Here is a 57,671-nt window from a genome sequence, read left to right as displayed (position 1 = left end):
GTAAACCCGGAGCATTATCACCTGAAGAATTGCAAACAAAGCTTAAAGAATATGTAATAGTTGCAGCACTTAGCCGCAATAATACTTTAAAAGCCGATACAAACTCATTAAAAACTTTGATTCATGGATTAAATGATGCTACTACTCCGGATAAAATAAAAGAAGATTTTATAAAATTACTTGCTATCGATAAAAATAAAGATGCAAGATTTGATAAAAATAAATCCTATAATGAAAATATCGCTAAATTTAAATTTAATAGTAAAGATTTTGAATTATTTCTTAATGTAAATAAAAGTGAAGCTTTAAAATTTCAAAATAAAACTGATAGAAGGATATGATAGGTATGGTGTCATACCGTGGTTTGCCCCAGAAGTGTACGAACGTTCCCGATGTCATTCCCGCGAAGGCGGGAATCCAAGCTAAAAAGCCTTAACTTGCAAGGCTTTTTTCTATATAATTGTAAATTATCGTTACATCTTTAGTTTAATTTTTCTGGATTCCCGCCTACGCGGGAATGACACCGAGAGCGTTTTTAACCATCCATGCAACAACGCCTCCTCGCAATGACGAGGTCACGCAACAATGCCCGCTCGCAATGACGTTTGGGGTATCCACGCAGCAATAATAACATCAAATTATAACTCTTCAAATGAATCTCTAAATCATATGCAAAGACTAGCCAAAGCAATTAGTAATTCCGGAGTGTGTTCTCGGCGCGATGCAGAAGGATTAATCATTGCAGGTAAGGTAAAAGTTGACGGTTCTATAATTGTATATCCTGCAACAAATGTTAACGATGACAATCAAATTGAAGTATCAGGAACACTAATAAATCAGCAGCAAGGAACAAGGCTTTGGATATATTATAAGCCTGTAGGTTTAATTACCACTCATAAAGACCCGTTAGCTCGAAAAACAGTATTTGAAGAATTGGTCGGTTTGCCTCGTGTAATTTCAGTAGGTAGATTAGATTTAAATAGTGAAGGATTGTTATTGCTCACTAATAGCGGTGATTTAGCAAGGCAATTTGAATTGCCTGCAAATAAAATAAAGCGTATATATAAGGTAAGAGCTTACGGAAACCCTCAGTCTTTATTAAATGGTAATTACCGCAATATAAAAATTAACGGTATATATTATAATCCGGAATCAATAAAGCTAATTCAGGAAAGCACAACTAATTCATGGTTTGAAGTAGTTTTAACTGAAGGAAAAAATCGTGAAATTAGAAAAATATTTGAATATTTCGGTTTAAAAGTTAATCGTTTAATCCGAACTCAATATGGGAATTTTACACTGGATAATCTTAAAGCCGGGGAGTATAAGGAAGTAAAATATATAAAAAGTTTACAAGTTATGTAATATTTTATACTTTTTATTGAAGGCTATTTAATTAAGTAAATTTTTAGGTAAATTATGCCCAATTCTCTACTGCTTACTTCTCACTCATGCAATACTCAAGATTTAAAAGACTATATCGATTACTTAAAAGAAAATAATAGTATTCCTTTTAATGATTTTATAAAAGATAAATATTATAAAGAAGATAATAATAAAATTATTGTCGCCAATTTAGCTAACCAAGAAATAAATGATTTAAATCTTACAAATGCCGATTTACAAGGAGTAATATTAAAGGAAGCTATATTTACTAACTGTAATTTTACTGATGCAGTTTTATGCGATACTGATTTAATGAACACAAAATTTAATGAGTGTCAGTTTATTAATACCGATTTAAGAGGCGCAAATCTTCATTATACAGATTTCAATTATACGGATATTAATGAAGAAACTTTAGAAATCAATAATTTATCTGAAAAAATTAACGGCATAAAAGTAGCTTTTTCTGATATTGAAAAATTAAATAAATATATAGATAAAGATATAAAAAATGAAAAGGATTTAACTGCAAAACAAAAAGAGTTAGAAGAAAAAAAAGACGACTTAAAAGCGTTACGACAAAATTTAGACAATCCGGGTATTTTGACGGCATTTGCTAATAGATTTTGGAATAGTGAAGAAAATATTAAGGAAGCTCGTCAAAAGAATTTATTAGCAATAGAAAAATTACAAAAAGAAGCAAATATATTAGAAACTGAAATATTTGCCTCCGATAATCTTAGAATGTTTTGCGGCAATAATATTGATACAATTTTTAAGCAATTATTAGATGAAAATATACCCGTTCAAACAGACCACTCTTACGGTATAGGCTCAAATGCACAAGAGAGAAGCGCTTTAAAAACTTCGATAAAATTAACAGAAGAAGAGTTTGAAACATATTTAAAAGAAGCTGCAAAGCATGAAGATAAATTATCTCTGATAGAATTTATTAGAAAGGAAAAAAAATTATCGGCGGACTTAAATATAATTCCCGATCTTTCAGACATAAATTTAGCCGGCAGAGAGCTTAAAAATCTTGACCTTAGGAAAGCTTTATTTGTCGGTGCTAACTTAGAAAATACTAAAATCATTAATTGCGATATGAGAGCGGCAAATTTTGAAGGAGCAAATTTGCAAGAAGCATTATTTGAAAAAGTTTTAGCTAGCGATACTAAATTTCTTTTTGCCGATTTAAAAGGAAGTATCATTAAAGATAGTGATATGTCTCGTGCTTATATGCCGAAAGTGGATTTATCGCAGTCAGAGATTAGTAATAGTAATTTTAATGCGACTATAATGATTAATGCCGATGCCCAAAAAGTAACTGTTAAAGATACAGAATGGAATCAATCTAACCTTACAGGGATATCTCTTGCTTATGCCGATATGCAAGATGTAAAAATGCGAGAAACAACCTTAACTAAAGGATTGTTAGATCAAGCTACTATAATTTCTTCAAATTTTGAAAAAGCTTTTATAGATAATGCACACGCTTTAGGAGTAAAATTTACTGACTGTAACATGAAAGGCGTTGTTGCAAGGGAATCTTACTTTAGCGATGCAGAGTTTAATGAGATGTTATCTTTAGAGGAAGCAGATTTTAGAAAGGCTGTTATGGAGAGGGTTAAATTGGTTAACGCTCCTATGGAAAAAGCTTTACTTGATCAAGCAAATCTTGCATTTGCCGATCTTACCGGAGCAACTCTTGAAAACGCAAGCGCACAATTTAGTAACCTAAGTAATGCTATTTTGACTAAGGCGAATGCAGAAGGTTTAAATATTTCGGATGCAATTGCCGCAAATATACAAGCTCGAGAAGCTAATTTGAAAAATCTTATTGCGGAAAGAGCAGTTATATCAAAAGGTGATTTTACTAAGGCAGTATTAGAAAACGCAAATCTACAGTGCGCAGACGCTACAGAATCTATATTTAAAGAAGCTAATCTTCGACGAGCTAATCTTAAAGGAACAAATTTAGGCGGAATTAATAAAGAAGCGGCAGACTTTGATAGAGCGCAAATAGATGACGGGACGCAACTACATGATACTAAGGGAGTTGCAAAAGGTCAGGTAGAATATCATAATGCAAACGGCACTAAAAATTTAGCAGAAATTAATGAAATAAGCGCATTGAAAGATAAAATTCATGCTCGAGAACAAAGCGGTTGGTTTTTAAAATCTACTATCGGACAATTTTGTACTAAAATCGGTAAAGGAGCTACGGAAGGAATTAGTAGCATTACAAATCTCCTGGCAAGTAAAAAAGCATTGGTAGCAGTTGCGGTGGTAGTGGGGCTCGCAGTAGCAGCTGCTCCATTTGCCGTATTGCCTATACTTGCCGTAACAGGAATTGGAACCACAGCTGCAATTGCTTTAGCAGCAGGAGGTGCTATAGTTGGCACGGGAGCTGCAATTGCTACATATAAAATCACTCAAAAACCTTTACTTAAATTAAAAGAAGCTTCTAAAAATTTAAGTGCAACTATAGATAAATATATCTCGCCGCCGCCTGAAGATATTGATGAAAAAGTAAAAGAAGCACAGCAAGCACGACAGAATTATGCTAAAGAAAATGAAAAAGCAAAAGCAAATAATCTAAACAAGGTTGAGAATAATATTGATAACTCTAAACAAGCAGCAATATTACGGCAACATAATGTTTTGCCTCCTAAGGTGAAGAATAAGAAAGAAGATATTAAAATAGATAAAAGAGCAGTTGTTGGAGAACATACGCAAAAAGTTATTAGTAACAGTAAAAATCCCGGAAAAGTCAAGGCAAAATAAGTGTTAAAAATTATAGCCGGTAAGTATAAAAATCTAGTAATACCTACTTTAGAAAAAGCGAAATACAGACCCTCTACCGGCAAGTTTCGTGAAGCATTATTTAGTATCTTAAGCTCCGGAGAATTTATTGACTATAAATTATTTGAAAATAACATTAATGTTTTAGACCTATTTTCCGGTAGCGGTAGCCTCGCTTTTGAAGCTTTATCGAGAGGCGTCGGAACTATTACCTTGATCGATGCAAATCTTGAATGTCTGAAAGCGGCGAAAGAATTTGCTAAAACGTTAGGAGAGTCGGATAAAGCTTATTTTGTTAATATAAATGCTTTAATTCTACCCAAAGCTAATAAAGTTTTTGACCTCGTTTTTATTGATCCTCCATATTACAATAATATAGTGCCTAAAGTAATGAAGGAACTCATAAAAAATAACTGGTTAAAAAACGGCTCTATTATAGTTATTGAAATGTCTAAAACCGATAATTACCTATTAGATAAAGATGTAGAAATAATTAAAGATAAGGTATATGGTAAGAGTAAGTTACTTGTTTTAAGGTATACTTATGTTACGGTTGCGTGAAATGAGAAATGTCTAAAAGATGATGTCATTCCCGTGAAAACGGGAATCCGGAAAAATTATAGAGTCATGCTGAATTTATTTCAGGATATCCTTAATTAGATGCTGAATCAAGTTCAGCATGACAAAAGAAAGCCTGGATTCCCGTTTTCACGGGAATGACATTGAACACGCTTAACCTATCCACCTAACAACGCCTCGCAGTAATGACACTAACATAAGAATACATATATAAAGTATGAGCAAAGAAAAAAAACACTATACCTGCTCAAATTGCGGTAATGTTAGCCTTAAATGGTCAGGTCAGTGTTTTGATTGCGGAGTATGGGGAACAATTCTCGAAGAAATAGTAAGCTCAAATAAAGCGCTTGTAAAAGCCGGTAGTAAACAAAATATAGAAAAACTCTCAAGCGTTGCGATCGAGCAATTACGTATCCCGACACCTATCCACGAATTAAATAGAGTTCTCGGCGGCGGGCTTGTTACCGGTTCCGCTATTTTAATCGGCGGTGATCCCGGAATCGGTAAATCAACTTTGTTATTGCAGTTGGTCGCCAGCTCATTTCCTATAAATATCAATTGCTTATATATCACAGGTGAGGAATCGCTTGATCAAATAAAACTCCGGGCTTTAAGGCTAGAGCTAGTAAATAAAGAAACAAATATTTTAGCTGCTACTAATTTAGAAGATATTATTTCAACCATTGAGGCAAATAAAGAAAATATTGATTTAGTAGTTATCGATTCTATCCAAACCATTTCAACAAAAGAATTATCTTCCCCGCCCGGTACTGTTTCTCAAATTCGTGCTTGCGCTTACGAACTAGTAAATTATGCTAAGCAAAATAATATTATTCTGCTGCTTAGTTGTCACGTAACGAAAGACGGGCAACTTGCGGGTCCTAAAATATTAGAGCATTTGGTAGATACGGTATTATATTTTGAAGGAGATCATAATAACCATTTTCGTATTTTACGCTCCTATAAAAATCGTTTCGGCGGAGTAGGGGAGATCGGTGTTTTTGAGATGAGTAGCACGGGCTTGACGGAAGTATCTAACCCGTCTGAATTATTTTTAATGAAACGCGATAAAAACGTAACCGGCATTGCAATTTTTGCGGGTCTTGAAGGATCAAGACCGCTACTTACGGAAGTTCAAGCGTTAATCGTGCCTTCAAATATGGTTACTCCTAGGCGTTCCGCCGTTGGATGGGATTTAAACCGGTTATCGATGATTTTAGCGGTGCTTAGTAGTAGAATAGGGCTTAATTTATCTGCTCATGAAGTGTATTTAAGCGTTGCGGGAGGTCTTAAAATTACTGAGCCGGCTTCGGATTTAGCGGTAGCTGCCGCATTAATTTCAGCCGCAACGAATATAGCGGTACCTGAACAAAGCGTATTTTTCGGGGAAATAGGTTTATCCGGAGAAATAAGAAAAACATCCCAAGCCAATGCTAGAATAAAAGAAGCCGTCAAGCTTGGATTTAATAAAATTATTTGCTCTAAGTTAGAAAATTTACAATATGATTTTATTTCTTCTGTTACTCATTTAAGAGAGTTAAAAGAGATAATAAAATAATATATACTGCTCGTCTTTCAAGAATTGTTGTTGCGTGGATAGGTTAAAGCATGTTCTATATCATTCCCACGCAGGCGGGAATCTAGAAAATTAATAGTCATCCTGAATTTATTTCAGGATATTTTTCAATAGATGCTGAAACAAGTTCAGCATGACCATTATTTTTCTGGATTCCTGCCTTCGCAGGAATGACATAAAGGGCAGCAGTATGTCATTCTAGCTAAAAGCGGGAATCCAGAAAATAATAATTCCCATAGCATTCCTGGCTATTTTTTTCCTAGATTGCCACGTCGGGACTTTGTCCCTCCTCGCAATGACGATTCCGGTAGCCATGCAACAATGCCAATGCTGTACGAGAATGACATAAGGGCTTATTATGAATACACAACAGCCGGTAGTTTATGAAATAGAAAATCTAGAGGATGCTAGGAATTTTTTATTGTCTTGTGATGCTCCAATTATATTAACAAATAAGGCCGGTAGCACGAAATATTATGGGATGTTAGTTGTTGATTATATGTTTAAGCAATTAACTAAAGAATTTTTAGAGAAAATTGTAAAAATCATTGTAAATGTAGAAGATAATCATCCGGCATTATTTACGGCAATTAAGCTTAACTATAAAGATATAACATATACCGGTAATTCAGCTGAAGCAATAAAAATATATGAACTTCAAAGACATAGGAATAATAATTGCTAAAAAACCTTTAAAAGAAAATTCTTTTATTCTTACGGTTTTTACTGAAAATCATGGGTTATATTCAGGATTCACTAAAGAATCGTCTAAAAAAACTAAAGCGATATATCAAGAAGGAAATATTATAGACTTTTTTTGGCAGGCAAGGTTACATGAGCATATAGGGCTAGCAAGGGGCGAGCTTATTAAAGCTTATAGCGGTTTATTATTAAGTAATAAAGCTAAGCTTTATGCTTTCAATTCTGTTATCTCTTTAATTAAATTTGCCTTTCATGAGCGAGAAAGCCATCCTAATTTTTTTACTTTTCTGGTAGAATATTTGGGGAAATTAACAGAAAATTTTTGTTTCCGGAATTATATTAATTTTGAGCTTGCGATGCTAGCCGAAGCGGGTTATGAACTAGTGCTTGATAAGTGCGCAGTTACCAAGGTAACAAGCAATTTAAGTTACGTTTCTCCCAAATCAGGGCGAGCGTTATGTGAGGAAATAGGATTACCTTATCACGATAAGCTATTGATTTTACCAAGATTTCTAACTTTAAGCAATCATGAAATTACTTTAGCCGAAAAAAAACAAGCCCTAACTTTAACCACTTATTTTTTTAATAGATATTTCTTTTATAATAATCAGCAGCCTTATGCACGGCAGGCTTTTATTGATTACATAATCAACTGATCCCCACTCGCCTACATCGTTGCTCGTCGGCTCGCCTATTAATTTATAGGCTTCGCTCCTCGCGCCTATTACGGGTCTAGTGGAAGAACACCCATTTTTGCGGTTTTATTTTTTTATCTCTACAATATCCCCGTATTTCAAAAGATTAATTAATGTCACTCTTTACCTTAATCACTATTAAAACTACCTATGCTTACATTTCTTATTCGTAAATATTTATATAATGTTGTTTTGGAAATATTTAGTTGAGAAGCAATTTGATCGGACGTAAGTTCATTCTGTTTATATAATGCTTCAGCAATACCTGCATTTCGTTTAGCTTTTTCTGATAATCCCTTCGGTCGTCCTCCCATTCGCCCTCTATCTCTTGCAGACTTAAGACCTGCCATGGTACGTTCACGAATTAAATCTTTTTCAAATTCAGCAAGTGAAGCAAAAATATTAAACATTAACCGACCTTGAGCTGTTATTATATTGATTGGATCTTTTAAGCTAATTATATCAATATTATTAGATATTAGTTCATTAACTGTTTTAATTAAATGCTGAAGAGATCTTCCAATACGGTCTAATTTCCATACTACTAATGTATCACCTGATTTAATTGCACTTAGAAGTTTTATCCACTCAGGGCGATCTGCTTTGATCCCCTTGGCTACTTCTAGAAATACTTTATCACAACCGGCTTTTTTTAGTGCGTCAATTTGCAAGTCTAAAACCTGATCTTTTGTTGAGACACGTGCATATCCATATTTCATAGTAATTTAGTACATATATGTTATTGTTTATAGCTTACTTGAACCTTGATAAAGTGGACAGCAATAATTAACTCTTTTGCTCTGATTTTTGTATCTTTTTCATTATATAAAACCGGTTAATAATAATCCTCGTTTAAATGAACCATGAATAAAAAAACTAGAATTATTTTACTCTCAAATGCTGAAATTGAGGAATTATATAGCCTTCCAGTCTTTACCGAAAAGGATAGAGAGACTTTTTTTGCTTTATCCAATAGTGATCATACACTATTGCTTGAATATCGAACTTTGAAGCTAAAAATATATTTTATATTGCAATTAGGTTACTTCAGAGCAACTCAACAATTCTATAATTTTAATTTTGAAGAGATTTTAGATGATGTAACCTATTTGATTAATAGATATTTTACTCAATCTCAAAATACTTTGACTGATAAACCTTACCGAGAAAAAATTAAAGCTCAGCAAAATACTATTTTAAAATTACATCGTTATACTGATTGGACACCTAGTCTTACAGTTGTGATTATGACCCATTTATTGGAATTAATACGGTATTACCCCAAAGCCCAAAGCAGCTTAAGAGAGCTATTTAAATATTTTGAAAATGAACGTATTGTTATACCAAAATATCGAACATTACAAGACATATTTTCTAAAGCATTCAGCACTGAAGAAGCTCGATTAAACAATATTATATCTTTTATTCCGGATAATATTAAACAGCAACTTACAGAAGTTGTAAATAATGATGGAAGTATTAGACAGCTCAATAGTATGCGATGCGATCAAAAGAATTTTCAGTATACCGCCGTAAAACTGGAAATTAAGAAAGTACAAAAGATTGAGGAACTGTACCAATTTTGTAAATCTTTTATTCCTCAATTAGGTATTTCTAAAAATGGTATCAAGTATTATGGGGAGCTAGCAGAAAATTATTATGCTTCGAGACTCAGAAAAATGGGAGAAACACAACAATGGCTATACTTAGTATGTTTTCTTTATAACCGTTACCGGCAATTTATGGATAACCTAATTATTACATTTCAACACCACATGGCTTCTATTATAGAAGCAGCAAAAAATCATGCTAACGTTGCTTCTATACACCATAGTGCTGAAATTGTATTGGAGTTTCCAAAGCTAGCAAAATTTCTTAAATGGTTTCCATCTAAAGAAAAAAATGATACAGGGTGCAGTTACGATGAATTGATCCAAGAGGCATATACTATTTTGCCAAAAGCTCAATTTGAATTACTTGCAGCTTTTATTGAGGGCAAAACCTTTGATAAAACCTTGGCTAAATGGGAATTTTATACAAAATCTTCTGCGTCATTTTCTCGTTATTTACGTCCGATAATGCTAGCAGTTGGGTTTGAATTAGCGAACCAGAATAGCTATTTGATAAAACTTATTGAGTTCCTGAAAACTCATTATTCAAAGGGGAGATATCCAGCCGCTCTAAAAGTAAAAACTTCAGATAATATTGGGCTAGTAATTGCTAAATGGATACTTCCTTACCTTAAGAGTGATTATGATTCAGAGTACCTTGATCCTTACCGCTTCGAATTTTATGTCTATTGGAAAATGAACTGTTATATTACTAAGGGAAGGTTAGTTTGTAATGATAGTTTGTCCTATAGTGATCTAGATTATGATCTCGTACCTGAGAATTTAGTTGATAATGTTGAAGAAATAGCTACCAAATTTGGGTATCATAAGATACCTATTTATTGCAATAAGCACCTTGATAAAACATTACAAAACCTAGATTTAGCATGGAATGAAACTAATGCAAATATTGATAATGGTACTAATGAAGGTTTAGAAATAACTAAGGATGAAGAAGGTACTATATCTTGGAAATTACTTTATGAAGCTAAAGAAAAATTAGATGATTCATTTTTTAGTAACTTACCAAAGATTGAGATCACTGATTTACTTAAATTTATTGGTGACCGTATGCATTTATGGAATGGATTTACTCATATCAAACATAGATATATTAAACGTAAGAAACCAGTAGTATCGGCAGTAAGTGCCTGTCTATTGTCAGAAGCCTTCGGGTTTAATATCCCTCAAATGGCTGAGATATGCGATATTAATCTTAATATTCTACGTTCTACAAGACAAGACTTTATTCGAGTGGAAAGCCTGTCAGAAGCTAATGATATTACTAGTAACTATATTAATGGGTTATCAATATTTAAGGAATGGAATCTTCTTGATAGAGAATTGCTTGCAGATGCTGATGGCAAGAAACACTCAACAAGCAATAATACTATTCAATCTAGATATTCTAAAAAGTACTTTGGTAAAGGAAAGGGAATATCTATTTACTCCTTGGTAGCCAATCACGTTGTAGTTAACGCTAGATGTATAGGACTGAATGAGTATGAGGGGCATGGGTTATACGATATTGTTTGTGGAAATAAATCTAATATTGCAATTAATTATGTTACTGGTGATAATCATTCCATTAATCCAGTTAACTTTGTAGTACTTGATTCAGTAGATATTGGATATTTGCCAAGCATTAAAAATATTAAAGATGAGGCAAAAAAACTTTACTCTCACATGTACCACTCTACATGTAAAGGAGCAGTAAAGCCTAAAGGTCAAATTGATGTTGCACTGATTAAATCTAAGGAAAAGTGGATTCTTAGGGTGCTTCTATCTCTTGTCCTGCAGGAAAATACACAAACTACTATTATTCGTAAGCTGTCATCGCATGATCGGTACTCCCAATTAAACTCTGCTCTATTTGAATACAATAAAATATTCAAAAGTATACATGTGCTTAATATGATAAACGACATAAAACTTAGAAAAGCTATAAAAACTGCACGCAACCGTACCGAAAATTATCATCAGCTACAAGGTATAATTCGTAAAGTTTATAACGGTGTTTTTAAAGGTAAAAAAATTATTGATAACCGTGTAAGTGCTCAGGCAGCAAAGTTTGTAGCCAATTGCATTATTGCTTACAGCAGCACTATGTTAGATATATTATATCAAAAAATAATTGAAGAAAATGCTTCACAGGCTGTAATTGATCAATTCGTTAGAATTTCACCAATAGCATGGGGTTATATTATCTTTACCGGCCATTATAATTTTAAAAAGAATATCGGTAAAATAGACTTAGAAAAAATGATTGATACGTTGGAAGAAAAATTACGCAAAACCTTATGGAAACAGGGATAAAAAAATAAAGCCGCAAAAATGGGTGTTCTTCCGCTAGACCCCTTGTATGCAAATGGGGCTGAGTTGATTATGTTATACTACACAATTTAAATATAAAATAATGAAAATTTTAGCATTTGATACGGCAAATAATAGCGCTTCCGTGGCACTTTCGGACAATGAAACTATCTTAGCTTATCAAGAAGAGCTTTCGCCTTCTAGACAAGCAGAAACTATCTTACCGATGATAGAAGACGTTCTTAAAAGCGGTAAATGCACCTATGATGATATTGATTATTTAGCCGTAACTAACGGACCGGGAAGCTTCACGGGTATTAGAATCGGTTTGGCAGTGGCTAAAGGTATTTTATTCGGTACAAAAATCAATAGGGTGGCGGTAAGTAATTTTGAATTTGCTTATTTTAGGGCAATAGAGCAGGTTAAAGATTATGATAAGATATACATATTCTTAAATGCTTATCGGGGGCAATTATATAGCCAAGTTTTTAACAAAATCGGTGAGGCAAGTAAGCCGGTGCTAATAGATTATGATTTTGCTATTAATCTGTTAGCACAAGAAAAAGGTAATATAGTTTGCGCCGGTAGCGGTGCAGAATTTATTTATTCTAAAATTAAGCATTTACCGAATTTAATAATCCTACCGCGTTTTGCCGGAGTCAAGGCATCAATTATTTGTAAATATGTAGCTGCCAAGCTCAATACGGGGCAAGATATAAACGATTCTATAGAACCTCTTTATATCCGCCCCCCTGATGCTAAGGTTAAAGTAACGCGAATTATAGATAATTCTTATCCATAGTTGGGGTTAAAAGTCAACTCTAAAAAGATAAGAATTTGCTATACCATGCTACGTTTTCTCCTATAGTTTGTATACTATCCCAGGTATTTTCAAATATATTTTGACAATAAGAATAATAGTTAGCGTCATTATTACTTGAGTCTATCTTATCTGTCTCCTTGATATAAATAAATTTATTAAGTGCATCTTCATAACTCTCAGAATCTGAAGAAAGTTTCTTGATAAGGTGTTTTTCGCTATGCTGATTTTTACTTATCAACTTATTAATCACTACCGAATCATTATTAACATCTAATATTTTTATTAAGTTCTTTGAAGATTTTTTACTTAACGGTATATCATCTCCTGCAATTGATGATTTTAACTCCTCTTTCATTTTATTAATAAATGGATTTATTAACTGAGCTTCATTATGTTTTTTACTACTCATATAAAACTTGCTAAGATTATCAGTCATTTTACGTGTAGAGTGAACCATCATGTTTATATTATTCTGATCTTTTGCCTTTGTGAAGTTATAATAAGCGGTAAGTGCCTTCTCCTCTAAAGGGGTTATTTCAGAGTGATGCTCCTTGAATATTTTTGAGATTAACGGTTTAACTAAATGATAATTATCTGTATTCTTAACGCTATCTTCTAAAGATGTTTTTCCTATATCTTTTTGAATCTCTAAAAACTTTTCTAGTAATTTTGAATCCCCATTTTTTACTAATTTATCAAGAATAGTTTTATTAATCGCGTTATCTTTGGAACATATTTTTAATATATCTTTTTGTAGTTGATATATGTCTTTAGCTTTTAAATGAGAGTTACTTTTTAAATTTAAAACATAATCAAGATATTTTTCAGGAGTAAGAGCTAGCATATCTTTATAAATACTAGAATCTAATTTGTCATGTTTTAGTTGTTCGTAGGCATAATGTTCATAAGGACTTATTTCATTAGAATTTAATATTTTTGAAGCTAACAACTTAATTGCGGTAGAATTATCTGTATTTATTAGTGCTTCATATAAATCACTTTTATTATCAATTTTGTCTAAAACTTTTTTTAGTAATGATACAGAACAATCAGTTTTTACTAATTGTTTAATAATAGATGATCCTTCTAGGTTTTTTTGCTTCCAATCAAATGTTGTATCTCCTAAGCACCGTTCTAATATAGGAGGTAATATATGGTACTGATCGAAACTATCGGATAATATCGCTAAAATATCAGAAAGTACCGTATAAGTGTTAGGATGAGGTGAATAAAGAGGGTTGTAAGAGGGAGCAGAAGGATAGGGAGAAGTATTTTCTTCTTTTAAGCTAGGGGATATAGGTTTATTTATGTATTTTTCTTTATTTGTAATGACCATAGTTATTTTTCCTTTTTAACTTATCTAAATATATTTTTCTAATTTATAAATCTCATTGGCGTTGTTGCATGACTCGAATTTTCGATGTCATTCCCGCGCAGGCGGGAATCCAGAAAATTAATAGTCATCCTAAATTTATTTCAGGATCTTTTTCAATAGATACTGAAACAAGTTCAGCATGACAAAAAAAAGCCTAAATTCCCGCTTTTAGCTAGAATGACATACGACACTTTTTTAGAGCCATGCGACAACGCCAATCTCATTAGAAAAATTGGATGATAATATAATACTATTTTTAAAAGAAACAAGGTAAAAGTTAATCTAGATTAACTTTTACCTTAATTGAAATTAATTATGTTTAATTTTTGCTTGTGCAGCAGCTATTCGTGCGATGGGGATACGGTAAGGGGAGCAGGAAATATAATCTAATTTCATTCGATGAAAAAAATCTATGGACGCCGGGTTGCCTGCATGCTCTCCGCAAGCACCGAGTTTTAAACTAGCTTTACTAGCTTTTCCACGTTTTATAGAAATCCCGATTAGTTCTCCGACTCCTTCTTCGTCTAAAATAGTGAAAGGATCAAAATCAAAAATCTTTTCTTCTAGATAATACGGAAAAAATGAAGCTACGTCATCGCGTGAAATACCATAAGTAGTTTGAGTTAAATCGTTAGTACCAAAACTAAAATAATCGACTTCCTTGGCTATTTCTCTGCTATTTAAAGCGGCTCTCGGTAGTTCAATCATGGTACCGATTATGAAAGAAAATTTATATTTATAGCGATTTTGTAGGTCATTCACTATTTCGTAGATATAAGATTTTAATTTTTTTATCTCATTAACATTGCTAATTAAGGGAATCATTAATTCTAAAATGCAATCTATATTTTCTGCGCGGTGTAATTCATACATAGCCGTAAAAATTGCTTCTATTTGCATCTGATAAATCTCCGGCGATGAGATACCTAAACGGCAGCCACGATGCCCAAGCATAGGGTTTGTTTCATGCATCGCATGCAAACGTTGATGAATTAAAGATAACGGTAAATTTAAATTATCCGCTAAATTTTGTTTGTCAAATTCGGTTGTCGGTAAAAATTCATGTAAAGGCGGATCGAGTAACCTAATATTTATCGGTTTACCTTGCATAATACGAAATAATGCCTTAAAATCCTCAATCTGCAAAGGTAATAGCTTATCTATTGCGTGTTTTCTTCTTTCTATGTCAGGGGCAATAATCATTTCCCTAACTAATGGAATCTTATTTTTATCAAAAAACATATGTTCGGTGCGGCATAACCCTATTCCTCTAGCGCCGAATTTTAGAGATACTGCCGCATCCAGGACGGTTTCGGCATTAGCTCGAACTTTTAAATGACTTATCTCATCAGCCCAAGTTAAAATTAATTCCGATTCTTCGGTAAAAACCGGCTGAATTAACGGCACTGCCCCTAAAAAAACTTTGCCGGTTCCACCGTCTATTGTTATCATTTCACCTTGTTTAATAGTTATACCGCCTGCTTTTAATAATTGATTTTTCTCGTCTATTATTAAATTATTCGTACCGCAAACACAGGGTTTCCCCATACCTCTTGCAACCACCGCCGCGTGTGAGGTCATGCCGCCTCTAACGGTTAAAATTCCGCTTGAGACATGCATGCCGTTGATATCTTCGGGGCTAGTATCATGCCGAACTAAAATTACTTTATGGTGATGAGACATTTTTTCGGCGTCATAAGGAGAAAAAACCACAATACCCGTTGCAGCTCCGGGGGAAGCCGGTAAGCCCTCGGTTATAGCAGTAAGATTTTGACTATAATCAATTCTTGTATGCAGCAGCTGGTTTAGTGATTCAGGATCGATGCGCATTATAGCTTGATCTTTAGAAATTAATTTTTCTTGAACCATCTGCACGGCAATTTTAATACTTGCAAGCGCAGTTCTTTTGGCACTGCGAGTTTGTAAAATATACAACTTATTATTTTCTATAGTAAATTCTATATCTTGCATATCAAGATAATGTAATTCTAGTTTTTTACAAATTTCTTCTAATTCGGCAAATATTTCCGGCTTTACTATCTGCATCGAAGGAGTTGAACCTATACCCTTTGAAACGATAGGGAAGGGGGTACGTGTACCGGATACGATATCTTCGCCTTGCGCATTTATTAAAAATTCTCCGAAGATTCCTTTTTCACCGGTAGAAGGGGAGCGAGTAAACGCTACGCCCGTTGCCGAATTATCACCTAAATTACCGAAAACCATAGATTGGATATTGATAGCGGTACCGAATGTTTCGCTGATATTATGAATTCTTCTATATATTACCGCTCTATTGCTCATCCATGATTGCAAGACCGCTTTAATTGCTGCTTCTAGCTGGCTGTAAGGATCGCTAATTAATTGACCGGTATATTTTATAATTATCTTTTTAAAATCTTCGATTATTTTTTCTAAAATTTCTATCGTAACATCGTTATCTCTATAAATATTGGCTTGAATCTTATGCGCTTCGTATATTTGATCAAATAAATCAGCTTGTATAAATAACACGGTCGAGCCGTACATTTCCAAAAACCGTTTATAACTATCAAGGGCAAAACGTTTATCATTGCTAGAAATAGCAAGTGCGGTGCAAACTTCATCGTTCATACCAAGGTTGAGAATGGTATCCATCATACCGGGCATAGAAATTGTTGAGCCTGAGCGTACCGATAATAATAAGGGATTCTTACTATCGCCGAAAATTTTACCGGTAGTTATCTCAAGCTTTTTAATAGCCTTTTTTAATTCACTGCTGAAATTTTTAGGAAAACTATGATTATGGTTATAAAAATAATTACAAAGTTCGGTAGTAATAGTAAAGCCATCGGGAATAGGAAGATTTAAATTAGACATCTCGGCAAGCCCTGCGCCTTTATTACCGAGTATATTTTTCATGCCGGCATTACCGTCGCTGCCGCTAGTCCCGAAATAGTAAATTAATTTATTCATATAGCAAAAATAATTATAACTATTTTATAATATAGTATGAGGGAAATAGCCGCAATAATAAATTAAGAATATATGAATTTACTGAATAAAATTTTTTTTTAAATATCATTGACTAAAAGGGGAAAATTTAGCATAATTAACACGGTCGTGCAGTTGCGTGTTTAAATTCTTCCGAATTTCACGAGGAAAGTCCGGACTCTATAGAGATATGGTGCTGGGTAACGCCCAGCGAGGTAGAACACCTAAGGGATAGTGCCACAGAAAATAAACCGCCGATTTTTTCGGTAAGGGTGAAAAGGTGCGGTAAGAGCGCACCGGTAGATTGGTAACAAACTACGCATGGAAAACCCCGCCAGGAGCAAAATCAAATAGGCGTTACAGAACTTCATGTTCCCGGGCATCTCTAACCGGTTGTAACGCGGGTGGATTGCTTGAGGTAAATGGTAACATTTATCCCAGATAAATAACTGCAATGGATGAAATAGCTTAACCGCTCTATAGTCCTTACAGAATCCGGCTTATAGACCATATGTACAGTGTCATACCGTGGCTTGACCCACTACTGTACGAACGTTGAAAAAAGGCTGTGTCATGCCGTGACTTGATCACGGCATCCAGGAAAATAAAGCCATATTAGACTTATTTTAGAATCTTTTTATGATATTATAAGCTGGATTCCGTGGTCGTAGCCACGGAATGACAGAATTTTTACCTCTTTATTTAAACGTTCGTACACTAGTGGGGCAAGCCACGGTATGACACCGCACTTTTTGCTATATACTCCTATGAAATGAAAAGTAAGATGCCGACTAAGACTGAATAGTCATAAAATAATGAAAAAATTATACCATTATCCTATCTGCCCTTTATCAAGACAAGCAAGAGTATTTTTAAGAGAACTGGATATTCAGTTTACAATGATTAAAGAAGATTATTGGCAATTCAATAAAGAATTTTTAAAAATAAATCCTGCCGGCACTTTACCGGTTTTAGAAGAATCTTATGAATTATTTATAATCGGAATTTATCCTTTTATTGAGTATATCCATGAAAAATATCCAAATTTTAATTTTTTAGATGAAGACGTAAATATACGTTGTGAAACTCGTCGATTATTTTCTTGGTTTAACGATAAATTCTATCGTGAAGTAACAAAAATTATTATCGATGAAAAAGTAATAAGATCAATTTCAAATATGGGTAGCCCAAGAACGGAATTTTTGCGTGCTGCTAAAAATAATTTAAACCGTCATTTAGAATATATGACAAATCTATTTGAGCAAAGAAGCTTTATCGCTTCGGATTCTCTTAGTGCCGCCGATATTGCCGGTGCTTGTCATTTATCGGTTCTTGATTATTTTGGCGAAATTTATTGGGAAAAATGGCCTCATATTAAACACTGGTATTCGTTAATAAAGTCACGCCCGTCTTTCAGATTGCTATTACAAGATAGGATCCCCGGCTTCTCTCCCCCTATTTGCTATGCAGATTTAGATTTTTGACTTGAGTATCCATTTCTAACAAATAATATTCACGATCTTCTTCGGTACGTAAATAATTTTCTTCGGTTCTTTTCCTTCTAAAAATTTTTGGATTTTCGGTAAAGAGGTAACAGTTTTTTTTATTTCTTCCTCATCAGCAAAAATAGTAAATTCATAGGTATCTCGAAGCTTACCGTTAACTTGAATTGCCATAATATAAGCCGCCGGCGTAAGCAAAGACTCATCAAAATCCGGAAATGTTCCCTTATATAGAGGAGTTTGATTGCCTAGCGTTCGCCAAGTTTCTTCAGTAGTATGCGGAATAAACGGATTTAATAGCTGAGTTAAAATAGTAAAACCTCTTTCAAAAGTTCTTGTATCTGCAAATTCTTCTTTTTTTAGTTCTTCCTCCAAGCCGTTAAATAGTTCACGCATTCTAGCAATAGCTTTATTTAAGCGAAAATATTTTATATCCTCGCCGACATGTTTTATTGTAGAGTGAATTAACCTATTGAGTTCCTTATTATACGTAGTACTAGGGGCAATTTTTATTACTGACGCTAATATTCCCATACTTTCAAATTTAATAATAAAGCGTGTGCAGCCTTCAATGCCGCTTGTCAACCATTCTAAATCCTTTTCCGGCGGGCTATCGGATAACACGAATAGCCTGATTGCATCGGCTCCGTAATTAGCTAGCATGGTCTCAAGATCAATAAGATTCTTTTTAGATTTACTCATCTTCTCGATGCGCCCTTGCTTTACTTTCTCACCGGTGTCTTTATGAACAAAATTATCTCCTTGTTTTATAACTTCATCAGGATATAACCAATTATTATTAGCATCTTGATAAGTCGCATGTAAGACCATCCCTTGAGTAAATAAGCCGGTAAAAGGTTCTCGAATAGTTAAATAATTTTGTTCATTCATTACTTTGGTAAAAAATCTTGCATATAGTAAATGCATAACGGCATGCTCAATACCGCCGATATATTGATCTACCGGTAGCCAGTAATCGCAAGCGGCTTTATCGGTCATCTTTTCAGCATTAGGTCGGCAATATCTGGTAAAATACCAAGAAGATTCAAAAAACGTATCAAACGTATCCGTCTCACGAATTGCCGGTTGCTGACATTTCGGACAATTAACATGTTTCCAACTAGGATGGTTATCAAGCGGATTACCATGTCCGTCAAATGTTACGTCATCAGGCAATGTAACGGGTAAATTATTGTAAGGTACAGGAACTACCCCACAAGCCCCGCAGTGAATCATCGGAATAGGGCAGCCCCAAAATCTTTGCCGAGATATCCCCCAATCTTTTAGGCGATAATTAGTAACGGACTTACCTATGGAAAGCTTTTCAAACTCCTCGATAACTTTTTGTTTTGCATCCGAAGCAGTTAAGCCGTTTAGGAAATCAGAGTTGATTAGAATATCATCATTATTTATTACCCGTTTGATAGGAAGGCTCATATTAATTGCCAGCTCATGATCGCGTGCGTCGTGAGCAGGGCAGCCGAAAATTGCACCCGTGCCGTAATCCATTAGAACGAAATTGGTAATAATAACCGGCATAACGATATTAGCATCAAACGGGTGAATCGCATAAAGACCGGTAAATATTCCTTCTTTCTCGGCCTTATCAAGCTCAAGGTTACTAACGACATTTGAACATTTAGTAATAAAATCAGTTATTTTCGGTGTTTTTTCTACTAACTGTTCAATTATCGGATGGTTAAAAGCAATTCCGACAAAAGCTGCGCCGTAAATAGTTTCCGGTCTAGTTGAAAATACTTCAATGCTAGTACCTTGATAATCCTTAATTTGAAAATGAAAATTAGCGCCGATTGATTTACCTATCCATTTTTCTTGCATAAAACGAACGGAATCAGGCCAGTCTGTCAAATTTTGTAGCTCGTTTAATAATTCTTCTGCATAATCAGTGGTTTTTAAAAACCACTGATTAAGATAACGTTTTTCAACTAACGCGCCGGAGCGCCAACCGCGTCCGTCTACTACCTGCTCATTAGCAAGCACTGTATTATCAACGGGATCCCAATTAACAAGCGATTCTTTTCTGTAAGCTAAACCCTTTTCATATAATTCTAAAAAGAATTTTTGTTCATGTTTATAATAATCGGGATCGCAACTAGTTATCTCCCTAGACCAATCATAGGAAAAACCCATAAACTTCAATTGCTTACGCATAGTTGCGATATTTTCGTAAGTCCATTCTTTCGGATGCGAGTTATTTTTGATAGCGGCGTTTTCGGCAGGAAGCCCAAAAGCATCCCAGCCCATCGGATGAAGTACGTTAAAGCCTTTTGCCGTCATGAATCTTGCTATTACATCACCGATAGAGTAATTGCGTACATGTCCGACATGGATTTTCCCCGAAGGGTAGGGTAGCATCTCCAGCACGTAATATTTGGGTTTATTGCTATTATTTGAGACTTCAAAAGCCTTTTCATCATGCCAAATTTTTTGCCATTTCTCTTCGATATCTTTCATAATTTTATTATTTTCTATCGGCATTAATGTAAAGAGCACGTGCTTTTCTTAAAATTTTATCCTCAAGAATAAGAGCAAGGTCGGATTTACTATCACTTTGCTGCCAATTATTATTTTTAAGTATTTCTTCAAATATTTTTACCTCTAATGCATCAGGGTGGATTACATCGTCTTTAATAAAAATATTTATTTTAAAACGAAAATTTTGTTTACCGCGAGGACTATACCATTCGGTAATTATAACCCCGCCGTTTGAATCAACTGAGGCTAAAGGCGCAAAGCTTAAAGTTTCTATTGAAGCTTGCCAAAGATATTTGTTAACCAAACATCCGCTTGCTTTGGTTGATTCGTTTTTAACTTTACCGGGTCTAAAAATTATTCCTTCACCGCCTGCCGCAGACCCTATTTCTTCCCATTTTTTGTCTCTCTCGCTTTGCGGATAGCCGTCATCTGCTAAAATATTACTACTTGCACTTATATTATAAGTAATAAGAATCATTGAAAAAAATAATTTTAAATTCTTTTTCATGGTCACCATTTAATAAATTTAGATTCTTTGAACAAAAATATAGAGAAGCTTTTTATATTAGTCAAAATAAAAACAACGTCATTGCGAAGAAGTTATTGCCGGCGTGGATACCGGAATCGTCTGAGCTAAGGAGCCGTAGGCGTTGTTGCATGGCTCAAAAAATAATAAAAATCCGTCATGGCGAAGCCACGAAGTGGCTGTGGCCATCCAGGCTATCCCGAATTACATTCGGGATTTAATTAGAATACTAAACAAGTTTAGTATAAAAATATGTTTATACTTAGATGGCCACGGCGCCAAGAGGCGCCTCGCCATGACGACTCCGGTAGCCCCCCCCAGTGCCTTCGCGGGAATGACACCGAAAATTCAAGCCATGCAACAACGCCTTTGGTCGCTCGCAATGACCATTCCGGTAGCCATGCAACACAATGCGGGTCAAGCCACGGGGTGACCATTCTTTAGCTTACTTAAGCCTATTCCTTCAGAAATAAGCTCATTAAACTCCTTTTCGTTAGAATATTCTAGTGTTGTTTTTTCTTTTATTTGGTTTTTAAACCAGGTAATTTGTCTTTTTGCATATTGCCGAGTTTTGTTTTGTGCTAAAATTAATGCTTCATCTAAAGTTATATTGCCGTTTAGATATGCCGAAATTTCGCTTACTCCGACAGCCTTTAAGGCAGAACTGTTAAACCCTGCAAAATTTTCCTTCATTGAAGCTATTTCGGTAATTGCCCCTTCCTTAAATATTTTTTCTAATCGTTCATTGCATGTTTTGTATAAAAATGTTCGTTCAGGAGAAAGAAATATTACCTTAAAATTAAATTCCGATAAAACTGATTCCTTGGGAAGAGTTTGAAAGAAAAAAATAGATTTGCCTGTTTGTAAAAATACTTCATAAGCTCTAGCTAAACGTTGAGTATCGTTTGGCTTTATTTTAGCAGCCGCCAAAGGATCGATATTTTTCAGCTGACTAAAAAATTCTGCTGTACCTATTTTAGCATGTAAGCTTCTAACCCGCTCTCTTACATTTTTTGATATTTCCGGAATTTGATTATAACCGAATAACAAAGAGTTAACGTACAAACCTGTGCCGCCGACTAATATTACTAATTTATTTCTATAGCTTATTTCTTTTATTTTTTCTGCCGCTAACTGCAAATATTTTACTACCGAAAATTCCTCGGTGATAGGCAAAAAGTTATATAAATGATAAGGTATTTCAGTTTTATAATTTTCCGGCGGCGATGCAGTAATAATAGGAATTTCTTTATATACCTGCATGGAGTCGATATTTACTATTTCGCCGTTGTAAGTTTTAGCTAAATGGTGGGCTAAATAAGATTTACCGCTAGCCGTCGGACCGCATATAATAATTACTTCTTTTTTCACTTTAATTTAAGTTTTTTAATGGATAACTAAAATTAATTATGATCCACACAACAACACCTTCCCGCCTGCGCGGGAATGACATCGAACACTATTCTATAGTCAGCCTATACTTAGTAAGCAACTTCTCTAAAGTCGACTTTAAGTCCTCTAATCCTTTAGCAGTCGTGGACTCGGCTCGTGCGATAATTGCAGGTTCGGTATTGGAGCTTCGCAGCAACCACCAGCCTGTTTCGGTATTGACACGTATCCCGTCAATATCGTTAAACTCTATTCCTTCTTTTAATAGCCGTTCTTTTATCTCACTAATTATTTTAAATTTCATCGTGTCGGAAACAGAAATTTTCATTTCCGGCGTACTATATGATTTGGGTAAATTTTGGATAAGCTCATCTAATGATTTGTTTGAGCAAGATAATAAATCAAGAAAACGTAAAGCTGCATAAATCGCATCATCATAACCGTAATATTTATCGGCAAAAAATATATGACCGCTCATTTCTCCGGCAAGTAAAGCATTTGTTTCCTGCATTTTACTTTTTATAAAAGGATGACCTGTTCGCCATATTAAAGGCTGCCCGCCATATGACTTAATTTGATCAATTATCGACCGGCTTGCTTTTACGTCAAGTATAATGGTTGCGTTAGGATGCTGCTTTAAAATATCTTCGGCAAATAAACAAACAATTTGATCACCGAATAATATTTGGCCGGTTCTACTCACAATGCCTAATCGATCACCGTCACCGTCAAAAGCTATACCGATATCACAATTTTCTTGAGTCACAACTTCTATTAATTCCTTAAGGTTGGAGGGTCTTGTCGGGTCGGGGTGATGGCTTGGAAAATTTCCGTCAATCTTACTATTTATAACTATATTATTATTCGGTAACCTTGCCTTTAAAGCTTCCGTAATATCTCCGGCTGCTCCATTTCCCGGATCCCAAGCAACTTTTAGTTTAGGGTTAATAGATATATTATTTAAAATTCGCTCTAGATATTTAGATTGTATGTCATTGTTGTACTCTATGTTATTACCGCACTCTATGTCATTCCGTTGATCGCAGGAATCCGGTTTATTCTTTATTGTTTCCCGGATTCCCGCCTTCGCGGGAATGACATAAAGGGATGCGGGAATGACATTGAAGCGGCTATCCAAAATCCTCGTTAATAAATCTTGTATTTGAGAACCGAAAAACGGCTTGCCCATTGCTAGCATCTTAAAGCCGTTATCATCTTTTGGGTTATGAGAACCGGTAACCATGATACTTGCTGCCGGCATTAGTCGTTTATCGGCAAAATATAGCATCGGCGTCGGTACGATGCCTATTGTAATTACGGATGCGCCTCCGTCTACTAATCCTTTAATTAATGAATCATAAAGGGCAGGGGAGCTAAGCCTGCCGTCACGACCGATACAAATTTTATTATTGTTATTGCTTATAGTAGTTTCGGCAAAACAAAATCCAATTTTATAAGCGGTTGTTTCAGTTATATCTGTAAAGCTATTGCCTCTTATATCATAAGCTCTAAAAATTTCTTTATTGATGGGCATTTATTTTCTAAAAGTATATTTGCTTGTTTTTTATTTCGATGTCATTCCGTGAAAACGGGGCGTTGTTGCATGGCTAGAATTTTTGCAAAGTGCTTGGGTGTCAAGCCACGGTATGACACCGTACTTATAATAACCATAATACGGTAAATTATTAGCCATGCAACAACGCTGCGACTGCTGACATCCTACGCCTCGTAAACCCTAGTTGCAATTTCCTTAAGCTCCTTTGCTACCGCAGATAAATTCGCACAGTTTGCCATTGATATATAAACATCCAAAGTTTCTTTGGCAATTCTTTTTTGCTTTTCAATTGATTTTATATTAGTAATAGTCCTCATATTATGTAAACGATCTATAACTTTAATAGTGCAGGCTTTACGCTCTAGGTCAGGGAAGTTATTGATTTTATAAAAGATTTCTTCTTTAGATAATTGGTGTTCGGTAGTTAATTTAGTTACAATATCTACTATTTCCGCTACTCTTTTATTGAAAAGTAATTCAATTTGTTTAAGAGAAGAAGAGGTATCTTCGATCACGTCATGTAAAATAGCCGCGATAATAGTATCCGTATCAAAGAGATAATCCGAAACCATTGAGGCAACTTCCATAGGATGCGAATAATAAGGCTCTCCGGAATGTCTTTTTTGCTCACCGTGAGACTTTTTTGCAAAGTAAATTGCTTTTTCGATTTCGTTAAGATTTATTTTATTTTTTGCAATTTCATTTTTTTTAGCAAGTTTATTAAATAGTTCCTTAGCATAATAATTATCCGATTCACTTCCCTCATTCATAATTATCTCCAATAACTATTTGATTATTAAGTAAATTATAAGCTAAAAGTATTTCCTAGATATACTTTTTTTACTTCCGCGCTTGTAGCTACTTCTTTTGAATTACCTTCTAATAGTACTTTGCCGTCAAAAATAACATAAGCTCGATCTACAATATCTAAGGTATCGCGTACATTATGATCGGTAATTAAAATACCGATATTAAACTCACGTAAATAAGTAATTAGGTTTTTTATATCTGAAACGGCAAGGGGATCAATCCCTGCAAGCGGCTCATCTAACATAATAAATTTAGGTTCGATAGCCAAAGTTCTAGCAATTTCAAGCCTACGCCTCTCCCCGCCCGATAACCCTACGGCAGGTAAATCTTTTAAATGTAAAATAGAAAATTTCTTTAATAAATCATTTGTTTTTTGTTCAATTATTTCTTTATCGTTTTCGGATATTTCTAATATTGCCTTAATATTATCCTTGACCGATAACCCACGAAAAATTGAAGGTTCTTGAAGAAGATAACCAAGACCTAATCTTGCTCTTAAATATATCGGTAAATTAGTAATATTTTTATTATTTAATAATAATTTCCCTTTGTCGGGTTTCATTAACCCGATAATAATACTAAAACAAGTAGTTTTTCCTGCTCCGTTGGGACCGAATAATCCAACCACTTCACCTTTATTTAGCTCAAGAGAAATGTCGCTCAGTATCATCCTTTTTTTATAGGATTTTGATATATTTTTAATTTCTAATTTATCCATTAATTTTTTTTCATTGCAGTGTCTAAATCAATATAATAAATTAGTTTATCGGTTTTTAAAATACTACCGTCATGCTGTAATATTACGTTACCGAGTAAAATAAGTTGTTTATTGTCTAAAAAATATTCTGCCGAATCGGCAATTAATAATTCATCATGCATTTCTCTCTTTACCGTTAATTTTGTCGGAATAATAATACGATCAACGGTTTTTTCATTTCCTTCTATTTTATAAATAACTTCTAATATCTCTGTTCTTAATACTGCATCCTCAAAATATACGATTACTTTTCCTATATATTCTATTTTCTGCTTTATTCTATCGATAATTAAACTATCGGATTGTATATATAGATTAGAAGGAAGAGCTTTAACTTCTTGCTCTTTTGCAAATATTTCCGTTCCGAATAAAAACAGTAAAATAAATAATATCTTATATTTAAATCTAAACCGGAACATAAACATAATTCCAATTAAAAATTTAATAGATTGATAGTTGTAAAAACATTCCCTTTAAAAATTATAAGATTATTATCATTTTGAGTACTAAAACTATTTGATATTACACTAGAATTTTTATAAGTTAATGTGACGGAAGAGTTACTTACTATATCTTTTTGAATTAAATCAATTTGTGCGTCATTAGTATTAAATACTATATCTTCTAAAAAAACTTTTACATCATTTTGTAAGTTTAAAATGTTTGATTCCTTATTTAAAAAACCGTTTTTTGCATTAATAGTAAGCAGGCGGTTGTCATTTAATTCATACAATACATTTATTTTATCTAATTTATATTTATCATCTGAATCTTTTATAGCTTGCTCGGCTTTAACCGTATATGAATTTAAATTTTTATTCAGCCCTTCAAAAACAGAATCTTTTAATATAATTTTATATTCTAGATTATGCTCGGTAGCATGATTGACCTTGGCGGAAGAGGATAGGGGAGTATTTAGCTTGTGATCGTGTTTTTCAATCATATTAGAAGTATTTTTTATTAATATATATCCGATATATAAAATTCCTATTATGCATAAAAAAGAGAAAATTTTTAATGAAGCAGTTTTTATTTTATAAGATAACATACGGATATTTATATGTGGGTTGTTATGGTGTTATTTCCGGCTGGTCGGTTAGCATGTTCTATGTCATTCCCGTGAAAACGGGAATCTAGAAAAATTATAGTCATCCTGAATTTATTTCAGGATCTTTTAATAGATGCGGCAAACTTGTTCAGCATGACAAAGAAAAGCCTGGATTCCCGCCTACGCAGGAAGGACATCAAAAAAATGACGATCCAGTTTAACTAACCCCGCTTCTTAGTAAATCATGAATATGAACAATACCTTTAACTATATTATTCAAAACTACCGGTATATTAGTGATCTTTTCGTTTTTTATCAAATCCAATGCATCTTTGGCAAAGATAAACGGCGAAATATAAGTAGGATTTTTAGTCATTATATCGATCGCAAATTTTGCATTTATCTTATCGTTAATATGACGACGCAAATCACCGTCCGTTATAATTCCCAGTAAATGTAAGTCTTTATCAACTACTAAAGCACACCCCAAGCATTTTTCATTCATTATGATTATAGTATCGGTAAAAGGCGTGTCTTCATATACTAAAGGTATTTGATCACCGGTACGCATCAAATCACCGATTTTTGTCAGATTTGCTCCAATCTTGCCGCCCGGATGATATAGCCGAAAATCATCTTTAGTAAAGCCACGCTCTTCATGTACTGCAGTTATTAAAGCATCACCGAGTGACAGCATTATTAAGGAAGAAATAGTAGGGGCGCCGATTAACGAAGCTTCCGCATATTTCGGAACTATCAATAAAAAATCACTTTTTTGTGCTAAATTAGAAGTAGCGTTCATCGTCATGGCCACAATTTTTATGGACAAGTTTCGGCAATATTCAATTATATTAATTAATTCTTTAGTCTCACCGGAATTAGATAGCATAATAACCAAATCATCAGAGGTTACCATACCTAGGTCGCCATGGCTTGCTTCTGCCGGATGAAGATAAAAAGCCGGCATACCCGTCGAGGCAAAGCTAGCTGCTATTTTCCTGGCAATATAACCGCTTTTACCCATACCGGTTAAAATTACTCTACCTTTAAAATGTAAAAGATAATTTATAATTTTATCAAAATCATTCGGTATATTGTCGGATAATTTTTGTAAAGCGCTAGCTTCTGCGAAGATAACTCTTTTAGCAATAGCCGAATAATTATTATTAATCTTTTTGGTCATATTGGTCATAATAATATTATATTACAAAAATTAAGCTTTGACTAGATTAGATTTAAGATATAGATATTACAAAAGTTCTATAATCTATATTATGGAAAGTAAAACATAGATATTTATTAATTTCAGCTCGGGCCTCCGTTAATATATTTCTTATTTTACCTCCTTAAAGACTAAATTTAAACCCCTCTGTTGTTGAAGAAATATATACTACAATTTCTGAAATTGATGGAGTAAAAAATAGTTGGCAAATCACCGAAAAGCTTTTACCTCAAACAATCGATCGACTCACACGTTCAGTAATTATAACATCTACAGGGGCTTCTAATCGTATTGAAGGTAATAAGCTTACTGATACTCAAGTAGAAAGTTTATACAGAGGTTTGCGTGTTCAAAAATTTAAAACGCGTGATGAGCAGGAAATAGTTGGGTATATACAATGTCTTGAATTGATATTTAATAATTATCAAGAAATCTATATTACAGAATCATTTGTGTTAAAGCTGCATAGTGACATGTTGGTTTATAGTGAAAAGGATATACGGCATAAAGGAAATTATAAATTTGGATCAAACCGAGTAGAAGCAAAAGATTATAATGGTAATATAATTGGCGTAATATTTGATCCGACTCCACCTTATTTGGTAAAAAAAGAAATGCAAGAATTAATAGATTGGTATAATTGGGCTTTTACTAATAAAGTAAAACATCCGCTTATCCTTATTGCTAATTTTATTTTTGAGTATTTAGCAATCCACCCATTTCAAGATGGAAATGGTAGGACGAGTAGATTGTTAACTAATGAACGCATTATAGAGGCAAATAAAACTGATTATTATGTAGAACTTAATAAAACTCAATCTACATGGAAAACAGAATTAGAAGATATTACTTCTTGGTTAAAATTTTTTTTAAATATCGTTAAATTACAAAGTACTCAAGCATTACAAATTATTGAAGAGGATAATATAGAATATTTATTGTCTGCAAAACAGCTAGCTCTATGGAACTGGATTAATGAAGGAGTCGAAGAATTTAGCCGCAAAGATGCTGTCAACGCATTAGGGTTTCCTGAACGTACCGTTGAGTCTATAATTAAAAAATTAGTGAATTTAAAACGTTTAAATCGATTAGGACAAGGTAAAGCTACACGTTATAAGCTTACAAATAAAAATAAAATTAAAAAAAGTACTATTTCCAATTCTTGAAGAGATTTTTTTATTGCTTCTACGTTTGGTTGTGATTCTTTATTTGATGGTGGTAGTCTGCCTATCATTATAACTCGCTTAAATATTCTCTAGATTCCCGCCTTTAGCTAGGAATGACATCAAAAATTCGAGCCATGCAACAAAGCCTCCTATAAAAGAAGGCTACGCATAATTATAAATCTCTACAAACCCTGAACCAAGATAGATTGAGATTAATGGTTGTTGACTTTATCAGGAAAGCGATCTACTACCAGATTTAAAATAATATTGTGTTCAAGAAAAGCTTTTGCCCCGGCAAGCATTATAGTAAAACCTTCCGTTGAAGAGAGGGCTTGCTCTATTATCTCATCACCGTCGCCGATAAATCCCGTATTTGTAACACTAACAAAAGTTTCGTCAATTGCTAGAGAAGTAAACTGCCACTCTACCAATGTAGTTTTATATAAGCTCCACTCAATAACTATTCTCTTATTTTTTTCAATCTCTTTGACGTTAACTTGTACGGAATGACCGTACATCTCCCAATCCCACCGGATTTGTTTACCTACTTGTAATCTATCACTACCTTTAGTAAACCAGAATTTGGCTGTAATAGCGGGATTCACAAAAGCTTCAAATACTTCTTCAACCGGTTTGCGAATAAGCATTTCTGCCTTAGCAGAAGGAGCTTGTTTAATACGCAAAAACGGTTGAGCTGTATGTTCATCATTATTATTTCTCATTGCTAAAACCTCCTTTTGCAAAGCAACTATTATACATTATTTTTTTCTTTCTCATTATTTGTTAAAGTCATAAAACGCTAGAGTTTATTAGTAAGACATATCTAATAATATATTATCTTTTTATTTTGAATCATTATCGCTGTAACAGAAATAAGCGCAAGAGTTATACTTACCATAAAGAAAATACCTAAAATTAAAGGAGATTGATATTTTTCTAATAAATAAGAAGCTATAATCGGAATGAAGCTTGCTACTGAATAAGCACTATTATAAATTAAGGCTGTAGCGGTGTAGCGCATTTTAGTAGCAAATAAACGTGATAATATAGGCATGTAGCTAGTAAAAAAAAGAGAAATAAATAATTGATAGATTATAAAAAATATTTGCAGTGACCAAAAAGTTTTATAATTAAGTAAAGTAAACGATAAAAATAAAAATATGCTGAAAAATATTAAAGAGAATAATAAAATTTTTAACTTTGAAATATAATCCGACAACCAGCCAAAAATAATTGTAAAGATAAAAGAGGTTACCATACTAACCGTCATACTACTGTAGATATCAGCTAATTCATAATTAAAATATTTATTGATATAAACAGGAAAATATAGATTTATAATAACCAAATTAGCATGAAAAAATACTAATCCGAAACCTATAGCTATTGTAGGTAAGTTTTGCGACAGTAATAACTTTAACGGTAGTAATAAATTAGTGTTAGTTTTTTTATTTCGGCTATTCTCTTCTTGTAGAAATTCCGGTGTTTCACTAATATTTTTACGAATATAGTAAGAAATTATAGCCAATACTCCTCCTATTATAAAAGGTACTCGCCATACCCATTCAATAATTTCTTTATAGCTATATAGTTTATTTAATATAGCCACCATTGCTGTAGCCATAAGTGCGCCTATACTGATACTTGATAGCATTACGCTACATAATCTACCTAATTTATTAGCAGGAGCATATTCGCTAATAATGGTAGTAGCGCCGGGTAATTCAGCACCTAAAGATATACCTTGACATAAGCGACATAATAATAGTCCAAATGTTTTTTTTCGCCCGTAAGTATCGGCTATCATGCCTATAATAGTTCCTCCAAACGGTCTAATTAAATATCCTACGGCAAAAACTATAAAAGTTTGAATAATGCCGCTTAAGCTATCATGCATAGAGAAAAAAATATCCGATAAATATTTAGCCATCATTCCGTATATAACAAAATCGTAATATTCAAGCCCGGAGCCTAATGAAGTAAGCAAAGCTACTTTTAAAGAGATACTATTATTTTTAAATTTCCCTTGAATTTCATTGTGTGTTTTTGACATATTGCTATTATTAATTCATTATAAGCATTCTGCTTTACAGAGAGATTATTAAATATGATGACGGAAGAAGAATATAAATTATTTAAATTTAAAGTCAAAGATTAAAGATTTTGTAGATAATATTTTAGTTCCTTCTGAGAAAATCCTACTTAAAAAGAATAAAATACCCATAAAATACCCTTCTTTGTGGAGAAAAGGTAGATGAAATATTCTAAAACTATAAAAAATTTTATCCCTCAAAAATATAAAGCTGTTATATATGAAGAATTTGGGAATCCTTCAAGCGTTTTAAAGGTTGTAGAAGTTAATCGTCCGGAACTTAGAGCAGGAGAAATTTTAGTACAAATGAAATTATGCTCTATTAATTATTCTGATTTACTTACTATCCAGGGGGTTTATAAAAGTCGAGTATCATTACCTAAAATACCGGGATTTGAAGGAATAGGTGTTGTTAAAGATATTGGAGACGATCGTGATTCTTACTTGCTTGGTGCTAGAGTATTACCGTTAAAAGGACAAGGGACGTGGCAAGAATATAATATAGCTTCTTCTCAAGAAGTTATTTGCATACCAAAGGAAATAAACGATCAAACCGCGGCACAGCTATATATCAATCCTTTAACCGTATGGCTAATGTTAACGGAAGAGTTAAAATTTACAAAAGGTAAAACTTTAGCAATAAATGCAGGCAATTCAGCTTGTGGTTATATTATAGCCAAGTTAGCACAATTGTTTGAGTATAATTTAATATCTATTGTACGTAAAAATGATTATATAACAAAATTAAAAGAGATTGGGGCTTCTTTAGTAATTAATACAACTGAAGAAGATTTTAAAAATGTAATATTAGAATATACTAATGGAAAAGGTGTAGATTACGCTCTCGATGCAATTGGTGGAAAAGACGGTGAATTATTAGCTGAATGTGTAAATAACGGTGGGGTTATGTTAAATTATGGTTTACTATCCGGTACTCCTCTTCCGTCTTCCTGTTATTCTAATAGTAGTTATAGACATGTAACAATTAAACCATATTTTTTACGAGAATGGATGTATAACGAAGAAATAAATTATCGTAAAAATATTATTCAAGAAATGATAAAAGCTTTTGTAAAGTTAAAAATTGTTTTACCTGTAGAAAAAGAATATACTATCGATAACGTAACAAAAGCAGTTGAAGCAGCACAAGCATCAAGGCAAAATGGAAAAATCTAGTCCTTGTCATGCTGAACTTGTTTCAGCATCTTTTTTTAGTAGATCCTGAAATAAATTCAGGATGACTATGTTTTTCTAGATTGCCACACTCCGCGCAAATGCTCGCAATGACGATTCCGGTAGCCATGCAACAATGCCCTACATATCCTTAATAGCATTTGATTTTATTTTTCATTTTAAAAATTTTATTTCATAAATAACGAAAATGTTTTAATAATTATAGGGGTATCTTTGTTTTTTAAAACTTTCAGACCTATAGATTCAGAGGATGCTAAGCAAATCTTAGAGAAATTTGAATGAGATAAATTAAAAGTAAAAATTATTGTTGTAAATAATAGCACTTATATGTTATTATTTACAACATGATTAATAGACATATAATATCGTTTGTAAAACAATCTTTAAAAGATTTCTCTGCGGTTCTTATTATTGGAGCTAGGCAAGTGGGCAAGTCTACGGTAGTAAAGCAGTTATATGATGAAGGAATTTTTAAATCATATATTACTTTAGATGATATTTCTCAATTAGAAGCGGCTACTGGCGATCCTCATGGCTTTATAAAAAATTCAAATTATCCTCTTGCTATTGATGAAATTCAAAGAGCTCCCGATCTTTTAAAAGCAATAAAAAAATCAATTGATGAAGATAAAAGACCGGGGCGTTTCCTTTTAACCGGATCGGCTAATATTTTTTCTTACCCGGGAGTATCTGAAAGCTTGGCAGGACGCATTGATATAATACATCTTGAAGGGTTAAGCATAGGAGAAATTTTAAATCAAAACAAACCTTCTTCCTTTATATTAGATATTTTTTCAGGGTTAACTATTCATGAATTAAAAGACAAATGGGTTAAAGAATTAGGATATAAACCGGAAATAAATAATCAATTTTTAAATGAACATATTTTCTATGGTGGATTTCCGGAAGTTGTATTAAAAAAGCAAGAAAGATTTCGTGAGCGTTGGTTTTCTTCTTATCAATCAGCATATATTGAACGAGATGTACGAAATATAAATAGATTTTTAGACGTTGTTTCTTTTGCTAAGCTTTTTCGCCTGATTGGTTTACAAAGCGGTAATTTATTAAATCAAAAGAATCTAAGTATTGAAATAGGGTTAGATCAAAGAACAATATCAAGATATTTAGAGATTCTAGAAACAACTTTTCAAGTAAATCAATTAACGCCTTGGTTTAGTAATACGCGTAAAAGATTAATTAAAACCTCTAAAATCTATATGAATGATTCAGGCTATGCTTCATATTTAAATGGTATAGCAACTCCTAATTTGTTGTTAAAAAGCCCCTATTATGGGGCAATATTTGAAACATGGTTATGGGCAGAACTTAGGAAGTTATTAACCTTAACTACGGGTGTAGAGCAAGCATTTTATCGTACACATTTAGGAAAAGAAGTTGATTTTCTTCTATATAAAGGTGATATATTTTGTGGTTTAGAGTGTAAAGCCACAGAAACTATTCAGAGCCGGCATTTTATGGGGCTTAAAGATTTATCTGAAGCACTAGCACCGCGAATTATGCATGGTATTATACTTTATAACGGTAATGAAATAATCACTTTTTCAGATAAATTTCTTGCGCTGCCTTTAAGATGCATCCTTTAAATGCAGTAAGGCTAGCTTCTAAAAAAGCTTTTTTTACCGGGCTACTTATTAATTTCATCTTTTTATCTCTTGCCTTTTTGGATTAGCAACATTTTGAACCGATATAGTCGGCTCCTCATTAATCTTACCTCGTGCTTCCGTTAATACAGCTCTTATTGATACGTCACCTTTAACATTGACTTTGTCTATATCAACTTGTCTTTGCGCTTTCTCTATATTCGGTTTTTCCTCACTAATCGGCTTTAATTCTGTTTCTTCTAATGAAATACTAACAGTTGCAGCTTTATTATCTTTATCATATGGACCTTCAACCGCTATTGATCTTCTTTTGTCTTGTTGCTTTATTAAGTCATCTATTATGCCTAAACGATCTTCTTTAGATAAGCCCTTATTTTGAACTAATTTATTTTCAATAAAAACTTTTTGCTCATCAATTGTATTCTGCTTATTATATTCGTCGATTATTTGTTTTTTTTGATTTTCTTTTGAATATATAGGAGCAGAATTAGAAAGAATGTTTTTTATATTATCAGCTTTAGCTATTACTTTAGAGTCGGGTATTTGGTCAACTAGCTCTGTTGTTGTATCTATAACAGCTTTTGCGGATGTATAAAATTTTTGTTTTGCCGCTTCTTCCTCTGTTGATCTGTTTGAGCTACTACCTTCTAAATTTGCCATTAATTGAGCTGTTAGCGCCTCTACCTGTTGTACATTTTCAGAAGTAGATGAAGGAGTACTAACTGTATCCATTTCAGCATGCAATGGTTGAGGAGGTTGTGTAGTTTTAACTTGCTGTAACGGAGAAGTTGTTGTTTCAGAAACGCCTAATATTTCTTCTTTAGCTTTATTATCATGAAACGGCAACTCTGAAAAAAGTTTAGCTGTTTCTGTTTCTTTACTTACCTTAGCTTTATCTTGCTCCATAATTCTTTCGTTAAGTATTCCTTTTTCAGTATCTAACATTTCAATTGTTTTATCGATAGCTATTTTACCGTCACCGATAGCGTTTTCGCCGCGCTCAGTTTCATATTTTACTAGCTCATCTAATATTACTGCTTTGTCTTTATCGCCTAATGAATTATTGTTATTGGATAGGTCTTTAATAAATGCCGTTTTATCTTTCAATTCTTCTTTTGATAATTCTTCCGGCAATTTACCTTCAGGATTTTTCTGTAAATCAGCATATTTTTCAGCTATAGCTTTATAGCCGTCTACTATGCTTTTACCGCCCTGCTCTTGGTTTTTTAGAATAGGTTGTTGCTGTTCACTATTTATCTTAGCTTTATCTTGCTCTGTAATTCTTTCGTTAAGTATTCCTTTTTCAGTATCTAACATTTCAATTGTTTTATCGATAGCTATTTTACCGTCACCGATAGCGTTTTCGCCACGCTCAGTTTCATATTTTACTAGCTCATCTAATATTACGGCTTTATCTTTATCGTCTAATGAATTATTGTTATTGGATAGGTCTTTAATAAATGCCGTTTTATCTTTCAATTCTTCTTTTGATAATTCTTCCGGCAATTTACCTTCAGGATTTTTCTGTAAATCAGCATATTTTTCAGCTATAGCTTTATAGCCGTCCACTATGCTTTTACTGCCCTGCTCTTGGTTTTTTAGAATAGGTTGTTGCTGTTCACTATTTATCTTAGCTTTATCTTGCTCTGTAATCCTTTCGTTAAGTATTCCTTTTTCAGTATCTAACATTTCAATTGTTTTATCGATAGCTATTTTACCGTCACCGATAGCCTTTTCGCCGCGCTCAGTTTCATATTTTACTAGCTCATCTAATATTACTGCTTTATCTTTATCGCCTAATGAATTATTGTTATTAGATAGGTCTTTAATAAATGCCGTTTTATCTTTCAATTCTTCTTTTGATAATTCTTCCGGCAATTTACCTTCAGGATTTTTCTGTAAATCAGCATATTTTTCAGCTATAGCTTTATAGCCGTCTACTATGCTTTTACTGCCCTGCTCTTGGTTTTTTAGAATAGGTTGTTGCTGTTCACTATTTATCTTAGCTTTATCTTGCTCCGTAATCCTTTCGTTAAGTATTCCTTTTTCAGTATCTAACATTTCAATTGTTTTATCGATAGCTATTTTACCGTCACCGATAGCGTTTTCGCCGCGCTCAGTTTCATATTTTACTAGCTCATCTAATATTACTGCTTTATCTTTATCGTCTAATGAATTATTGTTATTGGATAGGTCTTTAATAAATGCCGTTTTATCTTTCAATTCTTCTTTTGATAATTCTTCCGGCAATTTACCTTCAGGATTTTTCTGTAAATCAGCATATTTTTCAGCTATAGCTTTATAGCCGTCTACTATGCTTTTACCGCCCTGCTCTTGGTTTTTTAGAATAGGTTGTTGCTGTTCACTATTTATCTTAGCTTTATCTTGCTCCGTAATCCTTTCGTTAAGTATTCCTTTTTCAGTATCTAACATTTCAATTGTTTTATCGATAGCTATTTTACCGTCACCGATAGCGTTTTCGCCGCGCTCAGTTTCATATTTTACTAGCTCATCTAATATTACTGCTTTATCTTTATCGCCTAATGAATTATTGTTATTGGATAGGTCTTTAATAAATGCCGTTTTATCTTTCAATTCTTCTTTTGATAATTCTTCCGGCAATTTACCTTCAGGATTTTTCTGTAAATCAGCATATTTTTCAGCTATAGCTTTATAGCCGTCTACTATGCTTTTACCGCCCTGCTCTTGGCTCATATTCATAACTTTATCGTTAGCTATTTCTTTCACAGTTTGTGATAAATCTACGCTATGACCTTTATTTACGGCGACTTCTTGCATCATTGCTTCATATTTACCGCGTGTTACCGGCATCGTATAAATTTCACCGCCATGCTCAATATATCCGATTGCCTCTTTCCCTTCACCCATAAATTTTATAGGCATCGGCGAGCTTATTTCCTTAAGTAGCGGCTTACCGTTAGGCCCTTCTTCGTAATGAGCGGTAAAATAAACTGCTTTATCTATAGAAGGCTTATTGCCGTTTTTATCCAACGCTACTATCGATAAATGCATATTACCGGCAGCACCGTCTAATTTTGTCGGAAAATCTATGGTACGGTAAGATTTAATTGTTACCGGCTGATTATTTCCGTCTAAAATTTGTATCGGGTTAATTGCATGCGTCGTTTCGGTTAAAGTACAAATTTCATCACCGACATCATTGGTAACTTTTTGGGATTGAGTAGTGTTTTTATTAGCGTCTTCTCCTTTATCACCGTCCCACAACATGGGTTTAAAGCGATTTTCAAATTGTTTATGGATATTTCTATAACCATTTATTTCAATTTTTTCAAGTTCCCCCTTAATCTCTTTATCATTGAGAACTGCATAAACTAACTTTCTTTTTTCTTCCTCATCTTTAAGATTCTTTAAAAATTCTCTAAACTTTTTATCATTTTCTAATTGTTCTGCTAACTCAGGGTTTTGCCTACTAATCTCCAGTCTTAGTATTTCCCTTTGCGCTGTTAGGATTTGATCCCTTATAGCTTGAGTAATTGGATCAACTATTCCCTCGTCAGTTATAGAAGAAGATAAAACATTAAGCTCCGGTGTTGATGTCGTCGTCGACTGAAAAAGACCGTCCCGTGCTGGTATTATAGTAGTCTTTATCGCCTCTACTTCATCGGTGTCTGTTTTATAACTTGACTCGTTACCGGTATCGGTTTCTTTACTCATATCATCTCCATAATTATTGAAATAATTAAACTATTTTAATAGTAAGTTTTAAATTTAATTATTTCAAGTTAAAACTTACTATTGACAATTTTTTTGAACACTATTTTCTATTGCCGCATTATATTCTTTATTTAATTCTTTTGTTGCCCAAATCCATATTGAGCAAGTAATAATAAATATTATCATTAAACACAGAGAAATCGACTGATAACTTGCAGAAGGCAAAATAATAAAAACTATTGATTGTAAAAATGCGCTAGCGGACTTACCGAGTTTTGTTCCTATTACGTCGGCGGCGGCTTTACCTTTTATCTTTAATTCGTTATCAAGAGGCACATAAGACATTTCTTTTGTTGAATCGAATAAGGTATATTTACTGGATTTACTAAGCACGTTTTGAATAGCGCCGATTGTTACAGCAATTAAAGTCGGATCGGTTAAGATAAAGCTAGCCGCTATTATCACGGCAAATCCTTCAAAATTATTGACGGAAAAAAATAATAAACCGGTGGTAAAAACCATTATCGGGGTAATAATAGCCGCTGTAAACCAGCCAAGTTTTCTGACAATATTTGAACCTAAAATAACAAATATCAAAGTAAATATACCGGTATAACTTAAATAACTACCGATAAAAGCCGCATATTCGGTAGGAGTTTTATAAATTCTTGTTGCGGCAGCTTTCCAAGGACCTTCGGCTAAATTTATTGCTATCCCGTAGCAAATAAGTAAAGTTGCAATTAATCTTATATGTCTAGACGATGCAATCATTTTAAAGCTTTCTACAAGCGTCATTGACTTCTTTTTTACTTTAAACTTTAATAATGCAAGATGCTGCTTATCTAATATTTTATGATTAAGTAACCAAAAAGTTTTAATAGCTATGAATCCTAAAATCAAAACTATAGTTAATATAACTTGGACTGAAATTGTGTTATAAGATGCTTGCAAAGCAAATTTATTGGTAAAATATTTATTTATATATTCGAGATTTGTTAAAAACTGCCCTGCTAGATAAAGCCCTGTCTGTCCAAGCAAACCGAATAACGGATAGAATCTTTTTGATTCTTCGACCGTAGTAACGTTATTGACGAATTGCCAGAAAAGTAAGGCAAAAACTACATTAGGCCATAATTCGGCGATAATATAAAATAAGGAAAAACTCCAATTCGATAAGAGGAGAATAAACCATTTAAGATTAGGAAAAGATTGAATTAATGATCGAGCAGTATCGGCATTTAAATGCAGCATTTCATAATTTGGAAAAATAACAAAAGCAAATAGTGCAAAAAATGCTAAGAAAACTGACATAATAAGGTAGAAAATATTTTCCCCTTTCATGTGATTAACAAGCTTAACGTAAATAGCCGTGACTAAAAAGGCTGCCGGCATCACTCCCCAAAATTTAAGGAAAGAAATAGTCTCTACACCAATCATAGTGTTAACGATGCTATCCTTTAAAGCTCTGATTAAATTTTGAATAAATAAAATACAGAACATTAATAAGGTTATAGCTAAGAACTTAGAAAGCTCAACACGCTCTATGGGCCAAATATAGTCTAAAAATTTGTTGATTTTGGTAGCAGATTTGTCTAGATTAGTTTTTAACGATGAAGAAGAATTTTTTGAAATGTCCGGAATAATTGTCATCTTTCAGCCTAACCTACTTGTTGCTTGGTTAGAACCTTATATTAAAGATTTTTCTTATTTAAGTCAAGTGGAAATTACGTGTCATTCCCGCGCAGGCGGGAATCCAGAAAATACAAAAAAGTCATCCTGAATTTATTTCAGGATCTCTTGAATTAGATGCTGAAACAAGTTCAGCATGACAAAAGAAAAAGCTGGATTCCCGCTTTTAGCTAGAATGACATCGAAAATTCGAGCCATGCAAAAACAGCGCGCGCAGGCGGGAATGATATAAAGAGGTGCGGGAATAATATCAAATATGAATAATTATTGGCTAAATATCTATAAGCCGAAAGGTATAAGCTCGGCAAAAGCCGTTGCGATAATTAAAAGAACACTCGGTAAGGTAAAAATCGGTCATGCAGGAACTTTGGACGTAGAGGCAGAAGGCATTTTACCTTTAGCCGTCGGTGAAGCGACAAAATTAATGCCAATACTAATCGATGCTAAAAAAACTTATATTTTCACTTTGCAATTCGGCGCACAAACCGATAGCGGTGATTACTCGGGGAAAATAATAAATACCGCTAGTTATGTTCCTTCTAAAGAAGAAGTTTTCAACGTTAGTTCTAAATTTACCGGTATAATCTCACAAACTCCTCCGGCTTTTTCGGCTATTAAAGTTAACGGCGTTAGATCTTATAAACTTGCAAGGCAAGGTCTCGCAGCAGAATTAAAAGCACGAAATATAACGATTTACAATCTAAAATGTATTAATTTCGATGAAGAAAAAGCGACTGCTACTTACTGCGTCGAATGCTCAAAAGGTACTTATATAAGAAGTTTAGCGGAAGATATGGCATTATCCTTGCAAAGTTTAGCATTTGTGATAGAATTACGCCGTATTCAGGTTGGGGCATTTAAAATGGAAAATGCTATTATAATGTCAAAACCTGAAGAATCAAAGCAAGAGATAACAAAAGAGTTTCTTGAGGAAAAGAGTATAAGAATTGAGGCAATACTGGACGACATCCTGGTTCTTGACGCTACTTTTGAGCAAGCACAAAAAATTAAATACGGACAGAAATGTTATTTTAATTCTAGACCGTCTGAAGATGACGTTACTCTTTTATGGGTTCGTTATGAAGGTGTTTTGCTTGCTATCGGCAGTTTAAACAAGAATTGCTTTAATTCTATGCGTGTGTTTAATTTAATAAAATAAGGAGATTTATCGATGTCGATTACAGCTGAGCGTAAACAACAACTAATTAAAGAATATTCACTTACGGAAGCCGATACAGGGTCTAGCGAAGTACAATGTGCTATTTTAACCGAGAGAATCAATAACTTAACTGAACATTGTAAGGTTAATCTTAAAGATTTTACCACCAGAAGAGGATTATTAATCTTAGTCGGTCGTCGTCGCAGGTTACTAAATTATATTAAGAAAAAAAGTGTAAGTAATTATTTAGAGCTAATAGGTAAGCTCGGAATTAGAAAGACGCGTTAGGGGTTCCAAGGTAGAACGCCTTGCGGTGTCATTCTAGCTAAAAGCGGGAATCTAGAAAAATACTTTTAGCGTCATCCTGAATTTATTTCAGGATCTATTAAAAAAGATGCGCAAAACTTGTTCAGCATGACAATGAAAAGTCTGGATTCCCGCGAAAGCGGGAATAACACCTCCTAACAATGACAAGCTTAAACGCTAAATTAACAAAAAAACCAATTAATATTGTGAGATAAAATGTTTAATGAAATAACGAAAACAGTAGAATGGGGCGGGAAAACCTTTGAGATAAGTACCGGTAAGATTGCTAGGCAAGCAGACGGCGCAGTAATGGTGAAAATGGGTAACTCCGTATTATTATGTACGGCAGTAAGTGCTAAGGAAGCAAAAGAAGGCATAGGTTTTTTCCCGTTAACTACCCATTATAGAGAAATGGCAGGTGCAGCCGGTAAAATACCGGGCGGATTTTTTAAACGCGAAGGTAAAGCATCAGATAAAGAAGTTTTAATATCTCGCTTAATCGACAGACCGATCAGACCTTTATTTCATCCAGCTTTTGTTAATGAAACGCAAGTAGTTTGTACTGTTCTTTCATATGATCCTGAATGTAGTACCGATATCCTTGCAGTTATCGGTGCTTCGGCAGCGTTAGAACTCTCCCCTGCTCCATATACGGAAATTATTGCTGCTAGTAAAGTCGGCTTTATTAATGGTGAATTTGTCTTAAATCCATCATTTGAAGCCTTAAAATCTAGTCAATTAGAATTAATCGTTGCCGGCACTGAATCTTCCGTAATGATGGTTGAGTCAGAAGCTAATTTATTGTCCGAAGATCAAATGCTTGCAGGCGTAAAGTTCGGATATGACGCATTTCAGCCGGTAATTCAGATAATAAAAGAACTTAGCAAAGAAGCCGGCAAACCAAAATTACAAATGAAGGATTTATACCCTGCTCATTTAAAAGAACAAATCGAGCAAATGGTTGGTAAAGAAATAAAAGAAGCTTTTACTATAACTTCAAAACAGGAACTTAGTACTACTTTAGATGCTATCCCTGCTAAAGTTCTTGAGCATTTTGCCGAGGATATCGCTAATAAAAATTATAGCAGCTATCAAATTGAATCTGCTCTTAAATCAGTTGAAGCTAATATATTACGTAATGATATTTTAAAAAATAACTCTCGTATTGACGGACGTAAATCTACCGATATCAGACAAATTGCTTGTGAAGTAGGAGTTTTACCAAGAACTCACGGCTCGGCTTTATTTACTAGAGGCGAAACGCAAAGTTTAGTGACCGCAACGCTTGGCACTACTCAAGATGAACAAATCGTTGATAGTCTAGAAGGTGAGTATAAAGAGCGGTTTATGCTTAACTATATTTTCCCGCCTTATTGCGTTGGGCAAGCAACACCGATGAGAGCGCCGGGACGAAGAGAAGTTGGACATGGTAAACTCGCATGGCGTGCTATTAATTCCGTCTTACCGACTAAAGCGCAATTTCCTTATTCAATCAGAATAGTTGCCGAAACTACCGAATCTAACGGCTCTTCTTCAATGGCAACGGTTTGCGGTACTTCACTTGCTTTGATGTATGCAGGTGTTCCTATAAAGGCACCGATTGCCGGTATTGCTATGGGACTAGTTAAGGAAGGCAGTAAATTTGCCGTATTATCGGATATACTAGGCGATGAAGATTATTTAGGGGATATGGATTTTAAAGTAGCCGGTAGTAGTGAAGGAATAACTGCGCTGCAAATGGATATAAAAATATCCGGCGTAACTTTTGAAATAATGAAAAAAGCCTTAGAGCAAGCAAAAAACGGTCGTTTGCATATTCTTGAACAAATGAATAAAGTAATTAATTCACCTAATTTGGATATCAGTCAATATGCGCCTTGTACTCAAAGCATAAAAATTGATAAAGACAAAATTAGAGAAGTTATAGGTGCCGGCGGCAAAGTAATAAAAGAAATTTGTGAAACTAGCGGTGCTAAAATCGATATCAGCGATGACGGTACGGTATCTATTTATGCTTCAGGCAAAGATAAATTAAAAATCGCCATCGATAAAGTTAAAGCAATTGCCATTGAGCCTGAAATCGGTGAAATATTTAACGGTACCGTAGTAAAAGTATTAGATTCCGGCGCATTTATTAACTATCTCGGCAGCAAAGACGGCTTCGTGCATATTAGCGAAATTTCCGAAGAAAGAATTGAATCGGTAGCTAGTGTGTTAAAATACGGTGATATAGTAAAAGTTAAACTTATCGGCTTTGATAATAAGGGCAAAGCAAAATTAACTATAAAAAATGTTGTACTTTCAGAACAAACGGCAAAAGTTAATGTAAAACCGAAAAACAACGATAAGGAAAATACCGAGACAGAGCAACGAGAAGCTAACAAAAAACGAACACGAAATGAAGAAAATACCGCTGAAAACGGTAATGTGATCAAAGAACGTAAATATTTTAATTAAGTATACCTACTTTCAGGACATTATTGCCTGGATGTTAAAAATGCTTAAAACTTGTCATACCGTGGCTTGACCACGGTATCCAGAAAAAAAACTTAATAAAAGACTGGCTGCCGTGGTCAAGCCGGCGTTGTTGCATGGATGGTTAAAAACGCCTTCGGTGTCATTCGCGCAGGCGGGAATCCAGAGAAATACTTAAAATAAGTAAAATTATATAATAAATTACTATTTAATTTGCTCATATTAATTTTCTGGATTCCCGCCTACGCGGGAATGACATAATGGGGTGTAGGAATGACATCGAAAATTCGAGCCATGCAACAAAGCCACTAAGATGAGCTAAAAGAACGAGTACTATAATTCAATAATTTTTTCAATATTTACTTTAATTATCGGAGATTTATTGATTTCATGTTTTAAGGTTTTGCGGATAGTCGACTTTATAGCTTCTTCAATTTGTTCAGTTGATAAAATTCTTTTTGTTTGCTTATTTTGAATTTCAATAAGTTTAGCAATATCGTTTTTGATTAAATTAATTAATTTAATATCTTCTTTTGAGTCAAGTAGCCCGGGCATCGATAACATAGGATTTGCCGCTAATGCGCCTTTGTTATTTACTACCACCGAAGCTATAACTATGCCAGACTCACGCATGCGCCTACGAGCTTTAAAGATTGAAGACTCTACCGGTAATAGATAATTGCCGTCAACCGCTAAATAGCCGCTATTAACCTTAGCAATTACTCTGGAATTATTAGGCTCAAGCAATACTACACTGCCGTTTTCTACCTCTACTGCATGTTTTATGCCGTTTTTCTTAGCAAGTTTAACATGTTCGTGGATGTGAACCGGTTCACCGTGGACAGGCACACAAACGTTGGGTCTAATTAAAGAATACATTTTTTTAAGCTCGTCAATGGCCGGGTGACCCGATACATGCACAAAATGGTCGCGTTCGGTAATCACTTCAACACCGGCTTTAACAAATATATTAAACATCCGAAATATTTTCTTTTCATTACCGGGTATGATCTTTGAAGAAAAAATTACGGTATCTTTTGGAGCTAATTTTATTGATTGATGAGAATTACTTGCCATTTTGGCGGTCGCAGCCATCGGCTCACCCTGGCAGCCGGTAGCAATTACTAATAATTCTTCTTTTTTAAATCTACTTATATCTCTCTCATTGATTAACGGCTCGATATCTTTAAAATAGCCGCTTTCTTGCGCTGCAAGCATCATCCTATGCAAGCTTCTACCGGTTAAAACAACTTTCCTGCCCGCTAACTGCCCTGCATGTATTAAAGTATCTAATCGCGCCAAATTTGAGGCGAAAGTTGAAATCACTACCAATTTAGGACAGCCGGCTATTATATCTATCAGGCTTTTACGTACTTCGCCTTCCGAACCTGAACTACCTTCATTAAATACGTTAGTCGAATCGCATATTAAAGCTAAAACTCCTTCATCACCGTAATTCTTTAAAAGCTCTTCATCGGCTTTAAGCCCAAGTACCGGATCATGGTCAAACTTCCAATCTCCGGTATGAAGCACATTGCCTATTTCGGTACGGATCATAATAGCTTGCATTTCCGGCGCCGAGTGTGTTAACGGCACCATTTCAAGAGAAAACGGCTCTATGTTAATTTTCGCGCCGGCATCTACTTCGTGAATCTTGATATTTTTAGCAAAATCATATTCGGCTAAACGCAGCTTTAAGAAATTTGCCGTAAATCTAGTAGCATATATTGGACATTGCAGACTATTCCACAAATATTGTACGCCCCCTAAATGATCCTCATGAGCATGCGTAAGTATAAGCCCCACTAGATCTTTTTTATATTTTTCAATAAAGCTAATATCGGCAATTACCATATCGACGCCGGGTAAATAATCATCGGCAAACCCGCTACCGCAATCAATCATCAACCACTTACCTTTATAATGATAAAGGTTAACGTTCATCCCTATTTCGTTAGCTCCACCGAGCGGCAAAAAGAGTAAATCATTTTGATGGTTTTTGATATTGAATGATGACATAATTAATTTCTATAGTTATTATAATCTTATCTTATAACTTATTCTTGTTCTATCGTCTATGATTAATAATTGTTTAGTTTATATAAGTATGTTTATATCAGGAACTATTTTAGTTATACTTACTTTATTTCCTACACTAGACCTAGATTTTTCCACATTTTTTTATCACAATAATAACGGCTTTATTTATAAGAATACCGATATAGTGAGGTTTTTATTTCTATCCATACCGATATTAACAAAAGCTTTAATTATAATATCTTTATTTTGGGCATTTTTTGATTTTATTAAATATAAAAAATTAAAATCTATTTTTTTGTCATGGAGTTTTTATATCATTATTACGGCGGCTATCGGTCCGGGGCTAATAGTTAATTACGGCTTAAAAGAAAATTTCGGCAGAGCGCGTCCAACGCAAATAGAAAATTTCGGCGGCAAAAAAGATTTTACTAGAGCTATGTTAATAACCGATCAATGTGATCGTAATTGCTCATTTTGTTCCGGTCATGCCGCGATGGGTTACTATTTCACTAGCTTTGCTTATATTTTACCGCCTATATATTTTTCATGGGTTTACATTACCGCCCTACTCTTCGGTTCGTTAGTAGGCTTTAGTCGTATATTGATGGGCGGACATTTTATTAGCGACGTTGCTGCATCGTGTTTTATTATTTTAGTAGTTAATCATATATTATATTTGGCATGGCAAAAATTGTCTCGATGTCATTCTCACAAAGCATAAGCGTTGTTGCATGGATACCCAAACCGTCATTGCGAAGCCACGAAGTGGCTGCGGCAATCCAGACTATCCCGAATTACATTCGGGATTTAAGCTTAACTAGATTGCCACGTCGGCATAAATGCCTCCTCGCAATGACGTTTGAGGTATCCATGCAACAATGCTGGCTTGACCACGGTATGACAATTTCACTTACTTCAAAGAGGAACTTAATCCAATGAACATCAATAAAATAGCGGTGGTTTATAATAATTCTCCTAAATCCGTTGCACTTGCCGAGCAGCTTAAAAAACTTTTTTCTTTTAGTATGCCGGAAGAAGCTGAAGCGATTATCGTAATAGGAGGAGACGGCGAATTGTTACATGCAATTCATCGCTATATGAATCTTAATCTACCTTTTTACGGTATTAATTTAGGCAGTTTAGGTTTTTTAATGAACCCCGTGAATAATGAGCAATTATTAGAAAATTTACATGAAAGTATGATTGCTTATTTAAATCCCCTTTCAATGCACGCGGAAGATGTTAACGGCAATAGCCATCATGCTCTTGCGATAAATGAAGTTTCAATATTTCGGAAAACCAATCAAGCCGCCAAGTTTAGAATTGAAGTTAATCAAATTGAGCGGATGAGTGAATTAATAGCCGACGGGGCTATAGTTGCCACTCCTGCCGGTAGTAGTGCCTACAATCTTTCCGCAGGTGGACCTATTCTACCGCTAGAGTCAAACGTATTATGCTTAACTCCTATCTGTGCATTTAGACCGCGAAGATGGCACGGAGCGTTACTGCCCTCCTCTACTTCCATCAAATTTGAAATACTTGAAGTGAATAAAAGACCGATAAATGCAGCGGCAGACTTCCAAGAATTTAACAATATAAAATCGGTGACTATTAAATCAGTAAAAGACAAAGCTATTAAATTACTTTTTAATAAAAACCACACGCTGGAAGATCGAATTATTAAGGAACAGTTCGGTGGGTAGATAGGATATTGTGGTGTGGATCAAAAAAAGCTCTCGGTGTCATACCGTGGCTTGACCACGGTATCCAGCTTTTTTACTAAGATTTTTTCTGGATGCCGTGGTCAAGCCACGGCATGACACCGAATTTGTAATAACATGGGTATCAACTACCTTCTTTCAGTTCTTTATTATATAGTTTGTAATATTCCCCTTCATTTGCTAATAATTGTTCATGGGTACCTTGTTCGCAGATACTGCCGGCTTTCATAACGATTATATAGTCAACATCGGTAATACTTGCTAAGCGGTGGGTAATAATCAAAGTAGTTTTTCCTTGACGAAGTTTTTTTAATGATTCTATAATTTTTTGCTCGGAATTTTGGTCTAAAGAACTCGTAGCCTCATCCCAAATTAAAATAGGAGAGTTTTTTAAAAATGCTCTCGCTATCGATAAGCGTTGACGTTGTCCACCGGAAAGAGTTGTCCCTTGCGTGCCTATTACGGTATCATAGCCGTCAGGCAAACGCATAATAAACTCATCGGCATCCGCATATTTTGCCGCGGTAATTATTTGCTCTCTCGTAGCATTTACAGCGTCATTCGGAAAGCCTGATACAAGCGAATTTTTCGGCATTCGCCTGTGCTCACGTACTTTTGTACGGTAGCTTAGCTCTTCCTCAAATTCATCTTGTCTGAAGCTTTCCGAATTTAGCTGTGTCTTACCGTAAGCAATATTTTCGGCAACACTAGTATCAAATAAATGGGTATCTTGCGTTACCAACGAAATTTGCTTTCGGAGCGAAGCAATTTTAATATCTTTAATATCATGATCATTAATTAAGATTGTCCCTTCGCTTGGATCATAAAACCTAACTAGCAAATTACTAAGAGAGGTTTTTCCACTTCCCGAACGCCCGACAAAGGCAATAATTTTATTAGGAGTTAGTTTTAAATCAACTAATTTTATAGCTACTTTACTTTGAAAATTTAATCCAACTTCTTTAAAAGCTATTTTCGCATTAGTAAAATCGACATGTAAAGCATTTGCGTGATCTTTTATAACCGGCTCGGTATCTAAAATAGTAAAAACCCTTTTTGCGGCAGCTATTCCTTCTTGTAAATTAACATTTAACGAGACTAAACTTTTGAAAGGTCTATAAGCCGTAGCAAAAGCTGTTAAAAAAGCAAATAACGCACCCGGGGTAGTTTTACCCTCCATTACTAAACTGCCCCCATACCATATAATACCGCCGATAGCAATCCCGCTTAACGTCTCCATAATAGGTGAAACTAAAGCATCTAATTTTGAAGTCTTTTTATAGAAGCTTAAAATATTATTGACGATTAATAATGCTCTATTACTTTCTATTTTCTCACCGACAAAAGACTTTACGATCTTAATCGATTGAAATGTCTCATCAAGGCGTGAAGTATAATGCCCTAGCTCTTCTTGTGACTGCGTCGATATTTTTCGTATTCTTCTACCTAATTTTTGCACCGGATAAATAGCAAGAGGGAAAACAAAAAAAGTTACGCAAGATATTACCGGCTCTAACTTAAACATTACTATTATTAAAAATAATACGGTAAAAAAATATTTAGCGCAGCCGACAAGCAGATTTGAAACTGCTCCACGCATCATAGTAATATCATTTGTAAAGCGTGATATTATCCTTGCCGATGATTGCGACTGGATAAAAGAAATATCGGCACACAATAAATGTTCATACATCTTCATTTGCAAATCGGTTAGAATACATTGTCCGATATATTTAACTAAGTAATTCTGATAATATTCTGAAACTCCTTTTATAAAAAACATTGAGGTAATCATAAAAGGCATTAATAAAAGCATCTTCTTATCGTGCGTTAGAAATATTTGATCGATGATCGGCTGAACAGATTTAACAATATTTGCCGAACAAATAGCCGAGACAATCATAAAAAATATTGCCAGAAATATTTTTTTAGAATAAGGCTTAATAAAATTTTTAAGTAGCCTTTTTATGACTTTGGTAGCACTATAATCCTGATTTGATATTTTTACTGACGACAAAATTTTATCCTTCGTTAATATTTTCATTGAAAATGTTATATTGACTATTATTGTCACTATTGCTGTGAGTCGGAGCCGGTAATCCTAAATGCCGGAAAGCATTAAGCGTTATTACCCTTCCCCTAGGGGTACGCTGCAAAAATCCTATTTGAATTAAATACGGCTCGATAGTTTCTTCCAGTGCATCACGTTGTTCCGACAAAGCTGCGGCAATTGTCTCAATCCCGACGGGACCGCCGCCGTAATTATCGGCAATAAATTTTAAGTATCGATCGTCGTTACTATCAAGCCCGATACTATCAACTTCCAAACGGTTTAATGCCGAGTTTGCAACAATTTTATCAATTTCTAGCTTGCCTTCAACGGCGGCAAAGTCTCTTATCCGTTTAACGAGTCTTAGAGCAATTCTTGCCGTTCCTCTACTTCTTTTAGCTATTTCTTCGGAACCGCAATCGGTTAAATTAATTATAAGTAATTTACTTGCCCGATTTAATATTGATTTTAACTCATCTATATTATAGAAATTTAAACGCAACGGGATACCGAATCGATCTCTTAGAGGGTTGCTTAATAATCCGAGCCTAGTAGTTGCACCGATCAGGGTAAAGGGCGGTAAGTTTATTTTTACCGATCTAGCCGCCGGTCCTTCACCGATAATAATATCTAAGACAAAATCTTCCATTGCCGGATATAAAACTTCTTCAACCGAAGTGTTAAGACGATGAATTTCATCAATAAATAACACATCATTTTTTTCTAAATTAGTTAGAATTGCCGCAAGATCGGCAGCTTTTAATATTGCCGGTCCGGAAGTTGATTTAAAATTTCCGCCAATCTCGTTGGAGACAATTTTTGCCAAGGTAGTCTTACCAAGACCGGGAGGACCGTAAAATAATGTATGGTCTAAATGTTCCGATCTTGCTTTAGCAGCTTTAATAAAAATTGATAAATTTTCTTTAATTTGTTGCTGTCCGACAAATTCCTGTAAATAGGAAGGTCTTAAAGAAAATTCTTGATCATTTTGTTGATCATTGTAATTTTCTTCAGCCGATAAAATATTGTCAGAAACCTTTTCAGACATTAGAACCACGATTTTTTAAGGCAAGTTTAATTAATTCATTAATAGAGATTTCCGGATTTTTTGCAATAAGTTCCTGCACGACATTTTGAGCTTCAAATCTATTAAAGCCGAGATTGCTTAAAGCCTTTATCACTTCAGAGCTAGCAACCGGGCTAATACCGCCTAAATTTAAATCGCTTTTAATTGCGGCGTTAGAGCCGGTTCCTATTAAAACTTTATCCTTCAACTCCATAATTATCCTTTCGGCAAGTTTTGCTCCTACCCCTGAAACGGCTTTGAAACTGTTCTTATCCGCTTGATTTACGGCTAGTTGAATCTCTAGCGGCGTCAAGCTAGACAAAATAGACAAAGCCATTCTGGTACCGATACCACTAACCGATTGTAATAAATTAAAAAAGGCTTTTTCTTCTAAAGATAAAAATCCATAGAGATGAATATGATCATCTCTGACATGGGTTTCAATAAATAATCGACAAAATTCTCCTTCCGGCAATTTACGCAAAGTTTTACCGGAAGCGTATACTAAGTACCCTACCCCGTTCACGTCGATTATAATATAATCATCGTAACAAGAATCTATTTTACCACTTAACTTACCGATCATGATTTGTTATTTATCTTTTTTTAATTTTTTGTTTTTACAATATATGAGTGCAAGCATCGGCAATCCCGTAATAATAAATGCTAAAATATAATGAATAAGTAAAGGTCGCTCCATAGCATGACATTGCCCGTCATCAGTTATGCCTTCAGCAAAAACAATATAGGCTACTATAATGGTAACCGCTAAATATAGAAAAGCATAAGCCGAATATTTTATTAATTTAAAAAAACAATTCATAAATATTTCCTATTACTGTTATAATTATATATTAGAATGAAGAGTTGTTACATTATCGATGTCATTCTAGCTTTCGCGGGAATGACATCAAAAATTTGAACCCTGCAACAAAGCCTTTAGTCGCTCGCAATGACGTTTGGGGTATCCACGCAATAATGCCTTACGAGACTAATAAAACTAATTATACTCTGAATTATAACGATATGCAACATTCGGCTTTTTTAATTGCCTTTTTTATAACGATCATTCGTTATTATGATTATGCTTTATTCGGTCTTTCGGCTAGTATCTTAGCTAAGAATTTTTTACCGCCTCTAGAGCATGATGTGCAAATACTCGGCTTCTTTGCGATACTCGGAGGTTCGGTTGTAGCAAGACCGATAGGCTCGTTAATATTCGGTTTTATAGGAGATAAATACGGTCGTACTAAATCGGTTAAAATCTCAGTAATTGTCGCTACTATTTCAACAAGTCTAATCGCTATTACTCCTAGCTTCGCACAAATCGGCAACTTTGCCGTTATCATATTGATATTCTGCCGAATGGTTTTTTTAATGAGCCTTGCCGGTGAAGTCGATGCCATAAAAATTTATGTAGCTGAAAAAGCCGGCAGCAACCGCAAAAATCTAACTAACGGGCTAGTTGTTAGTTGTAGTCAAGTCGGCGCGTTACTTGCCGCTATAATGTATTATTATGCTAGTAACTTTAACGCGTCCGAATATTTATGGCGATTAAATTTTCTCGTCGGCGGAATTTTTGGCATGCTTGCTATTTTAATGAGAAAATTTTTTAAGGAGAGCGAAGAATTTTTATATTACCGAAAAAAACATCCTAATAAAGATGATAACGGCTTGTGGCAAATCTTACAAAATATCAAACTAAAATTTATTATAGCTATGCTTATCAACGGCTCTATCGGCGGCGTTTATCATTTTTTAGTAATTTTTTTAGGAGTCTTTTTATCAAAAATAGCTTGCACCATTGAGCATAATCAAGCTCAAACTATGAATATAATTTTAATTATTACCTACGCAATTGCTGCAATATTTTCCGGTTTGCTCGCCGACAAAATAAACCCTTTAAAACAAATTATAGTTTCTTTGACTTTGAGCCTTGGAACCGCATTAATTATGCAAATTTTATTATATAATCAAATATTTATAATTTACTGTCCCGTAATTCTTATAGGGCTAGCGGCATTCTATGCCGTACCGTTACAAATTATTATCCAATCATTATTTATTACGACAAGCAAAGTGCGAATGTATAGCTTATCCCACTCTTTGGGGGGTATAATTTTATCTTCTGCCACGCCGTTTTTTAGTATGTTATTATGGCAAAATTTTAAGTCATTACCTATAACACTGTGTTTTTTTATAAGCTTATTAATAATAATATTAATCGCTTCGGTGATATTATTGCGTAAGGTTTTGGTTAAGAAATAATGCGAAAAAGTCATATGGTTATTACAAGTATGGTGTCATACCGTGACTTGATCCACTACTGTACGAACGTTGAAAAAAGGCTGTGTCATGCCGTGACTTGATCACGGCATCCAGGAAAATAAAGCCATATTAGACTTATTTTAGAATCTTTTTATGATATTATAAGCTGGATTCCGTGGTCGTAGCCACGGAATGACAGAATTTTTACCTCTTTATTTAAACGTTCGTACAGTAGTGGACTTGATCACGGTATCCGGCTTTTTTATTGTCATGCTGAACAAGTTTGCCGCATCTTTTTTTAGTAGATCCTGAAATAAATTCAGGATGACTTTTTTGTATATTTTTCTAGATTCCCGCCTACGCGGGAATGACATTTTACTTAAAACAACATCTTAGTCTGATAATTTTTTAAAAAATTATCAATAATTATTTTGTCCTTTTCACCTATTTCCGTAGAAGTCGGCGTCAAATTAGAAAGCTTATTTAATTGAGCAATCAAATTTACTAATTTATTCAGGGTTTCGGCAATATTTTTCGTAGCTACTATATTATTCTCGTTTCTTTGCAAGGTCAGCACAGTAAGCTCGTCTTCTAGTAAAATAATAAGCTTAGCAATAAAATTATATAGGCTATCTATAGTATCTATTATATCTTTAGTCATAAATTATCGCCGCCGGCAACAGGTTTAAGCCCGACAAAAGCCCTTTTCTCATTTAACGTCATGAAATCGGCACCGGCTATTTTAGCCCATAAATTTTCTCGTTTTTCGGTTAATGCCGAGATATTATCGCGATCAAGATCGATAACAATATCCTCTTGATATAGATGTGAAAACCAATTACTTAAAGCATCCGCTAGCTTATCAAGTAAAGGAATTAACGTTTCCTCCCATAGAGCAAGCCGTGCTTCTTGCATATTGCTATAAGTATTGTCGCCGTTAATACCGAGTAATTGAGGCGGTACGCCGAAGGCTAAAGCTATCTCCCTTGCTGCTGAATTTTTTGATTCAATAAAATCCATGTCTTTGGGGTTAATACTCATCTCTTGCCACCCTAATCCTCCCTCTAACAATAAGGGTTTGCCGGAGTTATTACTACCGGTGAATTTATCGACTAATTGCGCTTGCAGCCTTTCAAATTGTTCATCGCTAAGATAACCGTTACCGTCTTTCACTATCAATGCACCGCTAGGACGCACGCCGTTCCGCAGTAAAGCATTATTCCAATAGGTGGCTTGTTGATGCAGATCGATCGGCAAAGAAGCAGCATCTAAAGCTGATAATCCATAATGCCCGTTAGTCGGGTGGTAGTTTTTCAGATGTAATACCCTACTCATTTTATTAATAGGATTAATAGGGTAAATTTTTTCGCCGTTGCTACTCTTATATCTATAAGCAATTGCCTGATTCTGCTCTAACACCACTTCCGTAGCCGTTGCATGAAGTAAATAAATCTCCGGCGGCTTTGTGTCTGTTGTTGATAAAATATAGCTGTTACCGAATAATAATTTACCGGCTATTAATTCACTAAAAAAATCGGCTCCGGCTTTTTCCGGATTTGGTCTTTTTAATAAATGATATAACGGATGATCGGCAATTACTTCATTATTACCGTTGTTATTTCTCATTAACTTCCAAGGTACATGCCCCACCGATTGAGCTATTAAATTAACGCATCTATAAACTATGACGTTTTTTCGATAAGCATCTATACCGACTTTGATTTCTCGCAAATCACTATAGGCTATATTATTAAACTCAATAAAAGATTGTGATTTACGGTTTTGGTCTTTAAAAATATTCTTCAAATATTTCCTGATCATAACGGTCTCAAATATTTATTACATATAAAAATTATATAACACTTTATTTGATCCACTAAGGGAGCTGTAAATTTTAGAAATTAAATTAACATTATCGCGGGAAGTTTGGGGTTACCGATATGCAGAATATCTAATGAGAATTTTCTACCTTTAGTTATAGTTAATATGAATTTTCCGAAGAATCCTATAAACTCCCAAAAGCCCGATAGGAACCGGCGGGGAGCGTGGTACGTTATGCGAACCCTAAATCAGTATAGGTTGAAGTTGATTAATGTCCTAACAAAGCCTTATTATATCGGTAATTTAAAAGTCTCTTACTAATAAACCTAGTAACAAAAACCTAGTTACAGGAGCAACAAATTGCCCCTTTCTATTTTGTATTTCTAATATAAACTAGCTCCCAGGTGCTGCGCTATTGTCTAAGCTCATCAAACCACCCAATATAATAAGCTCCCCCTCCTCGCTATTAATTGCTGCATCTATTAAACACGGGCTTAATTCATCAATCCGCTCGCCTATTTCCTTTAAGCTAAATTTTTCCATAGCAGCCCCTAGTAATTCCTGGTGATTCAAAAGCGACTTGTCATAAATTATTTCTTTTACTATAAATGTGATTATACTAGATTCTTTATTTATTTTTAATTCCAATAAATCGCATATATTTTTAAAACCTTTTTGTTGAGCTAAACTTAAAGCCGTATTGCCGTTATTAGTAACCTGATTAATAGCCTGATCGGTCATTTTAGGTATTAGTAGCTCACAAATTCTTTCTAAGCCTTTACTGGCAGCTAAAGTTAATGCTGTTTCATTGGTATCGGTAGCACGACTAATCTGCCGTGAATCCATCCAAAGAATCAACAACTCACATATTTTTGGTAAACCTCCTATGACAGCAGAAATTAATATAGTTTCTTTTTTTTCATTGGTAACATCAAAAACATTAGGGGGATTATCTGGATCACCTAGGTATAGTTTTGAGATAAATATATCATATACTGACTCCATGCCTTTCTCTGCTGCATAATGCAACAGTGTATTACCTTTATTATCGACTTCTCTAATTGGAAGTCCATGTCCTTTAGCTAAATTTTCTGCATCTTGTAACCTATTTTCTCTTATTGCTAAAAATACTTTATCAAATGCTAAATTTTTATTTCTTTGTAAATATTCTTTAATTATTTTTGCTCTTTCATCTTCTATACGATAGCTAAAATTAAGTCCTATAATAGAAGTATTATTTTTAAGAGGTTCTATCAAATACTGTTCTCCTTCAATTCCTATTCTACCAATGCCAAGGTCAAGATACTGCAAAGTAGAATTACCTTTCAACACTTCTCCGAATACTTTTGCCCCTTCGTCTCCTATTTGATTGTCGCTAAGAATAACATTTCGCAAAATAGAATTACTTTTTAAAGCTTCCCCAATTATTTTTGCCCCTTCATCTCCTATTTGACTACTATAAAGGTTAAGATACCGCAAAGTAGAATTACTTTTTAAAGCTTCCCCAATTGCTTTTGCTCCTTCAGTTTTTATTTCATTATGATAAAGTATAAGTCTAGTAAGAACAGTATTGTTTTTTAATTCTTCCGCAAGTACCTTTGCTCCCTCATCTCCTATATTCCTACATGTAAGTTCAAGAATAGTATTGTTATTTCTTAAGCTATCAACGCAGGAAGTAAAACTTTTTTTCTCTAAAAAATCTATTAATAATTCCTTTGGCGTTTTAGTTAATTCTTCATCTGATTTTTTCGTTAATCCTTTCCGTACAAACATAATTACCTCTTTAGCTTGTGTTTATTAATATTTATTAATCTTGGGTTAACCTTTATAGTTGCTAAAATAATTACAAGTATCTCGGTAACAAGTCAAATGAAAAAATCAGGAAAGATTAACAAATTAAAACATAACGTTAAAAAGTGAGGTAATAACTAGAGAATATTATTGTAAGATTTAAGCCCGGTTAGTTTAATCTAAATACTCTACTAGTCTTTTTTTTGAGAAACAGCCCGTAAAGTTCAGGATATTCAGCTTTGAAAGTAGCAAGGTCTAGGCTCTTACGAGTGCAGTTTTTCCATGAGATGATGGGTTTATTGTTCAGGGTTAGCGTATTATGTAACTAACATGTAGCTCATATTTAAAAGTTATGCTTGATCAGAAAATATTTTAACTAGATGCATGTAAATATCTAAAGTTTCAAGTTCGTCTTTGTTAAAAATATATGGAATCTTTACATAAATAAGAGTTTCTTGGTTCTTTTGATTTATTTTATCGCGAGGCAAAAATACGTATAACCGATGTACATGATCAGACTCGGTATTTAACTTTCGGTCTAAAACTTTGTATAAAGCCGCTATATTCCCTTGCGGTTCAGATAAAAAGGAAGTAATAACCGCTTCTAACTTCTCTTTAAACAAAAAATTCAATTCGTCATCATTTTCTAGTTCTTGAACCGATATTATTCTTACATCATCTAATTTAAAATAAAATTTAACGTCTTCAAAAAAAGAATCAGGATATTTTTGTGAAGTTTGAAACTCGAAGTTTTTAGTAAGTTTATTATCAAGAAATTTTTTGTCTAAATAAAATTGTATTATTCTCAAGTCATTCCCTACTATTTTTTTCTTGTAATGCAATAATTGAATAATAAGAATTACAATTGTGGCAATAAGAGCGGCAAATAATATTGGATATAAAATATTTATTTGATTAAGCATATTTTTAACGGCTACTGATATAAATAACCTATAGTAATATAATTTATTATTATTTCAATTTAATTTATTTATTTTCTATCTTAGGCGGTTAAAATTACGTTTGAGAAACTAAGGCGGAAATGAGCATAAGAGTAAAGCGGTTAAGTATATAGGAAATACCCCTAACATACTTGAGAGCTATTATAATATTTTTATCCTACCTAAAATATTTCTTTGTACATAAAGTGTTTTAGTAATACTTCATTTTTTTATCGTGAAACACTAAATTTTTTATTGACTTTCAACAAAAAAAATATAATTTCTTTACATTTAAATTAAAATGCTAAGAAGATGTTAGGCTATGGAAAAGAGCAGAAAAGTTTAACAAGAGAACAGAAGCAAGCAGTAGGATTATTATCTATCGGTACATTTCTAGAATATTTTGACCTTATGCTGTATGTTCATATGGCA

Annotated in this window: 51 protein-coding genes and 1 other RNA gene (2 of these 52 cut by a window edge); 24 read left to right on the top strand and 28 right to left on the bottom strand. The window is 34.0% G+C overall.

From position 1 onward, the window contains the following. The 7 genes from AAHM91_RS04095 to recO form a co-directional block, all read left to right on the top strand. Positions 1-341: the 3' end of a patatin-like phospholipase family protein gene (locus tag AAHM91_RS04095; protein ID WP_342269967.1), read on the top strand. The gene continues 1,294 nt to the left of window position 1, outside the view; the window shows 341 of its 1,635 coding nt (coding positions 1,295-1,635); its start codon lies beyond the left edge, outside the window; it ends in the stop codon at positions 339-341. Positions 342-669: 328 nt separating this feature from the next. Beyond that, positions 670-1,365 (top strand): pseudouridine synthase, encoded by a 696-nt coding sequence (locus AAHM91_RS04090; RefSeq protein ID WP_341792694.1) that lies wholly within the window; start codon positions 670-672, stop codon positions 1,363-1,365. Between the two features lie 54 nt (positions 1,366-1,419). Continuing rightward, positions 1,420-4,173: a pentapeptide repeat-containing protein gene (locus AAHM91_RS04085; protein ID WP_342269966.1), complete on the top strand. Its 2,754-nt coding sequence runs from the start codon at positions 1,420-1,422 to the stop codon at positions 4,171-4,173. After that, on the top strand, positions 4,174-4,752 hold the full coding sequence (gene rsmD, locus AAHM91_RS04080; protein ID WP_342269965.1) for a 16S rRNA (guanine(966)-N(2))-methyltransferase RsmD: 579 nt from the start codon (positions 4,174-4,176) through the stop codon (positions 4,750-4,752). Positions 4,753-4,987: 235 nt separating this feature from the next. Then, positions 4,988-6,328: a DNA repair protein RadA gene (radA, locus tag AAHM91_RS04075; RefSeq protein ID WP_341792691.1), complete on the top strand. Its 1,341-nt coding sequence runs from the start codon at positions 4,988-4,990 to the stop codon at positions 6,326-6,328. A 376-nt stretch (positions 6,329-6,704) separates the two neighbouring features. Beyond that, positions 6,705-7,031 carry a hypothetical protein gene (locus AAHM91_RS04070; RefSeq protein WP_341792689.1) on the top strand — a complete coding sequence of 109 codons (327 nt, stop codon included), beginning with the start codon at positions 6,705-6,707 and terminating at the stop codon, positions 7,029-7,031. After that, on the top strand, positions 6,997-7,704 hold the full coding sequence (gene recO / locus AAHM91_RS04065; RefSeq protein WP_342269964.1) for a DNA repair protein RecO: 708 nt from the start codon (positions 6,997-6,999) through the stop codon (positions 7,702-7,704). Before AAHM91_RS04070 ends, recO begins: the two co-directional genes overlap by 35 nt. Before the next feature lie 167 nt (positions 7,705-7,871). Here the strand turns inward: recO and AAHM91_RS04060 are convergent, their stop codons facing one another. After that, on the bottom strand, positions 7,872-8,462 hold the full coding sequence (locus tag AAHM91_RS04060; RefSeq protein ID WP_342269928.1) for a recombinase family protein: 591 nt from the start codon (positions 8,460-8,462) through the stop codon (positions 7,872-7,874). Positions 8,463-8,606: 144 nt separating this feature from the next. Here AAHM91_RS04060 and AAHM91_RS04055 point away from each other — a divergent pair, with 144 nt between their 5' ends. Together AAHM91_RS04055 and tsaB are read left to right on the top strand one after the other, a co-directional pair. Continuing rightward, complete coding sequence (locus AAHM91_RS04055; RefSeq protein WP_342269929.1) at positions 8,607-11,669, top strand: Tn3 family transposase; 3,063 nt, start codon at positions 8,607-8,609, stop codon at positions 11,667-11,669. Positions 11,670-11,769: 100 nt separating this feature from the next. Then, complete coding sequence (gene tsaB / locus AAHM91_RS04050; RefSeq protein WP_342269963.1) at positions 11,770-12,468, top strand: tRNA (adenosine(37)-N6)-threonylcarbamoyltransferase complex dimerization subunit type 1 TsaB; 699 nt, start codon at positions 11,770-11,772, stop codon at positions 12,466-12,468. A gap of 19 nt (positions 12,469-12,487) precedes the next feature. Here tsaB and AAHM91_RS04045 read toward each other — a convergent pair whose 3' ends face one another. Both AAHM91_RS04045 and ppdK read right to left on the bottom strand, forming a co-directional pair. Continuing rightward, positions 12,488-13,825 carry a hypothetical protein gene (locus AAHM91_RS04045; RefSeq protein WP_342269962.1) on the bottom strand — a complete coding sequence of 446 codons (1,338 nt, stop codon included), beginning with the start codon at positions 13,823-13,825 and terminating at the stop codon, positions 12,488-12,490. A gap of 348 nt (positions 13,826-14,173) precedes the next feature. After that, a complete protein-coding gene (gene ppdK, locus AAHM91_RS04040; RefSeq protein WP_341792684.1) occupies positions 14,174-16,819 on the bottom strand; it encodes a pyruvate, phosphate dikinase in 2,646 nt (881 codons plus the stop codon). Positions 16,820-16,956: 137 nt separating this feature from the next. Between ppdK and rnpB the strand changes: the two genes are divergently transcribed. Together rnpB and AAHM91_RS04030 are read left to right on the top strand one after the other, a co-directional pair. Then, positions 16,957-17,356: RNase P RNA component class A (gene rnpB / locus AAHM91_RS04035), an RNA gene on the top strand. 296 nt (positions 17,357-17,652) lie between these two features. Continuing rightward, positions 17,653-18,321, top strand: coding sequence for a glutathione S-transferase family protein (locus tag AAHM91_RS04030; RefSeq protein WP_342269961.1), 669 nt, complete (start codon positions 17,653-17,655; stop codon positions 18,319-18,321). A gap of 15 nt (positions 18,322-18,336) precedes the next feature. Here AAHM91_RS04030 and leuS read toward each other — a convergent pair whose 3' ends face one another. Next, positions 18,337-20,814: a leucine--tRNA ligase gene (gene leuS, locus AAHM91_RS04025; RefSeq protein ID WP_342270726.1), complete on the bottom strand. Its 2,478-nt coding sequence runs from the start codon at positions 20,812-20,814 to the stop codon at positions 18,337-18,339. A 7-nt stretch (positions 20,815-20,821) separates the two neighbouring features. Then, positions 20,822-21,343 (bottom strand): DUF3576 domain-containing protein, encoded by a 522-nt coding sequence (locus AAHM91_RS04020; protein WP_341792682.1) that lies wholly within the window; start codon positions 21,341-21,343, stop codon positions 20,822-20,824. A 145-nt stretch (positions 21,344-21,488) separates the two neighbouring features. Here AAHM91_RS04020 and AAHM91_RS04015 point away from each other — a divergent pair, with 145 nt between their 5' ends. Next, complete coding sequence (locus tag AAHM91_RS04015) at positions 21,489-21,794, top strand: hypothetical protein (RefSeq protein ID WP_342269960.1); 306 nt, start codon at positions 21,489-21,491, stop codon at positions 21,792-21,794. Here AAHM91_RS04015 and miaA read toward each other — a convergent pair. The 8 genes from miaA to AAHM91_RS03975 all read right to left on the bottom strand — a co-directional run bounded on the left by miaA (position 21,779) and on the right by AAHM91_RS03975 (position 28,103). Then, positions 21,779-22,732, bottom strand: a complete 954-nt coding sequence (miaA, locus tag AAHM91_RS04010; RefSeq protein ID WP_341792680.1) for a tRNA (adenosine(37)-N6)-dimethylallyltransferase MiaA — start codon at positions 22,730-22,732, stop codon at positions 21,779-21,781. The genes AAHM91_RS04015 and miaA overlap by 16 nt on opposite strands. A gap of 88 nt (positions 22,733-22,820) precedes the next feature. Then, on the bottom strand, positions 22,821-24,284 hold the full coding sequence (locus tag AAHM91_RS04005) for a phosphomannomutase/phosphoglucomutase (RefSeq protein WP_342269959.1): 1,464 nt from the start codon (positions 24,282-24,284) through the stop codon (positions 22,821-22,823). A gap of 30 nt (positions 24,285-24,314) precedes the next feature. Next, on the bottom strand, positions 24,315-24,443 hold the full coding sequence (locus AAHM91_RS04000) for a hypothetical protein (protein WP_341792677.1): 129 nt from the start codon (positions 24,441-24,443) through the stop codon (positions 24,315-24,317). A gap of 26 nt (positions 24,444-24,469) precedes the next feature. Continuing rightward, positions 24,470-25,075: an HD domain-containing protein gene (locus tag AAHM91_RS03995; RefSeq protein ID WP_342257002.1), complete on the bottom strand. Its 606-nt coding sequence runs from the start codon at positions 25,073-25,075 to the stop codon at positions 24,470-24,472. A 35-nt stretch (positions 25,076-25,110) separates the two neighbouring features. Beyond that, positions 25,111-25,833 carry an LPS export ABC transporter ATP-binding protein gene (gene lptB / locus AAHM91_RS03990; RefSeq protein WP_253307629.1) on the bottom strand — a complete coding sequence of 241 codons (723 nt, stop codon included), beginning with the start codon at positions 25,831-25,833 and terminating at the stop codon, positions 25,111-25,113. Further along, positions 25,833-26,297 (bottom strand): LptA/OstA family protein, encoded by a 465-nt coding sequence (locus tag AAHM91_RS03985; RefSeq protein ID WP_341792675.1) that lies wholly within the window; start codon positions 26,295-26,297, stop codon positions 25,833-25,835. The genes lptB and AAHM91_RS03985 overlap by 1 nt, the downstream gene beginning before the upstream one ends. A gap of 8 nt (positions 26,298-26,305) precedes the next feature. Next, complete coding sequence (gene lptC, locus AAHM91_RS03980) at positions 26,306-26,920, bottom strand: LPS export ABC transporter periplasmic protein LptC (protein ID WP_341792674.1); 615 nt, start codon at positions 26,918-26,920, stop codon at positions 26,306-26,308. A gap of 217 nt (positions 26,921-27,137) precedes the next feature. Continuing rightward, on the bottom strand, positions 27,138-28,103 hold the full coding sequence (locus tag AAHM91_RS03975; protein WP_253307632.1) for a KpsF/GutQ family sugar-phosphate isomerase: 966 nt from the start codon (positions 28,101-28,103) through the stop codon (positions 27,138-27,140). A gap of 380 nt (positions 28,104-28,483) precedes the next feature. On the opposite strand from AAHM91_RS03975, the gene AAHM91_RS03970 reads away from it, so the two are divergent. After that, positions 28,484-29,308 (top strand): Fic family protein, encoded by an 825-nt coding sequence (locus AAHM91_RS03970; RefSeq protein ID WP_342269958.1) that lies wholly within the window; start codon positions 28,484-28,486, stop codon positions 29,306-29,308. A 212-nt stretch (positions 29,309-29,520) separates the two neighbouring features. Here AAHM91_RS03970 and AAHM91_RS03965 read toward each other — a convergent pair whose 3' ends face one another. Continuing rightward, on the bottom strand, positions 29,521-30,030 hold the full coding sequence (locus AAHM91_RS03965; protein ID WP_342269957.1) for an SRPBCC family protein: 510 nt from the start codon (positions 30,028-30,030) through the stop codon (positions 29,521-29,523). 101 nt (positions 30,031-30,131) lie between these two features. Next, entirely contained in the window at positions 30,132-31,361 is a 1,230-nt protein-coding gene (locus AAHM91_RS03960; protein WP_342269956.1) for an MFS transporter, read from the bottom strand. Positions 31,362-31,562: 201 nt separating this feature from the next. Between AAHM91_RS03960 and AAHM91_RS03955 the strand changes: the two genes are divergently transcribed. Together AAHM91_RS03955 and AAHM91_RS03950 are read left to right on the top strand one after the other, a co-directional pair. Continuing rightward, complete coding sequence (locus AAHM91_RS03955; RefSeq protein ID WP_342269955.1) at positions 31,563-32,576, top strand: zinc-dependent alcohol dehydrogenase family protein; 1,014 nt, start codon at positions 31,563-31,565, stop codon at positions 32,574-32,576. Between the two features lie 362 nt (positions 32,577-32,938). Next, on the top strand, positions 32,939-34,198 hold the full coding sequence (locus AAHM91_RS03950; protein WP_341792670.1) for an ATP-binding protein: 1,260 nt from the start codon (positions 32,939-32,941) through the stop codon (positions 34,196-34,198). A 54-nt stretch (positions 34,199-34,252) separates the two neighbouring features. On the opposite strand, the gene AAHM91_RS03945 is transcribed toward AAHM91_RS03950, so the two are convergent. Together AAHM91_RS03945 and AAHM91_RS03940 are read right to left on the bottom strand one after the other, a co-directional pair. Continuing rightward, a complete protein-coding gene (locus AAHM91_RS03945; protein ID WP_342269954.1) occupies positions 34,253-37,912 on the bottom strand; it encodes a Sca4 family spreading effector in 3,660 nt (1,219 codons plus the stop codon). Between the two features lie 78 nt (positions 37,913-37,990). Beyond that, complete coding sequence (locus tag AAHM91_RS03940) at positions 37,991-39,562, bottom strand: Npt1/Npt2 family nucleotide transporter (protein ID WP_342269953.1); 1,572 nt, start codon at positions 39,560-39,562, stop codon at positions 37,991-37,993. Here AAHM91_RS03940 and AAHM91_RS03935 point away from each other — a divergent pair. From AAHM91_RS03935 to pnp, 4 genes are all read left to right on the top strand, one after another. Next, on the top strand, positions 39,543-39,692 hold the full coding sequence (locus tag AAHM91_RS03935) for a hypothetical protein (RefSeq protein ID WP_342269952.1): 150 nt from the start codon (positions 39,543-39,545) through the stop codon (positions 39,690-39,692). The genes AAHM91_RS03940 and AAHM91_RS03935 overlap by 20 nt on opposite strands. 165 nt (positions 39,693-39,857) lie before the next feature. Continuing rightward, entirely contained in the window at positions 39,858-40,760 is a 903-nt protein-coding gene (gene truB, locus AAHM91_RS03930; protein WP_342269951.1) for a tRNA pseudouridine(55) synthase TruB, read from the top strand. Positions 40,761-40,772: 12 nt separating this feature from the next. Then, positions 40,773-41,048 (top strand): 30S ribosomal protein S15, encoded by a 276-nt coding sequence (gene rpsO, locus AAHM91_RS03925; RefSeq protein ID WP_253307642.1) that lies wholly within the window; start codon positions 40,773-40,775, stop codon positions 41,046-41,048. A gap of 234 nt (positions 41,049-41,282) precedes the next feature. Next, entirely contained in the window at positions 41,283-43,523 is a 2,241-nt protein-coding gene (gene pnp, locus AAHM91_RS03920; protein WP_342269950.1) for a polyribonucleotide nucleotidyltransferase, read from the top strand. 116 nt (positions 43,524-43,639) lie between these two features. Here the strand turns inward: pnp and AAHM91_RS03915 are convergent, their stop codons facing one another. Continuing rightward, positions 43,640-43,762 (bottom strand): hypothetical protein, encoded by a 123-nt coding sequence (locus AAHM91_RS03915; RefSeq protein WP_342269949.1) that lies wholly within the window; start codon positions 43,760-43,762, stop codon positions 43,640-43,642. A gap of 112 nt (positions 43,763-43,874) precedes the next feature. Continuing rightward, a complete protein-coding gene (locus tag AAHM91_RS03910) occupies positions 43,875-45,560 on the bottom strand; it encodes a ribonuclease J (RefSeq protein WP_342269948.1) in 1,686 nt (561 codons plus the stop codon). 88 nt (positions 45,561-45,648) lie between these two features. On the opposite strand from AAHM91_RS03910, the gene AAHM91_RS03905 reads away from it, so the two are divergent. Genes AAHM91_RS03905 through AAHM91_RS03895 form a run of 3 tightly spaced genes read left to right on the top strand, consistent with a single transcriptional unit; the run spans position 45,649 to position 47,284 of the window. Continuing rightward, complete coding sequence (locus AAHM91_RS03905; protein WP_342269947.1) at positions 45,649-46,302, top strand: phosphatase PAP2 family protein; 654 nt, start codon at positions 45,649-45,651, stop codon at positions 46,300-46,302. Then, complete coding sequence (locus AAHM91_RS03900; RefSeq protein WP_342269946.1) at positions 46,281-46,520, top strand: hypothetical protein; 240 nt, start codon at positions 46,281-46,283, stop codon at positions 46,518-46,520. The genes AAHM91_RS03905 and AAHM91_RS03900 overlap by 22 nt, the downstream gene beginning before the upstream one ends. Beyond that, entirely contained in the window at positions 46,517-47,284 is a 768-nt protein-coding gene (locus tag AAHM91_RS03895; RefSeq protein WP_342269945.1) for an NAD kinase, read from the top strand. The genes AAHM91_RS03900 and AAHM91_RS03895 overlap by 4 nt, the downstream gene beginning before the upstream one ends. 142 nt (positions 47,285-47,426) lie before the next feature. Here the strand turns inward: AAHM91_RS03895 and AAHM91_RS03890 are convergent, their stop codons facing one another. The 4 genes from AAHM91_RS03890 to AAHM91_RS03875 are packed head-to-tail and all read right to left on the bottom strand — an operon-like array spanning position 47,427 to position 51,241. Continuing rightward, positions 47,427-49,346 (bottom strand): ABC transporter transmembrane domain-containing protein, encoded by a 1,920-nt coding sequence (locus tag AAHM91_RS03890; protein ID WP_342269944.1) that lies wholly within the window; start codon positions 49,344-49,346, stop codon positions 47,427-47,429. Further along, a complete protein-coding gene (gene ruvB / locus AAHM91_RS03885) occupies positions 49,324-50,400 on the bottom strand; it encodes a Holliday junction branch migration DNA helicase RuvB (RefSeq protein ID WP_342269943.1) in 1,077 nt (358 codons plus the stop codon). Before ruvB ends, AAHM91_RS03890 begins: the two co-directional genes overlap by 23 nt. Next, entirely contained in the window at positions 50,393-51,004 is a 612-nt protein-coding gene (gene ruvA, locus AAHM91_RS03880) for a Holliday junction branch migration protein RuvA (protein ID WP_342269942.1), read from the bottom strand. The genes ruvB and ruvA overlap by 8 nt, the downstream gene beginning before the upstream one ends. A gap of 6 nt (positions 51,005-51,010) precedes the next feature. Continuing rightward, entirely contained in the window at positions 51,011-51,241 is a 231-nt protein-coding gene (locus AAHM91_RS03875; RefSeq protein WP_253307653.1) for a Holliday junction ATP-dependent DNA helicase RuvA, read from the bottom strand. 203 nt (positions 51,242-51,444) lie between these two features. Here AAHM91_RS03875 and AAHM91_RS03870 point away from each other — a divergent pair, with 203 nt between their 5' ends. Next, a complete protein-coding gene (locus AAHM91_RS03870) occupies positions 51,445-52,686 on the top strand; it encodes an MFS transporter (RefSeq protein WP_342270725.1) in 1,242 nt (413 codons plus the stop codon). Positions 52,687-52,898: 212 nt separating this feature from the next. Here the strand turns inward: AAHM91_RS03870 and AAHM91_RS03865 are convergent, their stop codons facing one another. From AAHM91_RS03865 to AAHM91_RS03845, 5 genes are all read right to left on the bottom strand, one after another. After that, entirely contained in the window at positions 52,899-53,060 is a 162-nt protein-coding gene (locus AAHM91_RS03865; protein ID WP_342269941.1) for a hypothetical protein, read from the bottom strand. A gap of 5 nt (positions 53,061-53,065) precedes the next feature. Next, a complete protein-coding gene (locus tag AAHM91_RS03860) occupies positions 53,066-53,347 on the bottom strand; it encodes a hypothetical protein (protein ID WP_253307654.1) in 282 nt (93 codons plus the stop codon). Beyond that, positions 53,344-54,507 (bottom strand): phage portal protein, encoded by a 1,164-nt coding sequence (locus tag AAHM91_RS03855; protein WP_342269940.1) that lies wholly within the window; start codon positions 54,505-54,507, stop codon positions 53,344-53,346. The genes AAHM91_RS03860 and AAHM91_RS03855 overlap by 4 nt, the downstream gene beginning before the upstream one ends. A 393-nt stretch (positions 54,508-54,900) precedes the next feature. Continuing rightward, complete coding sequence (locus tag AAHM91_RS03850) at positions 54,901-56,280, bottom strand: ankyrin repeat domain-containing protein (protein ID WP_342269939.1); 1,380 nt, start codon at positions 56,278-56,280, stop codon at positions 54,901-54,903. A 368-nt stretch (positions 56,281-56,648) separates the two neighbouring features. After that, entirely contained in the window at positions 56,649-57,221 is a 573-nt protein-coding gene (locus AAHM91_RS03845) for a hypothetical protein (protein WP_342269938.1), read from the bottom strand. A gap of 330 nt (positions 57,222-57,551) precedes the next feature. Here AAHM91_RS03845 and AAHM91_RS03840 point away from each other — a divergent pair, with 330 nt between their 5' ends. Continuing rightward, on the top strand, positions 57,552-57,671 hold the start of the coding sequence (locus tag AAHM91_RS03840) for an MFS transporter (protein WP_253307658.1). The gene runs 1,194 nt beyond the window's last position; 120 of the gene's 1,314 nt are visible here — the first part of the coding sequence; it begins with the start codon at positions 57,552-57,554; its stop codon lies off the right edge, out of view.

This window comes from Rickettsia endosymbiont of Orchestes rusci, assembly GCF_964030945.1.
GTDB lineage: Bacteria > Pseudomonadota > Alphaproteobacteria > Rickettsiales > Rickettsiaceae > Rickettsia.
This window is presented reverse-complemented; position numbering and strand designations above follow the sequence as displayed.

Excerpts from the sequence above, each read along its gene's own strand:
- AAHM91_RS04030 (WP_342269961.1), top strand. The coding sequence starts at position 17,653 with ATGAAAAAATTATACCATTATCCTATCTGCCCTTTATCAAGACAAGCA.
- AAHM91_RS03950 (WP_341792670.1), top strand. The coding sequence starts at position 32,939 with ATGATTAATAGACATATAATATCGTTTGTAAAACAATCTTTAAAAGAT.
- lptC (WP_341792674.1), bottom strand. The coding sequence starts at position 26,920 with ATGTTATCTTATAAAATAAAAACTGCTTCATTAAAAATTTTCTCTTTT.
- pnp (WP_342269950.1), top strand. The coding sequence starts at position 41,283 with ATGTTTAATGAAATAACGAAAACAGTAGAATGGGGCGGGAAAACCTTT.
- AAHM91_RS03915 (WP_342269949.1), bottom strand. The coding sequence starts at position 43,762 with ATGAGCAAATTAAATAGTAATTTATTATATAATTTTACTTATTTTAAG.
- rpsO (WP_253307642.1), top strand. The coding sequence starts at position 40,773 with ATGTCGATTACAGCTGAGCGTAAACAACAACTAATTAAAGAATATTCA.
- leuS (WP_342270726.1), bottom strand. The coding sequence starts at position 20,814 with ATGAAAGATATCGAAGAGAAATGGCAAAAAATTTGGCATGATGAAAAG.
- AAHM91_RS04005 (WP_342269959.1), bottom strand. The coding sequence starts at position 24,284 with ATGCCCATCAATAAAGAAATTTTTAGAGCTTATGATATAAGAGGCAAT.
- AAHM91_RS03945 (WP_342269954.1), bottom strand. The coding sequence starts at position 37,912 with ATGAGTAAAGAAACCGATACCGGTAACGAGTCAAGTTATAAAACAGAC.
- AAHM91_RS03875 (WP_253307653.1), bottom strand. The coding sequence starts at position 51,241 with ATGAATTGTTTTTTTAAATTAATAAAATATTCGGCTTATGCTTTTCTA.
- AAHM91_RS03935 (WP_342269952.1), top strand. The coding sequence starts at position 39,543 with ATGTCCGGAATAATTGTCATCTTTCAGCCTAACCTACTTGTTGCTTGG.
- AAHM91_RS03865 (WP_342269941.1), bottom strand. The coding sequence starts at position 53,060 with ATGTCATTCCCGCGTAGGCGGGAATCTAGAAAAATATACAAAAAAGTC.
- radA (WP_341792691.1), top strand. The coding sequence starts at position 4,988 with ATGAGCAAAGAAAAAAAACACTATACCTGCTCAAATTGCGGTAATGTT.
- AAHM91_RS03900 (WP_342269946.1), top strand. The coding sequence starts at position 46,281 with ATGTCATTCTCACAAAGCATAAGCGTTGTTGCATGGATACCCAAACCG.
- AAHM91_RS03995 (WP_342257002.1), bottom strand. The coding sequence starts at position 25,075 with ATGAATGAGGGAAGTGAATCGGATAATTATTATGCTAAGGAACTATTT.
- AAHM91_RS04060 (WP_342269928.1), bottom strand. The coding sequence starts at position 8,462 with ATGAAATATGGATATGCACGTGTCTCAACAAAAGATCAGGTTTTAGAC.
- AAHM91_RS03895 (WP_342269945.1), top strand. The coding sequence starts at position 46,517 with ATGAACATCAATAAAATAGCGGTGGTTTATAATAATTCTCCTAAATCC.
- lptB (WP_253307629.1), bottom strand. The coding sequence starts at position 25,833 with ATGGATAAATTAGAAATTAAAAATATATCAAAATCCTATAAAAAAAGG.
- AAHM91_RS04020 (WP_341792682.1), bottom strand. The coding sequence starts at position 21,343 with ATGAAAAAGAATTTAAAATTATTTTTTTCAATGATTCTTATTACTTAT.
- AAHM91_RS04090 (WP_341792694.1), top strand. The coding sequence starts at position 670 with ATGCAAAGACTAGCCAAAGCAATTAGTAATTCCGGAGTGTGTTCTCGG.
- AAHM91_RS03955 (WP_342269955.1), top strand. The coding sequence starts at position 31,563 with ATGAAATATTCTAAAACTATAAAAAATTTTATCCCTCAAAAATATAAA.
- AAHM91_RS03905 (WP_342269947.1), top strand. The coding sequence starts at position 45,649 with ATGTTTATATCAGGAACTATTTTAGTTATACTTACTTTATTTCCTACA.
- AAHM91_RS04045 (WP_342269962.1), bottom strand. The coding sequence starts at position 13,825 with ATGGTCATTACAAATAAAGAAAAATACATAAATAAACCTATATCCCCT.
- AAHM91_RS03860 (WP_253307654.1), bottom strand. The coding sequence starts at position 53,347 with ATGACTAAAGATATAATAGATACTATAGATAGCCTATATAATTTTATT.
- AAHM91_RS03960 (WP_342269956.1), bottom strand. The coding sequence starts at position 31,361 with ATGTCAAAAACACACAATGAAATTCAAGGGAAATTTAAAAATAATAGT.
- AAHM91_RS03850 (WP_342269939.1), bottom strand. The coding sequence starts at position 56,280 with ATGTTTGTACGGAAAGGATTAACGAAAAAATCAGATGAAGAATTAACT.
- AAHM91_RS03855 (WP_342269940.1), bottom strand. The coding sequence starts at position 54,507 with ATGATCAGGAAATATTTGAAGAATATTTTTAAAGACCAAAACCGTAAA.
- AAHM91_RS03965 (WP_342269957.1), bottom strand. The coding sequence starts at position 30,030 with ATGAGAAATAATAATGATGAACATACAGCTCAACCGTTTTTGCGTATT.
- AAHM91_RS04085 (WP_342269966.1), top strand. The coding sequence starts at position 1,420 with ATGCCCAATTCTCTACTGCTTACTTCTCACTCATGCAATACTCAAGAT.
- AAHM91_RS03870 (WP_342270725.1), top strand. The coding sequence starts at position 51,445 with ATGCAACATTCGGCTTTTTTAATTGCCTTTTTTATAACGATCATTCGT.
- AAHM91_RS03985 (WP_341792675.1), bottom strand. The coding sequence starts at position 26,297 with ATGTTTATGTTCCGGTTTAGATTTAAATATAAGATATTATTTATTTTA.
- AAHM91_RS03940 (WP_342269953.1), bottom strand. The coding sequence starts at position 39,562 with ATGACAATTATTCCGGACATTTCAAAAAATTCTTCTTCATCGTTAAAA.
- recO (WP_342269964.1), top strand. The coding sequence starts at position 6,997 with ATGAACTTCAAAGACATAGGAATAATAATTGCTAAAAAACCTTTAAAA.
- AAHM91_RS04000 (WP_341792677.1), bottom strand. The coding sequence starts at position 24,443 with ATGGCTAATAATTTACCGTATTATGGTTATTATAAGTACGGTGTCATA.
- ruvA (WP_342269942.1), bottom strand. The coding sequence starts at position 51,004 with ATGATCGGTAAGTTAAGTGGTAAAATAGATTCTTGTTACGATGATTAT.
- truB (WP_342269951.1), top strand. The coding sequence starts at position 39,858 with ATGAATAATTATTGGCTAAATATCTATAAGCCGAAAGGTATAAGCTCG.
- AAHM91_RS03845 (WP_342269938.1), bottom strand. The coding sequence starts at position 57,221 with ATGCTTAATCAAATAAATATTTTATATCCAATATTATTTGCCGCTCTT.
- tsaB (WP_342269963.1), top strand. The coding sequence starts at position 11,770 with ATGAAAATTTTAGCATTTGATACGGCAAATAATAGCGCTTCCGTGGCA.
- ruvB (WP_342269943.1), bottom strand. The coding sequence starts at position 50,400 with ATGTCTGAAAAGGTTTCTGACAATATTTTATCGGCTGAAGAAAATTAC.
- ppdK (WP_341792684.1), bottom strand. The coding sequence starts at position 16,819 with ATGAATAAATTAATTTACTATTTCGGGACTAGCGGCAGCGACGGTAAT.
- AAHM91_RS04055 (WP_342269929.1), top strand. The coding sequence starts at position 8,607 with ATGAATAAAAAAACTAGAATTATTTTACTCTCAAATGCTGAAATTGAG.
- AAHM91_RS04070 (WP_341792689.1), top strand. The coding sequence starts at position 6,705 with ATGAATACACAACAGCCGGTAGTTTATGAAATAGAAAATCTAGAGGAT.
- AAHM91_RS03910 (WP_342269948.1), bottom strand. The coding sequence starts at position 45,560 with ATGTCATCATTCAATATCAAAAACCATCAAAATGATTTACTCTTTTTG.
- AAHM91_RS03890 (WP_342269944.1), bottom strand. The coding sequence starts at position 49,346 with ATGAAAATATTAACGAAGGATAAAATTTTGTCGTCAGTAAAAATATCA.
- AAHM91_RS03975 (WP_253307632.1), bottom strand. The coding sequence starts at position 28,103 with ATGACCAAAAAGATTAATAATAATTATTCGGCTATTGCTAAAAGAGTT.